The organism is Brucella sp. NBRC 14130, from assembly GCF_040371715.1.
In the GTDB taxonomy this organism is placed as follows: Bacteria; Pseudomonadota; Alphaproteobacteria; order Rhizobiales; family Rhizobiaceae; genus Brucella; species Brucella intermedia.
In genome coordinates this window covers 1-52,992 of record NZ_BAABTE010000022.1, presented here as the reverse complement: position 1 = coordinate 52,992, position 52,992 = coordinate 1, and the positions used below count along the sequence as shown (strand labels likewise).

The window sequence follows — 52,992 nt, the reverse complement described above, 5'->3', positions numbered from 1 at the left end:
CGCATCAGCCTGCCGCTTGCGGCGCCGCCGCCCTCGTTGTGGCGCCATATAGACCCCACCAAACAAAACTGTCAACGACCAATCATAACTTTTTCCAAAAATTCTTTCCACAGGCATCAAAGAAAAAGGGCCGCTCAAAGCGGCCCTATATATAAGCGTCGATCCGCTTCACGCAGAGAGCCACCCCATGCGGTCCGCCACATCATTGGCAAGTGCACGCACGCGCCTGCCCATGTCTTCTATAATATCAGGGCGAGCCTCGGCAGCCATCATTGACAAAGCGATCCCGGCCGTTGGATGAAACGGCCGGTCGCAGATCGCCGCGCCAATGCAGAACATGCCTTCGCGCAACTGGCCATTATCCAGTGAATAGCCTCGTGCCTTTACTTCCGCCATCTCCGCTTCCAGAACCTTGAGCGACGGCGCACTGGCCGGGGTGATCAGTTCCGGCCATTCGGAGGGCAGATGACGGGCCAGTTCCTGCGGGGACATCGCGGCCAGCATGGCCTTGCCGGTCGCGGTAAAGACAGCCGGAACCCGCATGCCGATGCGGAACGTGATTCCGAGAGGTGCGGTCGAGTTGCGGCAGGACAGATAAATGACCTCCGGACCTTCCAGATGCGAGAGCGTCAATGTATGCGCGCCAAGGCCTTCCGCCTCTGCCACCGCCTCATGAAACGCATCGACAATGTCGCTGCCCGCCATGAACACATTGGCCCAGCGCACCGATTGCGATCCCATCGTGAAGCTTCCGTCGCCGTTGAGCTTCAAGAGCTTGAGATGCACCAATGTCTGGCAAAGCCCATGCACACTGCTTTTCGGCAAGCCCGTCCGGCGGGCAAGATCGGAAAGCTTGAGCCCGTCCGCAGAACCCTTGCCGCCTTCCTGCGCGGATTTTGCAACCTGATCCAGAATTTGAGCCGCGCGCATGACCGCCGGAACCAGTTTCTGGGAACCCTCTTCGTCGCTCGCCGTTTTCGTCATAGCCTTGCCATTCACCTGATCGACCGCCTGATTAACCGTTTGACTTTGGTAATGACGGCCTGTTTAATTCAAAATACCGTAAGCTGTTCAATATACTGAACATGCTTTCTCTGCAAGACTGGGATGGAAAACCACTATGCTCGCTTTGAAAGACCCTTCGCTGCTCAAATCGCAATGCCTTGTTGACGGGCGCTGGATAGACGCCACGGACGGCGCCAAGATTGACGTCACCAACCCGGCAGACGGTTCGGTCATCGGCACTGTTCCCTCCCTTTCTGTCGCGACCATCAAGGAAGCCATCGACGCTTCCGCAAAAGCTTTCCCGGCATGGGCCGCCAAGACCGCCAAGGAACGCGCCGCCATTCTGCGCAAGTGGTTCGACCTGATCGTTGCCAATGCAGACGATATTGCTCTTATCATGACATCCGAACAGGGCAAGCCGCTTGCCGAAGCGCGCGGCGAGGTTCTTTACGCGGCATCGTTCATCGAGTGGTTCGCTGAAGAGGCCAAGCGTGTCTATGGCGACACCATCCCTGCCCCGCAGACCGGGCAGCGCCTGACCGTCATTCGCCAGCCGGTCGGCGTCACCGCCGCAATCACCCCATGGAATTTCCCGGCGGCGATGATCACGCGCAAGGCAGCACCGGCGCTGGCTGCCGGCTGCACAATGATCGTTCGCCCTGCGGACCTGACCCCGCTGACGGCGCTGGCGCTGGGTGTTCTCGCCGAAAAGGCTGGCATTCCTGCCGGGGTCCTGCAGATCGTCACCGGCAAGGCGCGCGAAATCGGCGCTGAGCTGACGAGCAATGAAACGGTGCGCAAGCTTTCCTTCACAGGGTCCACCGAAGTCGGTCGCCTGCTGATGGCGCAATGCGCGCCGACCATCAAGCGCATCTCGCTGGAACTGGGCGGCAACGCGCCGTTCATCGTCTTTGACGATGCCGATCTGGACGCAGCCGTCGATGGCGCGATGATCTCCAAATATCGCAATGCGGGACAGACCTGTGTCTGCGCCAACCGCATCTATGTGCAGCGCGGGATTTACGACAAGTTCGCCGAAAAGCTCGCGGCGAAGGTCAAGGAACTCAAGGTCGGCAACGGTACGGAACCGGGCGTCGTCATCGGGCCGATGATCGAGCCGAAAGCCATCACCAAGGTCAAGGCCCATATCGATGACGCCCTGTCCAAGGGAGCGAAGCTCATCACCGGCGGCAAGGAACTGGGGGGTCTGTTCTTCGAACCGGGCGTGCTGACCGGCGTGACCACCGACATGATCGTGGCCAGGGAAGAGACTTTCGGTCCATTGGCCCCGCTCTTTGCCTTCGATACGGAAGAAGAAGTCATCGCCATGGCCAATGACACGATCTTCGGGCTGGCCGCTTACTTCTATACGGAGAATTTCAGCCGCGCGATCCGTGTGAGCGAGGGGCTGGAATACGGCATGGTCGGCCATAATACCGGGCTCATTTCCAACGAAGTCGCGCCGTTTGGTGGCGTGAAGCAGTCGGGCCTCGGTCGTGAGGGCTCCAAATACGGCATCGATGAATATCTCGAAACCAAATATATTTGCAGCGCCTACAAGCGTTAGCAAAAACCGTTTCCAGTCCGTTCCCGAACTGTCCGGTGCAAAGCAGTATCAAAGAGGATGGCGCGCATTGTTCGCGCCATCTTTTTTATCTATAGACGGTGTAATCGCTAATATGGCTTTCGCCGAAGATAATCTGGAAAATATATGCTGCGCCGCCTTTACGACTGGACGATTTCGCTTGCCGCAAGAAAATCCGCCGAATGGTGGCTGGCCATCATCGCCTTCGTGGAAAGCTCCGTCTTTCTCGTACCCGCCGACGTCCTGTTTCTACCGATGGCGCTAGCAAGGCCGGAGCGCGCCTGGCGCTACGCCTTCATTGCCACGGTTTCATCCGTCCTCGGCGGCATTGCAGGCTGGTATCTGGGCTATCACGCCTATGAACAGATCGCCAAGCCGGTGCTCGAAATGTACGGCAAGCTCGACACATTCGAGCAATTGCGTGGCACGACCAGCGCCGATGCGATCCTGTTGATGCTGATCACCTCCGGCCTCTCGCATCTGCCGCCAATAAAGGTGGTGACGATCCTGTCCGGTGCAGCGGGCATCAATATCTGGCTGTTCATCGCATCGGCGATCGTGGCGCGCGGCGCGCGCTTCTTCTTTCTGGCCTGGCTGCTGCGCCGCTATGGCGAACCGATCCGTCATTTCATCGAAAAGCGCCTGGGCCTGATCGCAAGCGTGGTGGCGGTTGCCCTGATTGCGCTGTTCTTTGCTGTGAAATACCTTCACGCCTGAGCGGTTCGCCCAAACTCGGTCAAAATGAACTGCTTGGAAACAAGGCAGATTTTGCGCTTAGATATATCCAGAGCACCTTTTCAGGGAAACCCACATGGCGTTTGCACTCAATAATCCGGTCGGCAAAACACAGGCATGGACCGCGGGCATAATGACCATCGGCCTTGCCGCAACCGTCGGCACGGCGCTGGGTTTCGAACATCTGGCTGGCTTCATGCCCTGCAAGCTCTGCCTCGAACAACGCACGCCTTATTATATCGGCGTTCCGGTTCTGGCGGCGGCGTGGGTCTCCTACGGCCTGAAATGGCCCCCGATCCTGACGCGCGGCCTGATTCTCATCGGCGCGCTGCTGATGACCTACGGGCTGGCGCTTGCGATCTATCACACCGGCGTCGAACTGAAATACTGGCCCGGCCCGATCGATTGCAGCGCCGCGACCATGAAGGTCACGCTGGATGCGGGCAATCTTCTGAGCGACCTCAATTCCACGCGTCCGCCTGCATGCGATAGCGCGCCGGGCCACTTCCTCGGCTTGTCCTTTGCCGGATGGAACGTCGTCGCAAGCCTGCTCTTTGCAGCGATCGGCTACTACGGCGCTTTTGCGAAAAGTGGGAAGTAAGAGCGGAAAACTATAGGAATCAAGGCTCCAGTTCGACATCCCAGTACAGAAAATCGAGCCAGCTGTCGTGCAGATGGTTGGGAGGGAAAAGGCGGCCGTTATTGTGCAGATCCTGCACTGTCGGCATGACCGGCTTCTGGCGCGGCCACATATGCGCGACGGCGGGCATCATGCCGCCCTTGCGCAGATTGCATGGTGAACAGGCGGCGACCACATTTTCCCACGTCGTCTCGCCGCCATGGCAACGCGGGGTAACGTGATCGAAGGTCAGGTCATGCTGCGATCCGCAATACTGGCACTCGAAACGATCACGCAGGAAGACATTGAAGCGGGTGAACGCGGGATAACGCGGCGGCTTCACATAATCCTTCAGGCAGATGACGCTCGGAACGCGCATGGAAAACGATGGCGAGGAAACGATGTGATCGTATTCCGCCACGATATTCACGCGTTCAAGAAACACCGCCTTGATCGCATCCTGCCAGGACCAGAGCGAGAGAGGATAGTAGCTGAGCGGGCGATAATCCGCGTTCAGAACCAGCGCGGGCAAGCCACTGGTCGAGACGGTTCTGGGCGAGACGGCAACAGTCAAGGGCGCACCTCCTTCAGAGCAACTCCGAAAAAGGGCGAAATGGCTCTCCATGCGGAATTGCGCTTCTCATCGAAGCGCCGCGCGTCCATTTGGGCGCAACAACGACGCTCCAATCTCATGAAGACGGTGCGGCGATGCGCAGAAAAATCAAGCTTCTGCGAATCGAAATACCGTCATCAGCCGATGTGGATAATGTAAGCCCGACGTGACAGGATTGTGAAGCGGAAACGCATTTATGCTTCGGGAAACACGCAAGATTTACAGAAGCGGCGCAGCCTCGCGTCCCTTGATGGCGGCATAATAGGCCCAGAACAATCGCGCCGCCACGCCCCGCCACGGCGCCCAGTCTTCCGCAAGCTTGCGAAGCGCCACTGCATCGGGCCGGGTCTCGTGCGCAAAAGCATGGCCGACAGCCGTCTGCAACGCCACATCGCCCGCCGGAAACACGTCCGGATGACCGGCTGCAAACAGCAGATAGACCTCCGCCGTCCACGGGCCGATGCCCTTGATCGCCGTCAGAGCCGCGATCGCTTCCCCGGCAGGCAGTTCGCAAAGCCCGTGCAGGTCGAGGCCATCCCGGGCAAGCGCTTCGCTCACAGCCAGAAGCGTTCTCTGCTTTGGCCGCGAGAGACCGGCAAAACGCCAGGCCTCCTCCCCGCCCGCAATATAGGTCTCCGGCGTCAGCGGATCGATCGCCTGTTTCAGACGCGCCCAGATCGCGGCCGCGCTGGCCGTCGATACCTGCTGCGCGACAATGATCGAGGCGAGACTTTCAAACCCCGGTTCGGACCGGCGCAGCGGCACCGCATGGGAGCGGCTGCGAATATCGGCGAGCCGCGTATCGGCGAGAACCAGCGCCTCCAGCCCGGCTTCAATATCGCTCAATGTATCGATCCGCCGCATCCCCTGGCCTTTCATTTCTGCGACGGGCACCGTACCAATGGAATCAGATGACAATCAACTGACATCGGCAACTGACACCGATAACCGACCCCGGCAACTGACATTGAACCTGCCATGACCCAACCCGTCTTCCGCTTTGCTCCCAGCCCCAATGGCCAGTTGCATCTTGGCCATGCCTATTCCGCCCTCCTGAATGCGGACATGGCGGCAAAGAGCAACGGACGTTTTCTGCTGCGCATGGAAGACATCGACACCGCACGCTGCACGCCTGCACTGGAACAGGGCATTTACGACGATCTTCGCTGGCTTGGCCTGACATGGGAAACCCCTGTGCGCCGCCAGTCGGAACATTTTGGCGATTATCGCAATGCTCTTACCAAACTTGCCGACAAGGGCCTCGTCTATCCTGCCTTCCTCAGCCGGGGCGAGGTTCGCGAGCAGATCGGCGAAGCTTTCGCCAAGGGCGAGGAATGGCCGTCCGACCCGGACGGGACGCCGCTTTATCCGCAGGGCGAACGTGATCTGACCGAAAAGGAACAGATGGAGCGTATCGCATCGGGCATGCCCTATGCGTGGCGGCTCAATATGGACAAGGCGCTTCGGGCAATTGCCGCCGCAGGCGAACCGCTGTTCAAGCCCCTGAGTTGGAATGAAAGCGGTGCGGGTCCGGATAATGAAACGGGATGCGTCGTCGCCGACCCCGCCCGCTGGGGCGATGTGGTGATTGCGCGCAAGGACACTCCGACCAGCTATCACCTTTCCGTGGTGGTGGACGATGCCCTGCAAGGCATCACCCATGTCGTGCGCGGGCGCGATCTGTTTCACGCGACATCCGTGCACCGGCTCCTGCAGAAGTTGCTCGGCCTGCCGGAACCGCTCTATCATCACCATGATCTGGTGCTGGGCGACGACGGATTGAAACTGTCGAAAAGCCGCCGGGATACCGCGCTCGCATCGCTGCGCGAACAGGGCTTTACCCCGGACGATATCCGCGCCAAGTTATCGCTATAGAAGCTATTTTCGCCGCAGCGTCACAGATGATGTGCCCGCGCCCCGATTGACGAACGCACGTCAAAGCGGTTCAAAGGCGGCATGACGGCTGGCACTGAAGAGTGCCGGCGGCAATTTTGTTTATTTTGAAGGAGGCGGAGCCATGGTTTCTCAGAAAGCCGGTAATTACGTTGAGATAGAAGGCTTGCGCGTTGCCCCCGAACTGGTGGAATTTCTGGCCAAGGAGGCCGCGCCCGGCACCGGTGTGGAACCGGAAAAGTTCTGGAAGGGCTTTGCCGCTATCGTCCGCGATCTCGCCCCGAAGAACCGCGCCCTCCTCGCCAAGCGCGACGACCTTCAGGCCAAAATCGACGCCTGGTACAAGCAGAACCGCGACAAGGGTTACACCCAGGCGGACTACCAGCAGTTCCTGAAAGACATTGGCTACCTCCTGCCCGAAGGTGGAGATTTCAAGGTGTCGACCGCCAATGTCGATCCGGAAATCGCCCATATCGCCGGTCCGCAGCTCGTCGTTCCGGTCATGAACGCGCGCTATGCGCTGAACGCTGCCAATGCGCGCTGGGGTTCGCTCTATGATGCGCTCTACGGCACCGATGCCATCTCCGACGCCGATGGCGCGGAAAAGGGCAAGGGCTACAATCCCAAGCGCGGTGAAAAGGTTATCGCCTGGGCGAAAAACTTCCTCGATGAAAGCGCCCCCCTCGCCTCTGGCAAATGGGCCGACGTCGCCGGTCTCTCCGTGAAAGACGGCAAGCTTGAAATCAGGCTCGCCGACGGTTCGGCAACCGCACTGAAGGATGAAAGCCAGTTCAAGGGCTATAATGGCGATGCCGCCGCCCCGACGAATGTGCTTCTCGCCAAGAACAACATGCATGTCGACATTGTCGTCAATGCGGACCACCCGATCGGAAAGACGGATCCGGCGCATATTGCCGACATGGTTCTGGAATCGGCCATCAGCACGATCCAGGATTGCGAGGATTCCATCGCCGCCGTCGATGCCGAAGACAAGGTTGGGGTCTATCGCAACTGGCTCGGCCTGATGAATGGCAAGCTAGAAGATACGTTCGAAAAGAACGGCAAGCAGATGACCCGCCGCCTCAATGGCGACCGCACCTATAAGACGCCGGATGGTTCCACGCTGACGCTCAAGGGCCGTTCGCTCATGCTGGTGCGCAATGTCGGCCACCTGATGACCAACCCGGCCATTCTCGATGCCGAGGGCAATGAAGTGCCGGAAGGCATCATGGATGCGGCCTTCACCAGCCTGATCGCGCTGCACGATATTGGTCCGAACGGGCGTCACATGAATTCGCGCGAAGGTTCGGTCTATATCGTCAAGCCGAAGATGCACGGCCCGGAAGAAGTGGCTTTCGCCAACGAGCTTTTCGCCCGCACGGAGGAAATGCTCGGCATGAAGCCCAACACTCTCAAGATGGGTGTGATGGATGAGGAACGCCGCACGACCGTCAACCTCAAGGAAGCGATCCGCGCTGCCAAGGATCGCGTGGTCTTTATCAATACCGGCTTCCTTGATCGCACCGGCGACGAGATCCATACCTCGATGGAAGCGGGCCCAATGATCCGCAAGGGCGACATGAAACAGGCCGCATGGATCGGCGCTTACGAACAGTGGAATGTCGATATCGGGCTGGAATGCGGCCTTTCCGGCCACGCACAGATCGGAAAGGGCATGTGGGCGATGCCCGATCTGATGGCCGCGATGCTGGAGCAGAAGATCGCGCATCCGAAGGCCGGGGCGAACACCGCATGGGTGCCGTCGCCGACTGCCGCAACCCTTCACGCGACGCATTATCATCAGGTGGACGTTGCCAGCGTTCAGGAGAAACTGAAGAGCCGCCCGCGCGCCAGGCTGGACGATATCCTGTCGGTGCCGGTCGCAACCCGCCCGAACTGGACGCCGGAAGACATCCAGAAGGAAATCGACAACAACGCACAAGGCATTCTGGGTTATGTCGTGCGCTGGGTCGATCAGGGCGTCGGCTGCTCCAAGGTGCCGGACATCAACAATGTCGGCCTGATGGAAGACCGCGCTACGCTGCGCATCTCCGCGCAGCACATCGCCAACTGGCTCTATCATGGCGTCGTGACCGAGGCGCAGGTGATGGAAACCATGAAGCGCATGGCAGCCGTGGTCGACAAGCAGAACGAAGGCGACCCGCTTTATCGCCCGATGGCTGCGGACTTCGACAAGTCCATCGCCTTCCAGGCCGCCTGCGATCTCGTCTTCAAGGGCCGCGAACAGCCGAACGGCTACACCGAGCCGGTCCTGCATCGCCGCCGCCTAGAGTTGAAACAGGCGTCCTGATATTCATCGCCTCCTCCCCCTCATCCTGAAGATGTGTCCTGAGCGCAGCGAAGGAAACCGTCTCGAAGGGCTGAGGGGGGCGAGCGGCCCGATGGCAATCTTGCTGCCCAAACCGCTCGGACAGGATTGTCGTGCGTTTCCCTCGGCCCTTCGAGGCTTCGCGCCGCACCTCAGGATGAGGGAAGAATGCGCTTGCCAGATGGATGCAATTTGTTGACGGCGGGAGAAATCCCGCCGTTTTCTTTTACATCGTGGACCAAGAGGACTATTTCAGTAAAACCTATCGCTACCGACAAGGCCCCCCGCAATGAACCTCCTCATCCGCCACGCGACGGAAGCAGACCTCCCCGCCCTGCTGGCCATCTACAATGATGCCGTCGAGAACACGCTTGCCATCTGGAACGAAACGCTTGTCGATCTGGAAAACCGCCGCGAATGGCTGAAAGCCCGCAACCGCGATGGTTTTCCGGTGCTGGTTGCCGAGCGCGACGGCGCTGTACTCGGCTATGCGAGCTATGGCCCGTTTCGCCCGTTCGAGGGCTTCCGCCATTCCTCCGAACTTTCGATCTATGTGGCGAGCAATGCCCGCGGCGGCGGCATCGGACGCGCCCTTTTGGCCGAGCTTGTGGAGGAAGCGCGCGAGCGCAAGGTGCATGTGCTGATTGCCGGCATCGAGGCTGGCAATGCCGCGTCCGTCGCCTTGCACAAATCGCAGGGTTTCGAGGATTGCGGCACGCTGAGACAGGTCGGCCAGAAATTCGGGCGCTGGCTCGATCTGACCTTCATGCAGAAGATTCTCTGAATAGTAATGTTCAGGAAAGAGCGCAGCGGGTCATTGCCCTGCTGCGCTCTTTTTGTTTATACAAGCGTATTCGCAAGGACCCGGTGAAAGCCCGGGTGGCTCTTCTGGCCGCCTATCCGCCAGACAACGCAACAACATCCCCCATTTTTACAATCGGCCATGTTGATACGGGCATTCCTGTCCGTTTTCTATTTGCGGAAAATTCAATGACACGTCTTGCTGCCTACCGCCGCGAGTGGTTCTCCAATATTCGCGGCGATATTCTTTCCGGCATCGTCGTAGCACTTGCCCTCATTCCGGAAGCCATCGGCTTTTCGGTCATCGCAGGCGTCGACCCGAAGATCGGTCTTTTCGCCTCCTTCGCCATTGCCTGTGTTTCGGCCTTCACCGGCGGACGTCCCGGCATGATCTCGGCTGCGACCGCCGCAACCGCAGTTGTGATGGTTTCGCTCGTCAAGGAACACGGGCTGCAATATCTCTTTGCCGCCACCATCCTGATGGGCATTTTGCAAATTCTTGCAGGGTTTCTGAAACTGGGCCGTTTGATGCGTTTCGTTTCACGCTCGGTCATCACCGGCTTCGTCAATGCTTTGGCGATCCTCATCTTCATGGCGCAGCTGCCCGAACTCATCCATGTCCCGATCCAGACCTACTGGATGATCGCAGGCGGTCTCGCCATCATCTATCTGTTCCCCCGCGTCACCAAGGTGATCCCTTCGCCGCTTGTCGCCATTGCCGTGCTCACCACGCTTGCCTGGACGACCGGCATGGATTTGCGAACCGTCGGCGATCTCGGCGAACTGCCCTCCGCACTGCCGGTCTTCGCCCTGCCGCAGGTGCCGCTGACGCTGGAAACGCTGCAGATCATCCTGCCCTATTCGATCACGCTTGCGGCGGTCGGCCTGCTCGAATCGCTGATGACCGCCCAGATTGTCGATGACATGACGGATACGACCAGCAACAAGAGCCAGGAATGCATCGGCCAGGGCACCAGCAACATCGCCTCGGCGCTGATCGGCGGCATGGGCGGTTGCGCCATGATCGGGCAGTCGGTCATCAATGTTTCCTCCGGTGGTCGCGGAAGGCTGTCGACCTTCGTTGCCGGATCGTTCCTGCTGTTCCTGATTCTGGTTCTCGACGATCTGGTGCGCATCATTCCGATGGCCGCGCTCGTGGCAGTCATGATCATGGTCTCCATCGGCACCTTCTCGTGGCGTTCGATCCTCGACCTGCGCCGCAATCCGCCATCCTCCTCCATCGTCATGCTGGCAACCGTTGTTACAGTCGTCTCCACCCATGACCTGGCCAAGGGCGTTCTGGTGGGCGTTCTGCTTTCCGGCGTGTTCTTCGCAGGCAAGGTCGCCAGAATGTTCCGCGTGAGCGAAACCGCGAGCGAGAACGGAAACGAACGCGTCTATACGGTGGAGGGTCAGATTTTCTTCGCCTCGGCGCAAAACTTCATCGCAGCTTTCGATTTTTCAACGCCTGCACGCAAGGTCACGATCGATGTCAGTCATGCCCATCTATGGGATATCACCTCGGTCGGCGCGCTCGACAAGGTGGTGCTGAAATATCGCGCCAGCGGCACGGATGTTTCGGTGATCGGCTTCAATGAAGCAAGCGCGGACATGATCGACCGGTTTGCCGTCCACGATAAGGAACCCGGTGCCGCAAAGCTCGCGGCACACTAAGCATGTCTCCCAAAAGTGGGAACCGGTTTTGGGATAAAGACATGCGCAAAAGAAAAGGCCGCCTTCGCGGCCCTTCTTCTCAGTTCGGCTGTGGAACGGCAGTCCCGGTCGAAAGCTCCGTCAGACCGATCTCGCCTTCGACCTGATCGCTGCGGGCCATCAGGTATAGGCCAAGCCCGCAGGTCAGAACGGCGATGAACACCAGATACCAGGCATGGGCCATCGGGTTGACCGCCAGAAGCGAGGTTACGATCACCGGCGTCAGCCCGCCGAAGACCGCATAGGAAACATTGTAGGAAAACGACAGGCCCGAGAAGCGCACCGGCGCCGGGAACGCGCGCACCATCACATAGGGAACCGCGCCGACCATGCCGACCGAAAGCCCCATTACCGCATAAAGCGCGAAGAGGACGGGCAGGGAAACCCCCGCATATGTGTAGAAGACGAAGGTCGCGACACCGAAGAAAATGCCTGCAACGGCGAAGAAGCGCCCGCTGCCGATCCGGTCCACGATAGCGCCTGCGGCGACCGTGCCGAACATCAGGAACAGCGTGCCGAAGCTTGTGGCAGCAAGCGATTGCAGCGGCGTGTAACCGTAGAGCTTCTGGAGGAAAGTCGCAGTCATCAGCGTGGTGACGACGATACCGGCCGACAATATCCATGTCAGCAGCACGGAAATGACGACACCATGCATATGGTTGCGCAGCACCGTGCCGAGCGGCAGCTTGTCCTTGAGCAGATGGCTGTTCTTCATTTCGGTGAAGATCGGCGTTTCCGCCAGCCAGCGGCGCAGGTAAACGGCAAACAGCCCGAAAATACCACCGATGAAGAACGGAATGCGCCACGCAAAGGCGGACAGTTCTTCCGGCGTGAAAATCCAGTTGATGGCAGTCGCGATCAGCGAGCCGATCATGATGCCGAGCGTCAGGCCCGAGCAAAGGAACCCGCATGCCATGCCGACGCGATTGGCCGGAACGTGTTCCGCCACGAAGGTCCATGCACCCGGCACTTCGCCGCCAATGGCAGCGCCCTGCAACATGCGGAAGACGATCAGCAGGATCGGCGCCCCAACGCCCAGCGTCGCATAGGTCGGCAGGCAGGCCATGGCCAGCGTCGAGATGGACATGAGAAAGACGGAGAAGGCGAAGACGCGCTTGCGGCCGAACTTGTCGCCGAAATGTGCCAGCACGATGCCGCCCACAGGGCGCACCAGATAGCCGGCTGCAAAAATGCCGAAGGTCTGGATCAGCACCAGCCAGTCCGGCATGTCGGGCGGAAAGAACAGATGGCCGATGACGCTGGCAAAGAACACGAAGATGATGAAATCATAAAACTCCAGCGCGCCGCCAAGGGCCGAAAGGCCGAGCGTGCGGAAATCCTGCCGGTCAAGCGGACGCGGACTATTGCTTGTGTGGAGATTCGTCGATGCCATCGATTCGCTCTCTTCTGATCGGGTCGCTGATATGATGCCCCTCATTTCTGGGCCGGGTTTTAATGCGCCAATTGTGTCCGCACTGCAAGACTTGACTTCCGAATGCCAAGGCATATTTTAGAATAATTCTAAACTTTGGATTCCCAGGATGCTGAGCCGATTCTTCCGCAATGACCGCCGTCCCTTCGATTCGCTTTCCGAACAGGAAATTCTGGCGCTCGCCATATCCTCCGAGGAGGACGATGCGCGCATCTACCTCGCTTATGCCGACGGCCTGCGCGACGATTTTCCGCAATCGGCGAAAATCTTCGAGCAGATGGCAGCGGAGGAACATGGCCACCGCGATGCGCTGATCGAACGTCACAAGGCCCGCTTCGGCGACCGGATTCCACTGATCCGCCGCGAGCATGTCAGCGGCTATTATGATCGCAAACCCGACTGGCTGGTGCGTCCGCTTGGCATCGACAAGGTGCGCGAAGCCGCATCGGAAATGGAAGAACAGGCCTATCGCTTCTATGTCGAGGCAGCCAGGCGCGTCAGCGACGCGGACACACGCAAGCTGCTGGGTGACCTCGCCCAACAGGAAAAGCAGCATGAAGCCAAGGCTGAATCGCTGGAAAACACGCTGACGCCGGATGACGTTCAGGACGAGGAGCGCGCGGCCGAACGCAAGCAGTTCATCCTCACTTATGTCCAGCCGGGCCTTGCGGGCCTGATGGACGGCTCCGTATCGACGCTCGCCCCGATCTTCGCCGCCGCTTTTGCAACGCAGGACACGTGGCAGACCTTTCTGGTCGGCCTGTCGGCCTCGGTCGGCGCGGGTATTTCGATGGGCTTTACCGAAGCGATCCACGACGACGGCAAGCTGTCGGGTCGCGGCTCACCGGTCAAGCGCGGCCTGTCCTGCGGCATCATGACGACGCTGGGCGGCCTCGGCCATACCCTGCCCTACCTGATCCAGGATTTCTGGACCGCCACAAGCATTGCCGCGATTCTGGTCTTCTTCGAGCTCTGGGCCATCGCCTTCATCCAGAACCGCTATATGGAAACACCGTTCTTCCGCTCGGTGCTTCAGGTGGTTCTCGGCGGCGCGCTGGTGCTGGCGGCGGGCATATTGATCGGCAGCGCCTAGGCTTCGAAGCTTCCCGGGCGCCTCTCCCGTTCAGCTGATAAACCGAAAGTGGGACCTGGTTTCAGGATAAGGCGCGGCCCGCCTGGAGCATTTTCAGCAAAAGTGTGAAACGTCTACGCGGGGAAATCAGTTCACTGGACTGATTTCTTAACCCGCTTCGATGCGTTAGATAATGCGATAAAGCAAATAGTTAGAGCGGTTCCGGCGATTCTGTTAGAACAGGAACCGCTCTAAACTGTCACGGCATCCTGCGGTCGGGAAATCGGTTCCTCGAAAGCCTCGATCGCAATGCGCCCCTGCCGGGAAACAGTGACGAAACTGTTTGCCGGCACCGCCATCCAGTTGGCAGCTTCGCCGTCGAGCGGCTCCGACACCACGCAAATGCCCGACGACCCGCCCAGCGTCGCCGTATAGAGCGTCGGCGCAAAGGCATCGGTCGCATAGCGGATGGCATAAAGCTGGCTACCGTCGGAGAAGGCGGCGGTCAGCCGCAGAAATGGCGGCACGCCGCCGCGGACCGCTTCCTCGACAACCGTTGCCACCATGCGCTTCATCGCCAGAACGGGGTCATTGTCGAGGCCGAATTCCAGCATCAGCAGGAAGATCAGCTCCGAATCGGTGGCGCCGTGCTTCTGGCCGTAGATCGCATCGCTCAAATGGCTTTCCAGCCTGCGGCGCAACCGGTCGAAATGCCCGATCTGGCCGTTATGCATGAAGCTCCAGCGGCCGGAAACGAAGGGATGGCAGTTGGAACGGCTGGTAAGCCCCCCGGTCGAAGCCCGCACATGCGCAAGAAAAAGGCGCGACCGTATCTGTCGCGCCAGGCTGCGGAGATTCTGGTCGGACCATGCGGGCAGAATATCCCGGTAAAGGCCCGGCTCGTCGCGATGGCCGTACCAGGCAACGCCGAAGCCGTCGCCATTGGTCCGTGTTTTGGCTTCATGCGCATCGTGGCTTTGCGCCACGAGCGAATGGCAGGGAGACGAAATGATGTCTTCCAGATAGGTTTCAGGTCCGAGATAGGCGGCCCAACGACACATTTTTGCTCCGGCGATTACCGGCCCCGGTTATGCGTCCGCTCATAAAGCTGGCGAACGATCGTGCTCGCCGTCTTCTCGAACAAAAATGGCAAAATTGCATGAATGAGTGCTGCAAACGCCGCACAAAAAAGCTTGAACGAAAAACGACCGGCAAAGGCCATATGTTCGAAATAGGTTTCGTCAACCGACTGGGGATGTTCGGTGAAGAGGCGTGTGATGCGAGTGGTCATTGGAAATACTCCCGTCAATGAGCAATTCGTTCCCTTTTGTCCGGCGCGGCAAGCACCTTTCTGAAAAATCATTCTAGCAAATGCATTAGAGATGAAATCTCAAAATATCCTTGCCAAAGTGGATTTAATGGGACAATCATCCCACGATGAAGCCATTTCTTGACGAGATTGACCGAAAAATCCTGGGGGAGTTGCAAATCGACGGAACCTTGTCCGTTGATTCTCTCTCGGAGCGGGTCCACCTCTCCCGCAACGCCTGCTGGCGGCGGGTAAAGCGCATGGAGGATGAAGGGATCATCAAGGCGCGTGTCGCCCTGGTCGATGCCGAAACGGTGGGCTGCGGCCTGTCGGTCTTCATTCTGGTACGCACATCGAGCCATGATCCCGACTGGCTGACGAAATTTCGCGCCGCTATGGGCCGCTTTCCGGAAATCGTCGGCGTTTATCGCATGACAGGTGATCTGGATTATGTGCTGAAGGCCCGCGTTTCGGACGTCAAGGCCTATGACCGCCTTTACCAGCGACTGATTGCGAGCGTGCCGCTCTCGGACGTTTCGGCCTCTTTCGTGATGGAGGAGATCAAGGAAACGACCGCCGTGCCGCTGAAGGAATAGCAGATTGTGCGGGACCGCCTGACGGGGAAAACAACCCGTTCTTCGCGTCTCTCCCGGCACCTCGAGCATGATCCCTCCGGAGTGAACGAGGACGATCAGGATATGCTTCGAATGGAAGAGACGGAGTGCCGAATCTGATTCAATCGGATCGAAACACGCTCTAATGGCCAGCCATTTCGCGGCAGATGGCCGCGCACTGCTCGCACGCTTCGACGCATTTTTCCATGCCGCCGACCTCGCGGCAGGATTGAGCACAGGCTTCGCAAATCTTCGCGCAGGCTCCGCAGGTTTCACGATGAAGGGGCGTGTCGAGCAACATTATGTGCGCTGCCGTGCGGCAGCTTTCCACGCAGGCCAGCATGATGCGGTAATGTTTCGGCTCGACATGCGCCCCACCTTCTTCAAGGCAGTGGCTGGAGGCCGTGTGGAGGCAAACGCGATAGCAATCAAGGCAGGCATCGATACATCTGGTCATTTCCGGGCTCGGCATTTTCAAATCCTCTCTCCTTCGACACGAAGTCCAACAGGCCAAGGATGGATTTGTTCCATGGGCGCGGTCGGGCGTTTTTCATTCCCGGTGGACATTCCCGGTGCAAATTGCATGACCCTGTGCCGTACTATCATTGCAAAACGCCAAATAGGCGGTACACCTTTCATTGGTTTTCACGTATGAGCGTCGCCAGTTTGAGCGCATCGGGAAATGTGTGAACAATTTCCAAACAGATGCGCCATGAAACAATGTCTCTCGCAGGCCAACTGAACTCTCGCAGGAAAGGCTCCCTCATGACCGCAGCATCCTCTTCCGCGCCAACGCTCGGCATCATCCGGCTCGAACATGCGAAGGACCTTGAACTCCCGGCCTATGAGACGTCCGGCTCGGCGGGCATGGACCTGCGGGCGGCCGTTGCCGAAGATCGCCAGATCGTTCTCCTGCCGGGACGTCGCACGCTGGTGCCGACCGGCCTGATCTTCGAGATTCCGGAAGGCTTCGAGGTGCAGATACGCCCGCGTTCCGGCCTAGCCTTCAAAAACGGCATCACCTGCCTCAACACGCCCGGCACCATCGATTCCGACTATCGTGGTGAAGTGAAAGTTCTCCTGATCAATCTGGGCGATGACGATTTTCGCATCGAACGGGGCATGCGCATCGCGCAGGCTGTTTTCGCGCCGGTCGTCCAGCCGATGATCGAAGAGCGCACCGAAGTGACCGACACGGCACGCGGCGAAGGCGGTTTCGGTTCCACCGGCACGGCTTAAACGCGCCAATCACAGACAAAAGCCCGGCTGAGCCGGGCTTTTTATTGCCATTTTCTCACTGTGTAAGAACGGCGCGTTGACAGAGAACCCCGGTCACCTGAACGTCAGCCTCGCCCAGTTTGACACCGAGCAAGTCGAGAATTCCGAAGAGCAGGCCATCCACGGCAGGTGCCAGGGGCTGGAGCAAAATGCCCAGAAGCTGGGTAAGCCCGCCCAAAGGCAACGGCAGGACTCCGCTCAGCACCACCTCCAGATCAAGGCCCGTTATCAATCCGCCAAACAGCGAACCGACGAGTTTGCTCGTACTCGCGGTCTGGACCCTTTTGGCCGCAATATCCGCAGATGTGAAAGTCTTGATCTCCTCTTTGGGGTTGCCAAGGGGAAGTTGAACACGTCCACGGAGCTCTGCGACTGTCAGAAAAACCGCCTTCACTTCAGCTATGGTAGTCGTCTTGACGACAGGCGTCTTGCTGAAATTCTTCATCAAATCGATATCGGTATCGCCGAGATATATACCCGCCACACCCGGTTTGACACCCAGCCTGACCGTGGCGCTGCCTGGTCCGTGCGGGCAGCTTATACTTTTCAGTTGCGCCTCGGCGCTGGCTACATCGATGAAAATGGGCACATGGACATTTGCCAGATAAGAAACAACGCCTTCACTGCCAACATCCAGCGTCAGAAGGAGGCGCACCTGCGCCGTGCGCACCAATGTGCCTGCCCCTCCAACAGCGAAGAAGGGGGTGTTTTGCGCAGGCTCCCCAATAGCGATGTCCAGTTTGAGTCCCAGAAGGCCGGGCAGCTTTATTCCAGGGCCAAGCTGGAGCTGATGCTCCCCCCCAAGCATGGCCGCGGCAGAAATCATCTGCAGCACGTTGGCGGTGATGTTGTAATTATTGGATGATCCGAGTGCTACATCGGCTATCGATCCAAGGCCCAGCAATTTCCCCACCGGCAGCTTGGTGTTAAGCGCGCCGGCATTTTTCCCGAGAAGGGTCAGCGCGGCGCCCGCCGCCGGATTGTTCGTTACGACCTCCGCCATGACACTTGCGAGCATGCCGACCGACACTTCAGTGTCGAGCAGTTTCTGATATGTGCCAGCCGTCAACCCCACTTTGGGAGCAAGCTTGTCCAGAAAGCCGAGGAGATTGATATCGGTCGCCGCGAGAGCCTTATAGTCGGCGAGTTTCAGATCAAGGGAGGTTCCCAGAAGCCCGCCCAGAAGGCTGTTCAACGCGCTGTCCGTCGTATTCAGGCTCAACAATCGCGAACCGACCGAAAATGCCGCTTCCGCCTTGGTTGCCGCCGTGCCGGTCGCTCCAAGCGCGGGCCGGCTGATGAACGATTGGCCGAAATAGAGATTGCCCGGACGCGCCAGCCGGACGCGAACCGCATCCGGGTTTGCACCGCCCGCCACGAAACGGTCTTCGACCGCACGGTCCTTGTCGGGGAAATAGTTGCCCTTCTCCACCCAGACCCACGTCTTGTTGTCGGCTTTCCCGTTGACGATGGAGGGGTCGTAGCCGTCTGTCATCAGCACCGGATCTAGGCCGTTCGCCTGCAATTGCCGCAGCACCGCTTCATTGGCCTGCGAAAGGGAAGCCGCTCCGGCGACGGCTGCAAGGTCGGCCATGTTCTGCAACTGCCGCCGTTCCAGAAACAGCGAACTCGTGTCCACGCAGAATGCCGCCACCGCCAGGAACAGCGGCGAGACCAGCGCGGCCATCGTCGCCAGATTGCCGCCCCGCGCACCCAGGAAACGCGATACAAAACCCCGCATGACTTTTGCCCCCCAGCCCGTTTCAGATTCCGCCGAGCCTTATTGTCGATGCCCGCGTGATGATCGTGTCCGGAAGCGGCAGGCCCGTCATCAGGTTCCAGATCGGCAGGTTTTCCGCATCATATTGGATCGTCACGGTGAACTGGTTCGGGTCGGACTGGGCATTGTCCACGTTCACCTGCATCTTTTCCGGATCGATCAGCGAATATTTCGCCGCGTTCTTCCGGATATAGCTGGTCGCCAGCGCGAGCCGCTCCGGCGGATCGATGCCAGCCAATGCCGTCCGCGTCGCATCAGCGGCAAGCTGCTGCACGGCGTTCGCCACGCCCAGATAGAGGCCGAACGCAATCATGCCCATCAATATCAGAAGAAAAACCGGCGCCAATATTGCGAATTCGACCGCCGCCGTGCCGCTTTTATTACGATTGAAAAACAACAGTAACGGTATTCTTCGAAACCTGTTCGTTACGAATGAAAACCTTTTCCGCCCCATAATAAGGTAAGCCATTTGCCCTCCCGTCCAAGAGCATCGAAACCTTATTCTCATGCCATTCCCAAGCAACATGCATCATGCATGCGCCGACCATCCGCCTTCGCGGACAGGTCACGTTCTGAATTATTCTTTCTACTTTCAGATTATGCTTTCCCAGCCTTATTTAACCGGGAGATAATTTAAGAACACTTAATCTGACTGATAATTTGGCTTAAGCCATTCTTTTTGAAAAGAATAACCTGAAGTTCTATATTGGCGCCAACTTTTCAGCATTTCACCGCTTGCTGTGGAAACAATTGACAAGGCACGGACAAGCCTCCGGCCATTGTGCCAAAGGCAATTATTGCATGACAAATAATTAAGATGAAATCCTGAGCGGGGAAGCATAGATATCCGGGAGGCAATGTGCCATCGAAGCGCGCCCGGTCCCGCTTTGGTTGCATGGTGCAAAAAATTATGCGGGACATGGTGATGAACCTCCGATGAGCGGCGGTTCAGAAAGTTTTGAGGTTTGACGGTGCTTACAACTTCCGATTCGTCCAAGACCGGGCAGCACAAGGCACCGTCGCCGAAGCGCGCGCCGCGCAAGGCGCGCCGCTGGTGGCTCTGGCTGCCGGTTGCGGCAATCGCGGTGGGCGCGGGCTGGTATTTCTACGGCTCGGGGGAAGCTGGCGGCCAGAAGACGAACTATCTTGCCGAAACGGTCACGCGCGGCGACATCGAAAACGCCATTACCGCCGTCGGCACGCTCAGCGCACTGCGCAGCATCAATGTCGGCGCGCAGGTTTCCGGCCAGCTTAAAAGCGTGAAGGTAGAAGTGGGCGATCAGGTCAAGCAGGGCCAGCTCATCGCTGAAATCGACCCCTCGCCCTTCGAGAAGAAGGTGGAAATCGCCAGCGCCCAGCTCGATAATCTCAAGGCGCAACTTCTGAGCAAACAGGCGCAGCTCACGCTGAAAAAGGCCAATGCGGCGCGCCAGCGCTCGCTTTTGGCCACGCGCGGCGTGTCGCAGTCCACCGTCGATCAGGCCGATGCCGACCTCGCCATGGCCGATGCTGACGTGAAGGCGCTCGGCGCGCAGATCCGCCAGCAGGAAGCCCAGCTTGCCAGCGACAAGGTCGATCTCGGCTACACCAAGATTTACAGCCCCATGGAAGGCACGGTCGTCGATCAGTCCGCCAAGGAAGGCGAAACGCTCAATGCCGTGCAGAGCGCGCCGACCATCGTCACCGTGGCCGACCTCAAGGTGATGACCGTGGAAGCGCAGGTGTCCGAAGCCGACATCGGCAGGCTGAAGCCCGGAATGCCGGTCTATTTCACCCTGCTCGGCCAGCCGGAAAAGCGCTTTACCGGCACGCTGCGCCAGATAAAGCCGACGCCCGCGACCGAGAACAATGTGGTTCTCTATTATGCGCTGTTCGACGTGCCGAACCCGACCGGCGAGCTGATGATCAATATGAGCACGCAGGTCTATTTCATTCTCGACGAGGCAAAGGACGTGTTGATCGTCCCCTCCTCGGCGCTGAACTACAAGCGTGCCGATCAGAACCAGAAAGAACGGAACCAGAAAGGCAAACCGCAGATTTCGGTGAAGGTTGTAAGCAGCAACGGCGCGGTGACGGAACGCGAGGTTCAGATCGGCGTGCGCAATCGCGTACAGACCGAGATCATTAGCGGGCTGGAAGAAGGCGACAAGGTTATCGTCACCAGCGCTTCCAGCGGGGCCGAAGCCGCCGCCGGGCAGCGTGGCCGCAGGCCCGGCATGCGCCTGTTCTGATGAGCCGCCTCATGCCCGATAATCCCATGACCGACACGCCGCTCATCAGGCTCACCGATATCCGCAAGACCTATCACAACGGCGATCTTGCCGTTGAGGTGTTGCACGGCATTACGCTCGATATTCAGGCTGGCGAATTCGTTGCGATCATGGGCGCATCCGGCTCCGGCAAGTCGACGCTGATGAACATTCTGGGCTGTCTCGACAGCCCGAGCGGCGGACAATATCTGCTCGACGGCGAGGATGTATCGACACTCGATGCCGACGCGCTGGCAGCATTGCGGCGCAGAACCTTCGGCTTCGTCTTCCAGAGCTATAACCTGATCTCGACATCGACCGCGCAGGAAAACGTCGAAGTTCCGGCGATCTATGCGGGCCTGCCTGCCTCCGAACGCCATGCCCGCGCCGCCGAACTGCTCAACCAGCTGAAGCTCGGTGACCGTCTCGACCATCGCCCCAACCAGCTTTCAGGCGGCCAGCAGCAGCGCGTTTCCATCGCGCGGGCGCTCATGAATGGCGGGCGCATCATCCTTGCCGACGAGCCGACCGGCGCGCTCGACAGCCAGAGCGGCGAAGACGTGATGGAACTGCTGCGCTCCATGCACCAGCAGGGCCACACGGTCATCGTCATCACGCATGCGCGTGAAGTCGCCGAACGCGCCGACCGGCTGATCGAAATCCGCGATGGGCAGATTCTTTCCGACACGGTCAAGCGCGCAATTCCCGATACGCAGGCCCCCTTCCGGCTGCAGGAAAGCCTTGAAGGCAGTTCAGCCCGCATTGCCGATGTTTCGGAAGCGGTGAAGATGGCGATGCGCGCCTTGCGGGCCAATATTTTCCGCACGGTCCTCACCCTGCTTGGCATCATCATCGGCGTCAGTTCCGTGGTGACGATGCTTGCCATCGGCACCGGCGCGCAGAATTCCATTCTCGACCGCATCAATGCCATGGGCACCGATCTCATTCTGGTTCGCCCCTCCATGGCCGGTTTCCGGGGAACAGGCTCGATAGCGACACTGGTTCCCGAAGACGCCACCGCCATTCTGGAACTGCCGAACATCAAGACCGCCGTGCCGGAAGTGACCGGAACGGTGACGCTGCGGCGCGGCAATGTCGATTACCAGTCGCAGGCAAACGGCACTGTTTCCGCCTTTTCCGAAGCCAAATCGTGGAAGGTGGCGACCGGCGATTTCATCAGCCAGAGCGATATGGACAACTATGCGCCCGTCGCGGTGCTGGGCAAGACGGTCGTCAACACCCTGTTCCCGGATGGCAGCAATCCCATCGGCCAGTATATCCTCATCCAGAAGATACCGTTTCAGGTGATCGGCACCCTGGAACCAAAGGGCGCGGGCTTTGGCGGTGCGGATCAGGACGATGTGGTGATCGTGCCGCTTTCGACCGGCAATCTGCGGCTGTTCGGCCAGAAATATGTGCGCACCATCACCGTGCAGGTGAAGGATTCTGACCTCATCAACACCACGCAGGAACAGATCCAGGACCTGCTCGACCAGCGCCACAAGAAACAGGATACGATGATAACCAACATGTCGTCCATCCGCGAGGACGCGACGGCAATGGGCAACACGATGACCCTGTTTCTGGGGTCGGTCGCGGCAATCTCGCTTCTGGTTGGCGGCATCGGCGTGATGAACATCATGCTGGTGAGCGTGACCGAACGAACCCGCGAAATCGGCGTGCGGATGGCAACGGGTGCGAGAAGGCGCGATATCCTGCTGCAATTCATCACCGAGGCGCTGACCGTCTCGGCCATTGGCGGTGCCTTCGGCGTCGTGGTCGGGCTGGGCGCGGCAGCCGTCGCGGGCTGGGCCGGGCTTTCTGTCGGCTACAGCGTGGGGCCTGTCCTGCTGGCCTTCGCCTGCGCTTTCGCGACCGGCCTCATCTTCGGCTTCCTGCCCGCGCGCAAGGCTTCCCGCCTGCTCCCGGCTGTGGCACTGTCGTCCGAATAACCAATATCGGAAGGCAGCACAGCGATGATTCCCGTCAAGCGAACCCTGTTCGCTGCCGCAACAATGGCGGCTGCGATTGCTGTACTGACGCAGCCGGGCCATGCCGAAAGCTGCAACCGCGAGACTTTCGAGAACACGGATTATATCGTCTGCGACGCCGGAGCCGAAGGCACCGGCCTGCACCTGTTCTGGAAAGATGCGGATGGCGAGCCTTACCGCAATTTTTCAAATCTGGCTGGCACTGCCGCAAGCCAGGGCAAGACATTGGTTTTCGCGCTCAACGCCGGAATGTACCAGCCGGACTTTTCGCCAATGGGCCTCTATATCGAGGATGGCCGCGAACTTCGCCCGGCGAGCAAGGCCGCACCTGCCCGCGGTTCCGGCCCCGTGCCAAACTTCTACAAGAAGCCGAACGGCATCTTCTATCTGGGTGACAAGGGCGCTGGAATATTGCCGACAGACCGTTTCATGAAACAGGGGATGAAGCCGCGTCTGGCAACCCAGTCCGGGCCGATGCTCGTTATCGGCAACAAGGTCAATCCGATTTTCATCGTCGGCTCCACCGACAGGACGCGGCGCAGCGGCGTCGGCATTTGCAAGGGCGGCGTGATCCGCTTCACGGTCAGCGAGGATGCGGTCAATTTCCACGACTTTGCACGATTGTTTCGCGACCATCTTCAATGCCCGAACGCCCTGTTTCTGGATGGTGGCGGTGGCGCAGGCATCTACGTCCCGGCGCTGCAGCGCAACGACATATCCTGGCACGGCGGCTATGGCCCGATGTTCGGGTTTGTGGAGTGATTGCGGGCAATGGAAAAGCCGGTTCTGATTAGGCAGGCAGGCCTTTAAAATCGCGCTTGCTTCATGGCCTACTTGAACAGCAACGGCAAGGTGATCGGCATACGCGCCTTGGCAACAGCGGCTGGCGGTGCAGGCACCGGCGAGGCTCGGCGCGCCGCTTCCAGTGCCAGTTGATCCACGTCTGGATTACCTGACGAACCGGCCAGACGGGCGGAAAGCACATTGCCCGATGGGTCAATCACGAAGGTAACCTGAACAAGCCCCTTGGCATTGCGTGATTTCCGCTGCAGGAAACGCACATTGCGCGCCATATGCGACTGCAGCTTCGAGGTCCACTTGGCGGAACTGACACCCGCGGATGCAGAGTTTTCACCTCTACGATTTGCGGCAGCACGAGCGCCATTGTCAGCATCCATCTGCGGCGCAGCGGCCTGACGGGTCTCCGGTGCTTTCTCAGCCTTCTTGGGCTTGGGCTTTTCAGCCTTGGGCGGCTTTGGCTTCTCCGGCTTTGGCTTCTCGACCTTTTTCGGTTCCGGCTTCGGCTCTGGCTTGGGCTCCGGCTTCACTTCCGGCTTTTCAACGGGCATGGGCACCGCGACTTCCGGCTTTTCCGCCTGGACCACATCCGGAACGACTTCTTCCGGTTCCTGAACGGCCTGCGGTTCCGGCGCGGGTTCGGGCGGGGTCGCCTCTTCCGGCTCGGGCGGCGTTGGTTCTTCCTGCACGGGTTCCGGCTGCTGGGCCGGTTCCGCCAGTTCCTGCGGCGCTTCAGCCGTTTCCGGCTGGGCTTCCTCCGCCACCTGTTCTTCCATCGGCGCTTCCGGTTCAGGTGCCAGTTCCACCACCATGGCGGCAACCTGCGTCCCGTCGGGCTGGTCTTCTTCCTGCGCCATGTGGATGGCATAGGCCCCGGCGGCGTGAACGGTCAGAACAAGAATGCCCGCGCCGAGCCAGCGCCCCGCATCATGCCAGAAGGAATGATGGTGAACGTCGGCCGAAGCCACCTTTATCGGGGGATGCACGGGCGGGAGTGCATTCATTGCGCAGCTCCCTGCGATGCCTGCGTGGAAGGTGCCGTTCCAGGAGTTGCAGCCGCCGGAGCGGTCCCGGCGTTCGCACCAACGGTTTCAAGCCCCACCAGCGCGATCTTCAGGTAACCCGCCTCACGCAGAAGGTTCATCACCCGCATCAATTCGCCATAGCCGACATTCTTGTCGGCGCGCAGGAAGATGCGCGCTTCCTTGTTCTTCTCCGACAGCACGTCCAGCGCACCGCCGAGGCGCTCGCGGTGCACGACATCGTTGCCGACGCTGACACTGAGGTCTTCCTTCAGCGTCACGTAAAGCGGCTTGTCGGGGCGCGGTGCGGGCGCTGCCGTCGAGGCAGGCAGGTCCACTTTCACGTCAACCGTGGCCAGCGGTGCCGCCACCATGAAAATGATGAGCAGAACCAGCATGACGTCGATGAAGGGCGTCACATTGATCTCGTGGTTCAGCTCGAGATCGTCACCGCCGCCTTGGCGAACTTTACCAGCCATGGCGCCTACTCCGCTGCGTGCAGCGTGCCTTCACGCACACCGGCCGTCCTGAAATCGAGGTCGCGGCTGACAAGGCGCTCCACGCCCGCCGAAGCATCGGCGAGCAGCGACCTGTAGCCGGTGATCGAACGGGCGAAAACGTTATAGATGACCACGGCAGGAATAGCCGCGACGAGGCCGATGGCTGTTGCAAGCAGGGCCTCCGCGATACCCGGCGCCACGACCGCGAGGTTCGTGGTCTGCGCCTGGCTGATATTGATGAATGAATTCATGATGCCCCAGACCGTGCCGAACAGACCGACAAACGGCGCGACCGATCCGATGGTCGCAAGAATGCCGGTGCCTTTGGAGAGGCGGCGTCCGGCCTTGGCTTCGATGCGCGACAGGCGCGAGGATACGCGTTCCTTGAGGCCTTCGCCGCCAGCGCGGGCAAGCGCCGGACCGGAAAGGCGAACTTCGTCTTCCGCAGCACGGACCAGAACCGCACCGGGCCCCTTTGCTCCGTCGAGCGCACGTACCGCTTCGGCAAGCGTGGCCGAATGCCCGATAACCTTCAATGCCTTATAAGCGCGGCGACGTGCACCGGCCAGTTCAAGCGATTTGGCGACCCAGACCGTCCATGTGGCAAGCGAAGCCAGCGCCAGACCGATCATCACCGCTTTCACGACCCAGTCGGCAGCCATGAACATGCCCCATGGCGACAGGTCGTGCGGAAGGATCAGGCCACTTTCGCTTTCGACCGGCGCGGCTGCAGGAGCAGCCGTCTGCGACTGGATCAGTTCAGGCGATGGCGCAGCAGCGGGAGCAGCAGCAGGCGCCGTATTGGCCGGTGCGGGACTGGAAGGCGCTTCGACGGCAGGGGTCGCCGGTGCATTCGTCGGGGAGGATGCATCCTGTGGCGCGTTTTGGGCCAATGCAGAAGCCGCGCCCAGCAAGCCGATGCCCATCGCCGCAGCCATGAAGCCTTTTCGCCAGAAACCAGTCATTTTGTTCGCCTTTTGATTGTTCAAATCCGCGCGCACATGACCAAACCCTCATGCAGGCCGTCGCGCCGCCTGTTGGGCCTCTTCTTAACTCCCAATAATATGATGACGCAAGTCATGTTTTCATTTGAAGGGCATTTTCATCATGCAAAATTGGGGTCGGGGAAGATTTTTCGGCTCGCGCCTTTTTGCCAGTTGCACATTGGCGTCAAATCAGACCTGATAGGATGACCGAAGCGCTTCGGGATTGGTTTTAAAAACAGATTCCGGCGCAAGGGGAGGAAATGCAATTCCGCTTTGACCGGAATTTCGGAGGACATGCCAATGATGCTCAAGGATATCCAGACGCTTGAACATGCGGCACGCACTGCCATGGCTGGAAATGACGATCCCTTGCCGGTGCAGCAACGTTCGCTGAAGCCTGCCCATGTCGGACTGGCCGTTATCATGCTGGCAGGGGCGGCTTATCTGCTGCTGGCGTAGGTAGCAATTACAACCTGAAAGGGCCATGGCCTCATTTTCGCCATTAAAAAGCCGTGCCCTTCACAATTTTGACGCTTCAATAACACGGAATTTGAGCGGAACTGAAACCGTTTCCCCTCGTTTTTTCTCCTGTTGATGGCGAGATTCGCTCTCGCCTTCGGTTTGCCTTAATTACCGACAGGAGTTTTCATGAAACGATTTCTCGCCTCCACGGCTCTTGCCGCGCTGATCGCCCTGCCCGCTTTCGCTCAGGACCGTTCGCCGATTTTCTCCGATGAGAAACAGGAAAAGCCGATCGCCAGCGAGAATGGATATTTCGTTGCATCGCCCGGCCAGCTTCTGGTGTCGGGCTTCATCGGACAGGCGGTCTATAACGGCCCCTCCAATGACGCCGCCAATATCGGCACGGTCAATGACATGATCCTTGGCGCCGATGGCAGCCCGCAGGCGGTGGTGATCGGGGTCGGCGGCTTCCTCGGCGTCGGCGAAAAGAACGTCGCAATCGGCTTCGACCGCCTGTCATGGGTGGTTCGCGAAGACGGCAAGCGCTGGCTGATCGTGGATGCCACCAAGGAACAGCTCGAAAAGGCACCGGCCTTCGACCGCAACACGGCCTTCGCAGCCGACGGCGCGCCGCGCGCCGAACCGCCCGCCGCCGAAAAGACGATCACCACGCAGAAGGCGGACAGGGTGATGCCCGAGGGCATGAAGCCGGTGCCATCGGAAGGACTGAGCGCCGACAAGCTGATCGGGGCCACTGTTTTCGGCGCGGACGAAACCAAGATCGGGACAGTCGGCGATGTGCTGATGTCCGCCGACGGGCAGACGGAGGCATTCGTCGTGGATGTCGGCGGCTTCCTCGGCATCAATTCCAAGCCGGTGGCCGTATCGATCGCCAATCTCGATGTAGCGAGCGGCAAGGACGACAAGCTCAACGTCTTCACGCAGTTCACCAAGGAACAGCTTGAGGCCCAGCCCGCCTATTCGGACGAAGCCTACAAGAAGGACCCGGAAGGCACGATCCTGCACGGCGAAGCCGAATAAAGCCTCGCACTATGCGCGGAAGCATTGCAGGCGATGCTTCCGCGCCTTCCGGCAGCGCCATTTACCATGCCTTGCAACAACCGTCCGGTCTTGTTGCCGCTGGCGGCTTTGCATGCAACCATTGGGCGGGCAGCACGTTATCCGAACGATCAGACAAAGAATGAACAGGAGAGCCGATATGGCGCGAGCATCCGCGAAAACGAGCAAGATCGAAGAAAAGATCGAGGAAGCGCTGACCGATGCCAGCGCGGAAGACCTTCAGGCACAGGTCGAGCAACTCAAGGAAGACATTGCCGCCATCGCGGCGACACTGGCCAATCTCGGTTCGCAGACGGTCCGCGACGCCAAACGCAGCGCGAAGGAGACCTACAAGAGCGCCTATATCCAGGGCGAAGACGCCATCGATGATCTGCGCAACAAGGCGCAGGATCTCGAAGCTCAGCTTACGGCAACAGTGCGGGAACGCCCGATTGCCTCGCTCGCCACTGCACTCGGCGTCGGCTATCTGCTGGCCCTGCTCTCGCGCCGCTGAGGCGGGTCATGCTGAAAGCTCTCATGCCCCTTTTGACTGCAATGGCAGGCGAGGAACTGAAGTTCGTGGCGGGCCAGACGAAACGCGCCGCGATCTTCGGCGCGGCCATCGCGATCTTCGCGATCATCGCAGTCACCTTCCTCTGTGTCGCCGCTTTCCTGGCGCTTGCGCAGAGCTATGGCGGTCCGCTGGCGGCCCTCATTCTCGCGGCATTGTCGCTGATCGTGGCGCTTCTCATCCTCGCGGTGATGAAGATTCAGGCTGCGTCAGAGGCCAGAAAGCGCAAGGAGAAAATGGAGGCGGAGAAGACGGCCATGATGGCAACGGCAGCAATCGCAACCGTTCCCGCCATCCTCAAGCGACCGATACTGATCGCCGCCCTGCCGCTTGCGGGCATTGCGCTCGTCTCGCTGCTTTCCGACAAGAAAAAGCGCCCGCCGCGAAGCTGACACGCCTGATCGGGACACGCTGTCCAAACCTTGAAAACGCCGGCCTCATGGGGTCGGCGTTCGTCGTTCGGACCCAGGGGCTTCTATTGGCCCGCCGCCTTGTCGGAGCTTTCGAGGAGCGAGGACAGACGAACGATCACCCGCGTTCCAACACCATTATCGGTCTTGCAATAAACCGGCTTTTCGCCGAACTGCATGCAAAGCTGCTCGATGACGAGCGTCCCGAGACCGTTCTTTTCGCCGGTTTTGTGATGGTCCAGTCCGACGCCGTCATCTTCCACGACCAGCACCGGAACGGCATCCTCACCCGGCTTCAGGCTGATGCGGATATGGCCTTCCGTGCGCCCCTTGAATGCATGCTTGATCGCATTGGTGACGAGTTCGCCCAGAATGATGCCGATCGTCGTCACATCGCGGGCTTTCAGGTCAAGCGGCGCCAGATCGGTGGTGAACTCGATCTTCCGATCCTGCCCGATGGCGTTGCGGATATCATCGATGACGGTGCCAAGAAAATCGTCCACGCGGGCCGATTCCATGTCCTCGCCCAGACGCAGGCGGCGATGTGCCGTCGATACTGTCTGGACGCGGTCGCGGGCGGCGGCAAGGGCGGCGCGTGCATCCTCGCTGCGGGTCTGGCGCATCTGGAGGCCAAGCAGCGATGACACGGTTGCCAGCGAATTGCCGATACGATGGTTGGTGTCCTGTAGCAGAAGCTCGACCCGCTGGCGCTCGCGCTCGGCGATGCGACGCTCCTCTTCCAGCTCGGCGGTCCGTTCCTTCACGCGCTGCTCCAGCAACTGTTTTTCGGAACGCAGCGCGGTCTGCCCCTCGAACATAGACCGCGCATAACGCTGCACGCGGCTGAACAGCAAAAGCGCCAGCGTGGCGGCGGAAGCCAGCGCCACGATGGAGGTGGCGGTCATCCAGTAGCGCATGCGGTTGATGCGCTTGTTGCGCTCGAGAAGCTGCTGTTCTTCCGCATCGATGAATTGCGTCACCGTGCTGGCGAGCTGGTCCATCAGCACCTTGCCCTCGTCGCCGCGCACTTTCTCCACCGCTGCCGCCACATTGCCAGCCTGCGCAAGACCGACCGTCTCGCGCACATCTTCCTGTTCACGTTCGACCAGCGCGCGGATCTGCTTGACCCGCGCATCCTGCAACGGGTTCTGGTCCGTCAGGGCTTCAAGATCGGCGAGCGTCTTGTCGACGCTCAGGATAGTATTGCGATAGAGATCGAGATAGGTCTCATCGAGCGTCAGAAGATAGCCGCGTCGGCTCATCTCAATATTGCTGGCAAGGCGCGCAACCTTGTCGACCTGCTGGCGCAGGGCATAGTTGCGGGAAATATCGATTACCTGGTGGTTTACGCCTGACGACAGAAACAGGGTCATGATCGCCGACAGAAGCACGAGCCCAAGCGAGACGATAACCGCAACCGGCTTCGACGTCGATTGAAGCAGTTTTTTCCACAAGGCTGATGGCAAGACGCAACCCACAAACAACAATCACTGCGCCGACAAGAAATATCAGCAACCGCTAACCTACAAGTGACTGGAGATAAAAAGCAATCGCTGCGAGCAAAAAACCGCACAGGTCCGGGTTTTCTGCAACAAAAGCTCTCCCCTGTCCAGCGGACAGGGGCATCAAAGATGCATCATGCGAAGCTTCTCAACGTGGCCCGCGATGAATCCGCATCGGGACCGTAATCGCTTTCGCCCTCGATCTTGAGGATTTCCTGCAGGCGCGTGCGGGCACGGCTGACGCGGCTCTTGATGGTTCCGACGGCACAGCCGCATATTTCGGCGGCTTCCTCATAGGCAAATCCCGAGGCGCCGATCAGGATGATCGCTTCGCGCTGGTCGTCCGGCAACTGCTCCAGCGCTGCACGGAAATCCTGCAGGTCGAGCGTGCCATATTGGGAAGGATGCACGGCGAGTTGCTCGCTGAACACGCCATCCGTGTCCTGCACCTCGCGGCCGCGCTTGCGCATCTGCGTGTAGAACTCATTGCGCAAGATGGTGAACAGCCAAGCCTTCATATTGGTCCCCATCTCGAAGGACTCCTGCTTGGCCCAGGCTTTCATGATCGTATCCTGTACGAGATCATCCGCTTTGTCATGCTGGCCGATCAGCGACACCGCGAAGGCGCGCAGGCTCGGCAGCGACGACAGGAGTTCTCGCTTGAACTGTGCATTACTCTCAACCGACGGACCGGGTGCTGTGTTCACGCATACTCTCCTGTTCAGCCTGATCGAGTTTTTCGAGAAGATCGAGGAAGCGATCCGGGATCGTCTCGTCCTGTATCGAGGTGTACAGTGCCTTTAGTTTCAATCCGACTTCACAATTTGGTCCTAATATATCCTTCTGAACGCGGCGGGTCGACCGAACCCCGGCTCCGTTCATAAGAAGGTTTTCTTTTTCTGCCATATCTTGATCATTCCGGGCTGATTGCCCTACCCTATTAATCTAAGCCCCTGCTTGTCCGGGAAATGCGCGGGTTTCTAAAAAGTTCCCGATTATATTTCCAACTTGCGGAACTTTTTTCAAAACGCCCCGTTTAGGGTAACATAATGCTGCGCTCAAAGCATAGGCGGGAGAGGGTCAAACCTGTTCGCCAATGTGCATTCAATGAACGAAAGCGGCAGTTGAGGAGTTCCATTACCATGACGTTATCGACGCGTATCGCGCCGCACCTTCCCTATCTTCGTCGTTTTTCCCGCGCTCTTACCGGCTCGCAGGCTTCCGGCGATGCCTATGTGGCGGCGGCGCTTGAAGCATTGATCGCCGATGTGAGCATATTCCCGGAGGGTTCCTCCGACCGGATCGGTCTCTATCGCCTTTTCTGCAATCTCTACAAGACGGCCTCCGTCCGCGTGCCGGAACCGGCGTCGGAATTTGCATGGGAACAGCAGGCGGCAAGAAATCTTGCCCATATCGCCCCGCTGCCGCGTCAGGCCTTCCTGCTTGTGGCAGTAGAGGGTTTTTCCGACAAGGAAGCCGCCGAAATTCTCGAACTGGACGACGCCGAACTGAGCCGCGTCCTGTCGGTCGCTTCGACCGAAATTTCGCGCCAGGTGGCGACGCGCATCATGATCATCGAGGATGAGCCGCTGATCGCGATGGATATCGAGCAGATGGTGGAAAGCCTCGGCCATGAGGTCGTGGGCATCGCGCGCACCAGGGATGAGGCGCTGGCGCTCTACAGGCAGGAGAAGCCGCGCATGGTGCTGGCCGATATCCAGCTCGCCGATGGCAGCTCGGGCATCGATGCGGTGAATGAAATCCTGCAGAACGATGCAATACCGGTCATCTTCATCACCGCATTCCCGGAACGCCTGTTGACGGGCGAACGCCCGGAACCGACCTTCCTCGTCACCAAGCCGTTCAATCCGGATATGGTGAAAGCACTGATCAGCCAGGCGCTCTTCTTCGAGGAAGCCTCGCAGGTCGCAGCCTAGCGGCAGGGAGCGAAGCGATTGCCTTGATACGAAGTCCCGAAAGGCATGCCTTTCGGGACTTCGGCCCGTTAGCACTTCGCCCATCTGTCAATCACCCCGCCTTACGCCCCGTTATGAGTATTTAGAGTTGTGAGCGCGCTAATTTTCCCCGGACCACGGAACAAATACCGCTTGGATGGCGTTTCTTCTTCACCCAATAAAGAGGAGACCGAAAATGCTTTACTATGCGCTTGTATTTCTCGTGGTGGCACTCGTAGCAGGTGCGCTTGGCTTCGGCGGCATCGCTGGTGCGTCGGCTGGTATAGCGCAGATTCTGTTCTTTGTGTTCCTTGCCTTGCTCGTCATTTCGCTCATCGCGTCGGCGATCCGCAAGGCTTAGACCGCACAAGACCGAAGGCTGTTTTTGACCTCCTGAAAGCCCAGCCTATATTAGACTCCAGTGAAGGTGACCGCCGCATAAGCCATGCGGCGGTTTACCGATTTAAGGATTTGGGCCGGTTCAACGACCGGAAAATGAAGGCTCGACCGCGACCCGCCAGCCGGTCGAAGAAAACGGACGCAATGGCACGCAGATTTCCGATCAGTCTTTCCGGAGTTTTTGACGTGTCGCCAATGGGCGGTCCGGCTATTTGTTTCGTTGCATCCTCCACCGCAAAACCGCTTGGCACTTTTGCTGGAAATGCGCTGAGTGGGCTGCGGGTTGAATGAGGCAGACATGACAGCTGGCACAAAATTCAACCTGCAGGATACCGAGCCGGACGCAGCGCGTCTGCGGGCCCTGTTGCGGGCAGTGCGCAACAGCAATGTCTGCGTGCTCTATCAAGGCCCCGACCTCGCCTATTCGTGGGGCGAGAACATTCCGCTCTACTGGCAGGAAAAGTGGAAAGTGGGCGGCAACGACTGCGACTTCATCTTCTCCGCAGCCCTGCACAAGCTTGTCGGCGCCAAGCAGGCGGCGCTTGATACGGGCGAAGCGCAGAATGTGGAGATCGCCATCAATGACGGCGACAAGCTGCGCTGGATAGAGTTTCATGTCGATTGTGACCGCGACGACGAGGGCAATATTCAGGGCCTCGTCACCACGGCGATCGAGATCAGCGAGCTGAAGCGGCGCGAGCAGGTGCTGAAGACCCTGCTGCGCGAAGTAAGTCACCGCTCCAAGAACCTTCTGGCCATCGTGCAGAGCATCGCCAGCCAGACGGCGCGCTTTACAGACACAATCGATGATTTCCTGCTGAAGTTTCGCGGGCGCATCCAGTCGCTGTCCTATTCGCAGGATCTGGTGACGGATTCGAACTGGCGCGGCGCATTGTTTCGCGATCTCGTGCATTCGCAGGTCGAGAAATATATCGACGTCAGCGACGAGCGCCTGAGCATCGAAGGAGATAACCCCTATCTTTTCCCGGGCGCGGCCCTGCATGTCGGCCTTGCGCTGCATGAACTGGTGGTCAATGCGACCTCGTTCGGCGGTCTTTCCATCCCCTATGGCCGGGTGAAGATTTCGGCGAAGGTCCTTCATCTGACGGGCGGCGTCGACCGGCTGGAATTCCTCTGGGAAGAAACCAATCCGGCGATGCCCGAGGTTTTCGAGCATGACCCGCGGTTCGGCAGCGCCGTGTTGCAGCGCATCGTCCCCGCCTCCGTCAATGGTCACGCCGATTATCGCATCGACGGTACCGGGGCGGTCTATTCGCTCACCATCCCCACGGAGCAGTTCGACGCCTGATGCGTAAGGCGTTAGAGCATTTCCAGCAAAAGTGTGAAACGGTTTTGCGTTGGATAATGCGATAAAACAAATAGTTAGAGCGGTTCCGGCGATTCTGTGAGGAACCGCTTTAGTGGGCGTTCTGGGACATTTGGGAGATCAAAAAAAAGCCGCCATGGTCCCGGCCTTGAGCCTGAACCACGGCGACTTGCTCTGAATTTGCGGAACGCCAGCTGCTTAACGTTTAACGGTCAGCGCGGCATTCTCGCCGCTCGCCTCGTGCGGGGAGGTTGAGGCGAACTGTGAAGACCGCGTTGTGGGGGCGGGGTCACGGCCTTCATGGGCGCTAAACGCGGCAAACGAAATTTGGTTCCGTCAGTTTCCGATTTTTTTGCAATAAAGTTCGAGCCGGTGATGGACGATCTCGTAACCGAGCGACCGGGCGATTTCTTCCTGCAGCTTTTCGATCTTGTCGGAGCGGAATTCGACCACCTCGCCGGAATCCATGTCGATGATATGGTCGTGATGCGCGCCGCTCGCCTGCTCGAAACGCGAGGGCCCGCCGGCAAAGGCGTGCCGGTGAATCGCGCCACGCTCTTCCAGAAGCTTCATCGTGCGATAGACGGTCGACAGCGAAATGCTGCTGTCGATCTCGACCGCCCGGCGGAAAATCTCCAGCGCGTCGGGGTGATCTTCCGTCTCGGTCAATATGTTCAGGATGATCCGGCGCGGCCGCGTGATGCGGACGCCTGCCTGGCGCAGTTCCTGTTCATAATCGGGTTTCTTGTACGATTCACTCATGTGGCAATTATGCACTGTCCGGGCTCCAGTTGCAAATTTTTGCAACTGGCAGCGCACCGATCTCCCCAGCCCTTGTTGGGATTGCGCATGGGAGCGCATATCGATCTGGTTGAATCAGTTCGGCGCTCCAATCTCGTCTGTTTGAAGCATGATCTTGTCGATCCTCGTTTCACTCCGGCCGGATCACGCTCCAGTGACCGGGCTCCACCTGCGAGCCGGACACCTTGTCGTTCAGATGGTATTGTCCCCTGCCGACCCGCACGAAAAGCGCATCGCCTTCCGGTTGATTGGCGGTACAATTTTCGGCGAGGAAAGAGAAGTATCTGGAGTAAGGCCAGCCGGGAGCGACGCGACGCACGTCTCTCGGCGTGAAAGGTTCGGCAAGAATGCCCTTCACCCTGACCGCATTATGGATTTGAGGATAAATAGTCGATCCAATTTTCCACATGCCAGATACTATCACTACCATGCGTAGCATTCATATCCCGTGAACATGGGATGATTGCAGTTTTGCTGGATCGAAAAACTTTGAGTAGACAAGCAAGCTTGGCTGGACCGCGAAAAAGGGGATGATGCTGGTACGCCCAAGGGGAATCGAACCCCTGTTTGCGCCGTGAGAGGGCGCCGTCCTGACCGCTAGACGATGGGCGCCTGAGCCATATTGCTGATATAAGCGCCAAAAGGAAAAAGCGCAATCCTTGCAGGCAGAAAGAAACAGGGCGGCAATCATGCCGCCCTGATCAGTTTGTCCCAGAGCATTTCCAGCAAAAGCGCGGTGCGGATTTGCGCAGGATAATGCTTTAAAACAAATAGATAGAGCGGTTCCACGATTCCGTATTAAACGGAACTGCTCTATTCGACATTGCCGAGCTTGATGCGGCCGATGATGCGGGACTCGCGATAATCATAGATGATGAGTTCCGTGCCGCCGTCCGGCAGCAGCGTTTCCAGCGAAAGTTCGTTGCCCGAAAGGCTTTGCGAAAGAAGGCGGGTACCGGGCGTCAGGTTGATCTGCGATTCGATCAGCTTCGGCGGCTCCGGCTTTGCGGGCGCAGGCGCGGCCTGTCCGGGAATATCGGAACGGGCTTCGTCAACCGGGGTTTCCGGCGCGCGATTGATCTTGTAGACAACGGCGACAAGCACCGCCATAAGACCGATCAGCATGACACCGATGGAGACGGCCAGAAGCCGGATCATTTTGCGGCGCACACGTTCCATGGCTGGATCAAGCGCGGGCTCGCCCTGTTCATCCGGGTAATAGCCCTGCTGATAGTCCTGATAACCCGAATCCTGATGATTCTGGTATCTTGGATAGTGTGGATCCTGCATTCAACGACTCCGGTTCGAACTGCGCCGTGTTACGGCGTGTGGCGCGTGATAGAGCATTTTGCAGCCAAATGGAAACATTTGACGTCGCATAAATGCGGTAAAATCAAGAGACAGAGCAGTTCTGACGATTTCGTTAAGACAGAGCCGCTCTCAACAAGGAAGACACGAGTGAAAGAGCTTACGACCGACTCCGATGCCACAGGCAAGCGTCTCGACCAGTGGCTGGCCGCAGCATTGGGGCCGGACCTCTCGCGCAGCCGCGTGCAGTCCCTCATTGCCGAAGGCCATGTGACCATCGACGGCGTGCCCGCCCGTGAAACCAAGCAGAAGCTGCGCGAAGGCATGACAATCGCCCTCGTGCTGCCTGAACCGGAGCCAGCCGAACCGATTGCCGAGAACATCCCGCTCGATATTCTCTACGAGGACGATGATCTCATCGTGATCAACAAACCCGCCGGGCTTGTCGTTCACCCCGGCAACGGCAACTGGGCGGGAACACTGGTCAATGCCCTCATATATCATTGTGGCGATAGCTTGTCGGGCATCGGCGGAATCCGCCGCCCCGGCATCGTCCATCGCCTCGACAAGGATACGAGCGGCGTCATGGTCGTTGCCAAGAACGATCTTTCACACCGGCATCTGAGCGAACAATTTGCCGACCATGGCCGCACCGGAGATCTGGAGCGCGCTTATCTCGCCCTCGTCTGGGGCATGACCGAACGCCCGCAGGGCTACATCGACGCCCATCTCGGTCGCTCGCACCGCGACCGCACCAAGCAGGCCGTGGTCAATGAAGAGCGCGATGATGCCCGCCACGCCATCACCCATTATGCCACGGTCGAAAAATTCGGCCCCCGCGAAGACGCGACCGCCCTCGCCTCGCTCGTCGAATGCCGCCTTGAGACCGGCCGCACACATCAGATCCGCGTGCACATGGCCCATATCGGCCACCCGCTTGTCGGCGACATGGATTATGGCAGCGCCTACAAGACCAAGGCCAACAAGCTGCCGGAACCGCTGAAGGAGGCCGTGCGCGGTTTCCACCGGCAGGCCTTGCATGCCTTTCTTCTGGCTTTCACCCATCCGTCCACCGGGGAGCTGATGCGTTTTGAAGCGCCGGTGCCGGAAGATATGGAGCACCTTCTGGAAAATTTCCGGAAGCATTCTATATAAAACTGGCAACCGTCACGGTTGGCCGGAAGGATGGACAACTGATAGGTCTGAAGGCTGACCAACACCAGGATCCGGGGCGCGGTTGTGGTGAAAACCGCTCTCTCAACACCAAAGCATTTCCCCCAAGCGCGAAGCGGTTTCGTGCCGGATGATGCTTGAAAACAAAGAGATGGAGCATTTCCGGTGACAGGGAAAATGCTCCGCCACCTTACATTTCATACGATTTGCGAAACCTTTGGCCCTGACCAACGTTCACATTGTAGTGACAGTTTGTTTCATGAGTTAAAGGATCGTGTTTTTGCCAAAATCATGCCTATATATGGAGGCTCGCGAGAGGGAAGTGCAGGAGGCAGCCCCCGCGACAGGTTCGCCAGACGGGAACCTGAAATCATAAAGGAGGGTGCTCTATGGCCCAGATGAATCTCCCAAGCATCACGTCAGGTGACGGCGGTCTTACCCGTTATCTGGAAGAAATCCGACGTTTTCCCATGCTTGAGCCGCAGGAAGAATATATGCTGGCCAAGCGTTATCACGAACATACCGATCCCAAGGCCGCTCACAAGCTGGTGACGAGCCATCTGCGTCTCGTGGCCAAGATCGCCATGGGTTATCGCGGCTATGGCCTGCCGATCGGTGAAGTCATATCGGAAGGCAATGTCGGTCTCATGCAGGCCGTCAAGCGTTTCGAGCCTGAACGCGGCTTCCGTCTTGCCACCTATGCCATGTGGTGGATCAAGGCTTCGATCCAGGAATATATCCTGCGCTCGTGGAGCCTTGTGAAGATGGGCACGACCGCCAATCAGAAGCGCCTGTTCTTCAATCTGCGCAAGATGAAGAGCAAGATTCAGGCGCTCGACGACGGCGACCTCAACCCCGATCAGGTCAAGCAGATCGCGACCAAGCTCAATGTGAGCGAAGACGAAGTGGTGTCCATGAACCGCCGCCTGTCCGGTGATGCCTCGCTGAATGCGCCGCTGCGCGCTTCGGAAGGTGAATCGGGCGAATGGCAGGACTGGCTGGTCGATGACAGCAGCAGCCAGGAGCAGATCCTGATCGAACAGGACGAGCTGGACAACCGCCGCTCCATGCTGGAACAGGCGATGGATACGCTGAACGACCGCGAACGCCGCATTTTCGAGGCCCGCCGCCTCTCCGACGACCCGATGACGCTGGAAGATCTTTCCAGCGAGTTCAGCATCAGCCGCGAGCGCGTGCGCCAGATCGAAGTGCGTGCCTTTGAAAAGGTTCAGGCCGCGGTCAAGGCCGCAGCTTTCAAGCAGCAGAAGGCGCTGAACCATGTCGAGGAAGCGCACGCCTAAAGCGCGTTTCAGATATGCTCTGCTGATCTTTTTACTGCCGCAGAATGGGAAACCATTTTGCGGCAGAACTATTTGAATACTACCGGCCCGCCTCGCCCTTCGCGAGTTCAAACCCCTCATCCATCCAGCCTGTCAGTCCGCCCGCCATGATCTTGACGGGACGGTAGAGGTTGGCGAGCCGCAAGGCGCCCCGTGCTGCGCCATTGCAATGCGGCCCGGCGCAGTAGGTGACGAAAACCGTATCCTGCGACCACTCCGCCATCTTTGACGCGATGATCTTCCCGTGCGGCAGATTGATCGCGCCCGGTATGTGACCTTCCGCAAAAAGCGCTGGGCTGCGCACGTCCAGAAGCACGAAATCGGCGCCCTTCGACAAGGCGTCGTGCACGTCCGAACAATCGGTTTCGAAGGTGAATTCTGCCGCGAAATGTTCGCGGGCCACCCCGCTCGGTGCCGGTGAAATGGCCGTCACGGCTGATCTTTTCCCGGTCTTGGGTGCACTGTCCATGGACGATCTCCTGTTGTCTTCAGGAAGATTTCGCCTATTTGCCAATGCGCTTGCAATTGGCGAGATTGACAATATACGTAAAGATAATGACAAACCGCACACCAGACCTGCAAGGCCCGCTCGTCGTGGCGCTTCTCTATGACCGGCTTTGCACTTTTGAATTCGGCATCGTCGCCGAAATCTTTGGCCTGCCCCGGCCGGAAATGGGACCGGGCTGGTATCGCTTTGCCAGTTGCCCGATTGAAGAGGGTCCGCTGCGCGCGCATGGCGGTTTGCTCATCACACCCGATGGCAGTTCCGACCTGATCGATGAAGCCGACATCATCATCGTTCCGGGCTGGAAAGGTGCGGACATTCCGGTGCCGGAAGCGGTCAGCGAAAGGCTTCGCCGCGCGCACCGGCGCGGGGCACGTCTTGCCTCCATCTGTTCGGGCGCGTTCGTGCTGGCCGCGACGGGGCTGCTCGACGGCGGCACCGCGACCACGCACTGGCGCCATGCCGAGGCACTGCGCAAAAGGCACCCCGAAATCGATGTCGATGATGCGTCGCTCTACCGCGAACATGATCGCATATTCACCTCGGCTGGAAGCGCGGCGGGAATGGACCTCCTGATCGAAATCGTGCGTCAGGATTTTGGGGCGCTCGCCGCGAATTCGGTTGCCCGGCGGCTGGTCATGCCCGCCCATCGCACCGGCGGGCAGGCACAGTTCCTGGAACGGCCAGTGACGAGGCGCGAGGGCACGGCAATCAGCCCGGTCCTGGACAGGATGCGCGCCAGTCTGGCGGCGGAATGGACAATCGGGCGCATGGCGGCGGAGTGCCGGATGAGCCCGCGCACTTTCCTGCGGCGCTTTGCCGAAGCGACCGGCGCTACCCCCGGCGACTGGCTCACCATGGAGCGCGTCGCAGCGGCAAAGGAACTGCTCTCGCAAGGAGAGGCAAGCATCGACGATATCGCCGCTTCGGTCGGTTTTGGAAGCGCCCACACGCTCCGCCATCATTTCCGCCAGAAGATCGGCATCAGCCCGGCGGAGTATCGCAGGCGCTTCCTCGTCGAAACCGTCATCCAACCGATATAAAACCGTCAAACAACTGTAATGGATTGGCTTTAGGGACGAGGGCGTGTTTCACCCCAGCTTCAAGGTCATCCCATGAAAAAGCTCCTGCTCGCCGCAGCTATCGCGCTTACCGCTGCCACCGCCGCATCTGCTTCCGAATATGTCTCCTTCCTCGATTATCCGCAGAAGGAACAGGACGGGAAGGAGTTCTTCACGGCCATTGAAATCCCGCAGGGCAGCTTCACCAAATACGAAATCGACGACAAGACCGGCCATATCGTGGTCGACCGCTATCAGTCCATGCCTGTGGTCTATCCGGCCAACTACGGCTCGATCACCAGCACGCTTGCCGGTGACGGTGACCCGCTCGACGCGCTGATCTACACGCGTGAGCCGATTGTTCCGGGCGCGATCATCAAGGTTCGTCCCATCGGCGTCCTGAAGATGATCGACGGCGGCGACCAGGACGACAAGATCGTTGCCGTGCCGACCACGGACATCGATCCGACCTATGACAACATCAAGGAAATCACCGATCTGCCGAAGATCGAACAGCAGCGTCTCGAAGCCTTCTTCCGCGTCTACAAGCAGCTGCCGGAAGGCCGCAAGGTCGTGGAACTCGCAGGCTTCGACAGCGCGGAAGCCGCGCAGAACGAAGTCGCCAAGGCAATCAAGGCCTTTGCCGAAAAGAAGTAATCCTGATCGCCAGCAAACAAAAAGGCCGCTCGAAGCGGCCTTTTTTCGTTTCGCAGGAAGATTAATTCGCACCCAGTACGTCGTTGAACGCCTTCTCGCCGGGCACGCCTTTTTCAAGGCTGATAAGGGCGCGGCGGCCATTGCGGTAGGAGATCGGAATATCGATCCATTGCAGGCGTCGCATCAGCGATAGATTGGTATCCTGCGCGGTGCGGGCGTCGTTCAGCCATACGATGAAGAAATTGTCGCCGATCTTCGATGGGACGGCGATCAGCGGATTGCCTGCCGCCTGTTCCGTGTCCTTGAAGGTAACGCGCTGCACATTATCCACAACGCCTCCGGAGAAGCCCTCGGGCACCGTGAAGACCATTTCGATCAGATGGCTTGCTGGAATCGACTGGTCCGTGTTCTTGCGAATGGTCATCTTCAGCTCGACCTTGCTCGTCGGCATCGTGACGGTTGCGCGCACGGCGGGCTGCGCTGGCTGGCCGTCTTCCGGGCTTTCCTCGATCACCGACCAAACCACATTGCCGCGCTCGACCGAATCCGACCCGGCACCGCCGCGCTCTTCATAGAGAAGCGCCTGCTGGCCGACGGCGACGGTCTGGTTCTGTCCGGGCTGCGCGCCCGCTGGCGAGTTCGTCTCGGCAGGTGCAGGAGTGGAAGCGGCGGTGGAGGTGCCCTCCCCGATCCCGTTCGCGCCACCGGCAGGCCCGCTATCGGTTTCGCTGCCGTCCGGCATCAGCCGCTGCGTCAACTTCTGCTCGCCCGCTGGCTGTTGCGGTTGTTCCGGCGTCTGTTCGCCGCCCGTCGTCGCCGCATTGCTGTCGGCTGGCGGCGGCGTCGTGTCTTGAGGCTGTGTCTGGCTGTCGGAACCGGTCGCAGGCGCGTCGCTGCGGCCAAGGCTCGACGCGAGTTCCTGAATCTTGTCCTTGTTGTTCCAGACAACGTAACCGGCGGTTCCGAGAGCCAGAACTGCGATCAACGCGACAACCAGCCCCTTATAGGAGCGCTTTTCCTTCTTGGACGTGCGCTCGATATATTCGCTGCGGCGGGCCTGCGCCTTTTCCTTGGCGCGATCCAGCTTCCAGTCGTCGTTGCGCTCGGCCACGAAAGCCGGTTCGTCGTCATCCTCGTCGGAAACGCGGTCGCGGCGTTCATCCTGCGGGGCGGCGGAAAATGCAGGCTCGTCGTCTTCATGGGACGGCGCGCGATCCACAGCAGCGCGATTCGCCTCCTGCAGAAAATCATCCAGCGCATCCTCGACCGGCTCCGGCGGGCTGGCGGGCGGAGCATAAAAGGCTTCGACCTCAGCAATGGCGTCTTCGAGAATATTACGCTGGCGGACAGCCACGGCCTGCGAGGCGTTTGCCGTGACAAGCTTCTGCTCGATCGTTGCACGCGCTTTCGCATAAACGCGCTGGCGCAATTCAGGAGTCTTGTCCGCCTGCGCATCGATCGTCTTTTTCAGTACCGCTACAAAATCCGCCATTCCGTCTTACCCGGTTTCCGCCCGTCCAGATGAACAATAAGCACAGGATGCAATAAATGTCCCAATAATCACAATAATCAAGGGAAAGCAAAGTCTCCGGCTACGATTTAGCGAAGACTTTCAAAACGATGCGGTGAAATAGTGGCAAAATTCACCCTGTTGCGAAGCTTTATGCAGCCGATTGCGTTCTTTGTACAACGGCCGAAACGAAATCGGAGCAGCTTCCGAAAAAGCCGCTCCGAACATATCGCTCATTGACTGCAAACAATCAGTCGTGGAACGGATCGGTGACGAGGATGGTATCCTCGCGTTCCGGGCTGGTGGAAAGCATGGCCACCGGCGCGCCGATCAGTTCTTCGATGTGACGGACATATTTGACCGCCTGCGCCGGAAGATCGTTCCACGAACGCGCACCTGCGGTCGTTTCCGACCAGCCCGGCAGCGTTTCATAGATCGGTTTGACGCGGGCCTGCGCCCCCATGGAGGACGGCAGATAGTCGATGCGCTTGCCATCGAGTTCATAGGCGACGCAGATCTTGATTTCATCCAGGCCGTCGAGAACATCGAGCTTGGTCAGCGCGATGCCGGTAATGCCGGAGGTGCGGACCGTCTGGCGCACGATCACGGCGTCGAACCAGCCGCAGCGGCGCTTGCGGCCTGTTACCACGCCGAATTCATGGCCCTTGGTGCCGAGGAATTCGCCGATCTCGTCATTGAGTTCGGTCGGGAACGGGCCTTCGCCGACGCGGGTCGTATAGGCCTTGGTGATGCCGAGCACATAGCCGATGGCCGTCGGGCCGAGGCCCGAACCGGCGGCAGCCTGACCGGCAACCGTGTTGGAGGACGTCACGAAAGGATAGGTGCCGTGGTCGTTGTCGAGCAGTGCGCCCTGCGCGCCTTCGAACAGGATGCGGTCGCCCGCCTTGCGGCGTTCGTCGAGAACGCGCCAGACCTGATCGATATAGGGCAGGATCTGGTCGGCAACCGAGGTCAGCTCGGTCAGAATGGTTTCGACCGCGATTTCCTCAAGGCCCATGCCGCGGCGCAGCAGATTGTGGTGGGCGAGCAGGCGCTCAACCTTCGGCTCAAGCGTTTCCGGCTCGGCCAGATCGATGACGCGGATGGCGCGACGGCCAACCTTGTCTTCATAGGCCGGGCCAATGCCGCGCTTGGTCGTGCCGATCTTGAGGCCCGAATTGGAGCCTTCGCGCATGGCATCGAGATCGCGGTGGATGGAGAGGATGAGCGGGGCATTTTCGGCAATGCGCAGCACGTCCGGATTGATGTCGATGCCCTGCGCGCGCAGTTTCTCGACTTCGGAAACGAAATGATGTGGATCGACAACGACGCCGTTGCCGATGACGCTCAGCTTGCCGCGTACAAGGCCGGATGGCAGGAGCGAAAGCTTGTAGCTGACGCCGTCGATGACCAGCGTATGACCTGCATTATGACCACCCTGGTAGCGCACGATGACATCGGCGCGTTCGGACAGCCAGTCAACGATCTTACCCTTGCCCTCGTCGCCCCATTGCGACCCGACGACAACCACATTTGCCATTGAAGAAACTCCTTGGCTTCTATTTGAAAATCCAAGGATCGAAGCGGCCCGGTCATCGCCAGCTGAGGCTACAGGGTGCTGATCCCTCGTCTCTATACAGATTGAAACGGGATTGCGCGACTCTTTCGTGCAAGAAATTCCCGATTTTTGAACGCCAACTGGAACGAAGGGCGCTTAGATCGTTTGAGATTCACGCTATGGAGAGGCGAAAATGGTATTCTTTGAGAACCGGAGCGGAATGTACATTTTAGTACATGAGCACCGGAAGCTCAAAAGAATGCCATTTGCAGACCTCCAGAGCGTGAATATCTACGATCTATCCGGCGCGGACCATATAAAGCGCATCCTCCGAATAGCTTTTCAGCTTTTCCTCGAGCGCTGGGAGATCGCGGACGACAAAGCCCTTCTTTTCCCAGAAGCCCTGCGAGCCGTTGACGGCGACGAGCGACATGGTGACGAAACCGTCGCGCTCGGCCTGCAAGGCCATCAGCTCGACTACGCGAGTGGCGGCACCGCCGGAGCGGGCTTCGGGCAGAAGTGCGATATCGTGGATGTAATAGGTATTGGTGTCTTCCGGCAGCGCGCCCAGAACAGCGTTGAGGGCCGGAACCGTATCGAGCTTCCACGGGTGGCTGACGCCGTAACCCAGAATCTCGTTCTCGCGGGCCAGCACGAAGCAGCCTGCCGGATAGAGTTTGAAGCGGTCCCGGAAGACCGCCTCATCTTCGAAGAAATCGAGATGGACAACATTGGCGACGGCGGTCACGCTCGCAATATCATGCTCGTGCATGCGCCGCCATTCCGGCTGTACCATCTCTTCAACCATTTTCTCAAACTTCTCCGACGTTGAACTCAAGCGGTGTTGCCGCCTTGATTGCCTCTTGAGCCGTCAGTTCGTCAAGTGCTGCCTGTGGAATCTGTTCATCCACATAGAGCATGGCAATCGCGTCGCCACCCGGATGGTCGCGTCCAAGCGAGAAGTTTGCGATATTGACATTGTGCTTGCCGCAGATCGTGCCAAGCAGGCCGATCATGCCCGGAACGTCCTTGTTGGTGACGTAAAGCATGTGCGGACCGACCTCGGCATCGAGATTGATTCCCTTGATCTGGATGAAACGCGGCTTGCCGTCCGAGAAGCAGGTGCCCGCGATCGAACGCTCGCGCAGGGTGGTCTTCACCGTCAGCTTGATATAGCCGTCGAAGATGCCCGACTTGTCGCGCTTGACCTCCGAAACGATGATGCCGCGTTCCTTCACCATGATCGGCGCGGAAACCATGTTGACGTCGGCAACCTGCGGACGGATGAGACCGGCGAGGGCCGCGCTCAGAAGCGCGCGCGTGTTCATCGTGGCGGTGGAACCGTCGAACAGCACTTCCACTTCCTGGATCGGCTCGTCCGTCACCTGACCGACGAAGGCGCCAAGCACATCGGCAAGCTTTACGAACGGCTTGAGGCGCGGCGCTTCTTCCGCCGTGATCGACGGCATGTTGATGGCGTTGGAAACGGCGCCCTTCACGAGATAGTCCGACATCTGTTCGGCCACCTGAAGCGCGACATTTTCCTGCGCTTCCGCCGTCGACGCGCCAAGATGCGGCGTGCAGACGACATTCGGCAACGAGAACAGCTCGTTCTCCGTCGCCGGTTCCGTTTCGTAGACGTCGATACCGGCGCCTGCGACATGGCCGGATTTCAGTGCTGCCACCAAGTCCTTTTCCACGATCAGCCCGCCGCGCGCGCAATTGACGATGCGCACGCCCGGCTTGGTCTTGGCGAGGTTTTCCGCGTTGATGATGTTGCGGGTCTTGTCGGTCAGCGGCGTGTGCAGCGTGATGAAATCGGCGCGGGCGAGCAGTTCGTCCAACTCGACCTTTTCAACGCCCAGTTCCTGCGCACGGGCTTCGGACAGGAACGGATCGAAAGCCACCACATGCATTTTCAGGCCGATGGCGCGGGTCGCGACAATCGAACCGATATTGCCGCAGCCGACGACGCCGAGCGTCTTTCCGGTGATTTCGACTCCCATGAAGCGGTTCTTTTCCCACTTGCCGGCGCGGGTGGATGTGTCGGCTTCCGGCAATTGCCGCGCGACAGCGAACATCAGCGCGATGGCGTGTTCTGCCGTGGTGATCGAATTGCCGAAAGGCGTGTTCATGACGATGATACCGCGGCGCGAAGCCGCCGGAATATCGACATTATCGACGCCGATACCGGCGCGACCGACGACCTTGAGCTTTTTGGCGGCGGCAATCAGCTTTTCCGTGACCTTGGTGGCCGAACGGATCGCCAGACCGTCATAATCGCCGATGACTTCGAGAAGCTTTTCCTTGTCCTTGCCAAGATCAGGCAGATAGTCGACTTCCACGCCGCGATCCTTAAAAATCTGGACGGCAGTGGGCGAAAGCTTATCGGATACGAGAACGCGAGGTGCCATTGAGGCCTCCTTCAAACATTTTCAAACCATGCATTTCCTGTGATGACGCAGACCGTTCTGCTTCAGGAAATGCGCTGTAATGGGGGAATGCGGACCGTGGCCGCCCCAACGCGGACCACGGTGTCATGCATGGATCTGCTTAAGCCGCAGCTTTAAGCGCAGCCTTCTGCGTTGCAAAAGCCCAATCCAGCCAATGCGTCAGCGCTTCCAGATCGGAAGCTTCCACCGTCGCACCGGCCCAGATGCGCAGGCCGGAAGGCGCGTCGCGATAAGCACCGATGTCATAGGCAACGCCTTCCTTATCGAGCGTCGTGACGATGCCCTTGGCGAAAGCAGCCTGCTCGTCGGCAGACAAGGCGGTTACTTCGGGATCGACAATCGTCAGGCAGACGGAGGTGTTGGAGCGGGTTTCCGGCTTCACGGCCAGATTGGCGATCCACGGCGTCCTCTCGACGAAATCGTTCAGGACGGCGAAATTGGCGTCGGCCCGCGCAACCAGCGCATCGAGACCGCCGAGCGACTTCGCCCATTTCAGCGCATCGAGATAGTCTTCCACGCAGAGCATGGACGGCGTGTTGATGGTTTCGCCGACGAAAATGCCTTCGATCAGCTTGCCGCCCTTGGTCATGCGGAAAATCTTCGGCATCGGCCATGCGGGCTTGTAGCTTTCCAGACGTTCCACCGCACGCGGGGAAAGGATCAGGATGCCGTGTGCGCCCTCGCCGCCCAGCACCTTCTGCCAGGAGAAGGTGACGACATCGAGCTTGGGGAAATCGAGACGCTGCGCGAAAGCGGCAGAGGTCGCGTCGCAGAAGGTCAGGCCCTTGCGGTCTGCCGGAATGAAATCGGCGTTCGGGACGCGCGCGCCCGACGTGGTGCCGTTCCAGGTGAAGACCACATCGCGGTCGAAATCGACTTTGGAAAAATCGACAATCTCACCGTAGGGCGCTTCGAAGGTGCGAACGTCTTCGAGCTTGAGCTGCTTCACCACATCCGTGACCCAGCCTGCGCCGAAGCTTTCCCAGGCGACCATATCGACGCCGCGCGCGCCCAGCATGGACCACAGCGCCATTTCGACAGCGCCGGTGTCGGAAGCGGGCACGATGCCGATACGGTAATCGGCAGGCACCTGCAGCACTTCGCGGGTAAGGTCGATGGCCTCTTTGAGCTTGGTCTTGCCGATTTTCGCGCGGTGCGAACGGCCAAGTGCCGCATCGACCAGCGCATTCAGCGACCAGCCGGGACGTTTTGCACAGGGACCGGATGAAAAATTAGGATTAGCCGGGCGAACTGCCGGCTTCGCAATCGTCGTCATGTTGTTTCTATCCTCTCAGATAGCACGCGTCTCGTTGGGGAGACGTGGCCCACTTACCGGGATAGCCGAAAGCGCGTTTTTCCTCAATACGGCTTTCGTGGAATATTTTCATCAAACCCGCCCGAATTGCTTCGGGCGGGTAGAATTTCCTTATCGCGTGACCGTTTGCGTCTCCGTCGGCTCGTCTTCCATGCGCGCATAGTAGCTTGCAATCAGCGCGCCGGAGATATTGTGCCAGACACTGAAGACAGCGCTCGGCACTGCCGCCAGCGGCGAGAAATGCGCATTGGCGAGCGCGGCGCCAAGCCCGCTGTTCTGCATGCCGACCTCGATGCTGATCGCCTTGCGCTTGGCAAGCGACAGCCCTGCGAAACGCGCCGCGAAATAGCCAAGCAGCAGACCGAAGCCGTTGTGCAGGAACACTACCGCGAAGATCAGCAGGCCGGATTGCGCGATGGCGGCTTTGTTGACCGCGACCACGGCGGCCACGATGAGCACGATACCGATGACCGACACCAGCGGCAGCATGGGGATGGCCGCCTTGACCAGGCCCGGAACCAGTTTCTGCAACACGAAGCCGAGCGCCAGCGGCACAAGGATCACCTTCACGATGCTGATGAACATGCTCATCGCATCGACCGGCAGATACTGGCTGGCGAAGAACCAGACCAGAAATGGCGTCACGAGCGGCGCAAGCAGCGTGGTGACGCTGGTGCAGGCAACGCTCAGCGCCACGTCGCCCTTCGACAGATAGGTCATGACGTTGCTGGCTGTACCCCCGGGGCAGCAGCCGACCAGAATAACGCCCGCAGCCACTTCCGGCGACATGGGGATGATGCGCGTCAGAAGCACGGCCAGAAGCGGCATGATAATGAACTGCGCCAGCACACCGATGGCGACGTCGAAAGGCCGTCTGGCGACCTCGGCAAAATCCTTGCCGGAAATCGTCAGGCCCATGCCGAACATGATGATGCCCAGCAGAACCACGATCCACGGCGCAAATACGCTGAATGTCGACGGCAGGACGAAGCCGAGAATGGCGAAAATAATGACCCAGACGGCGAAAGTCCGGCCTACGAAATCTGAAAATGCTGCAATTGCTTTCATAACCCTCCCCTTTTCAGGAAACGCGTTCGACGCATTCGTTCACCTGTAAGGATTTGGGCCGTATATGAAAACCAAAAATTCGCCAGACCTGAAACAATAACTGCAAGGCGGGCCCAAAGGCCCGCTGCAATTATAGCAGGGCGTTAAATTGCTAACGCAAAATGCTCAAGGGCCGCACGGGCCTGACCAAGTCTCGATGAGACCTGATATTACCAGGTCGTAAAGCGCACACCGGCGCGGAGCTGGTGGGACTGAATGTCCTTGTCGCTCAGCGTGATGCCTGCGGCGCTTGCAATATCCGCCCCCTCGATAACCCCATATCGATAGCCGACATCGAGCTTGATATTGGAGGCCACATCGATGCCCACGCCAGCCATCAGCGCCCAGGCGAGCCGATAATCATCATCCGCCTTGTATGCGCCATAGACCGTATCGATGGAATACCGCACATTGGCAAAGCCTAGACCAGCGCCCAGATAAGGCGTGAAACCGTAGTAATTGCCGAGATCGACATAGGCATTGGCCATCATGTCCCAGCTGCGAACATCGACGTCCAGATCATCGAAGCTCTGCTTGGAATAACCGAACGTCACGTCGCCGCGCAGGTTATCCGTGAACTGATAGCCGACGCCGACGGACGGCACGACATTCTTGTCCAGATCGTAGCCTTGCGACGCGCTCCAGAAAGCCGTCTCGGTCTGGACCTTGACCTTGGAGGAGATGTTGTAGCCGATATCGCCGCGCAGATACCAGCCGGACCCAACCTCGACCGGCTGCTGTGCCGGAGCGCCCGGCTCATAGCTGATCATATCAAGATCGGCGGCAAAGGACTGCGATACGATGCATAATCCGGCCAGCAGCACAGCCGGCGAACAGAAGGCACGCCATTGCATGGACATGATGAAATCCCCGCTTATGAATGTATCATCATGTATGAACGGACATGGTTAAGATCGCATGAATATAGGGATCTGTTTACCGTGTTTCTAAAGCATCTGCCGCAAGGCGCCGATCTGATCCAATCTGATCGAAACGCGCTCTAAACGAAAAGGGCCCGGATAACCGGGCCCTGATTGCTTTGCTGTATCTTCGGTTTACTTGTAAACCGGGCCGTCCACGATGGTCGAGACCTGCTGCGGCGCATAGGCCGGAGCCGCACCGCCGAACATGTAGCGCAGGCCGACGCGCACGTCGTGCACATTCATGCCCTTGTCGTAGCCGTCACCGATCCACTGGTTGCCCTCGAACATCTTGCCGCCGTTGATATGGCGATAGCGATAGCCCGCATCGAGCTTGAGATTATGCGTGAGGTCGACCGATGCGCCAGCCATGAGCGCATAGGTAAAGCGCCAGTTGGCAGCGCCTTCCTGCGTGCCGCCATAACGAACATCGTCGAGATCGCCCCACTTTACGCGGGTGCCGCCGATACCGGCGCCGACATAAGGCGTGAAGCCGGCGAAATTGCCGAGATCGACATAGGCATTCGCCAGAATGGAAAGTGCGGAGAAACGGCCGCGCTCGTCGGAAGCGCAGTTGATATCGCCGTTACAGGCCGAACCATAGGTATGGCCGTCGAACTTGGCGCGGGTCATGTAGTCGACCGTCAGGTCGGTGCGGAAATAATCCGTCACCTGATAGCCGACGCCGCCGCCCACAAGGAATGAGCCCTTCAGGTCGCCATAGAGCGTGTTGCTGCCGAAGGTCGGCGAGCCGCCACCGCAGGTGTCGCAATTATCGATGGTCGCGTAATCCGCATCCTTGAACTTGGCCTTGGAGTAGCCGATGTCGCCGCGCAGATACCAGCCGCCAACGGCAGGCGGAGCGACAACGACTTCAGGGACTTCCGGCACAGGTTCGATGATATCGGCCGCCAGCGCGACAGATACCATGGCCGTGAGGGCAACCGATGCCGCCACACCGGCAAAAAGAGTTTTCGTAAGACTTTTCATATGTCTGCCCCATCGGAGAATCACGCCGCCGGAAGCGACGGTACGGATGTTTGCGGGGAAGACTATTCGGCAAAAGTTAAATCCGACTTAACGTTAAGTTTTGTATTGTGCTATTACGTTAAGCGACTTAGTTAGCAACTGCTAAATGAATGGAGTTTCTTAACCATAGCCATTAATGGTTAAAGAAGGCTGTACCGATGGAAGAAACCGATATTCGCCCCACTGCATATTCTTATGTGCGCATGAGTACCCAACAGCAGTTGAAGGGTGATTCGCTTCGTCGTCAGTTGGAACGTAGCCGCGAATATGCAGCCGAAAACAATCTGCGTTTGGACGAGACGCTGCACGATATCGGCATCAGCGCTTACACTGGTGCAAACGTGCGATCCGGTGCGCTTGGACAATTTTTGCAACTCGTGCAAAACGGACAAATCAAACGCGGCAGTTACCTGCTCGTTGAGTCGTTGGATCGTCTTTCACGACTGCAAGTTCGTAATGCACTCGGCCCGTTCATCGAACTAATCAACGCCGGAATAACCATTGTAACGCTTGCCGATAAGCAGGTTTATTCCGATGCGACGGTCGACGAGAACTGGACGCAATTAATGATGTCGCTGGCAATCATGTCTCGTGCACATGAAGAGAGCCAGACAAAAAGTGACCGACTGCAACGAGCAGCCGAAGGCAGACGCAAACGGGCGCTTGCCGGTGAGACACGTTTTTCACATCACATGTTCCGTTGGCTCGATCAAATCGAGATTGCACCGGACAAATATGAGTACCGGCTGAACAAACATGCCGACACAGTGCGACAGATATACGAGTGGGCCGATGCAGGCATTGGCCAGATCGTAATTACTCGTCGTCTCAATGAAGCGAAGACCCCTACCCTTACCGGTAAAGGTGAATGGCAACAGCCAACGGTAGGGTTAATTTTGCGGAACGAAGCGGTGATCGGAACGTATCAGCCGGTTCATCGCGTTAACGGAAAGTCACAACCATACGGCGAAGCACTGCGCGCGTATCTGCCAGCGGTGATTAGTGAGGAACTTTTCTGGCGTGTGCAAAAGAACAAGCGTGTTCGCAATTCGGCAGGACGAAAAGGTGAAAGGCTCACGAACCTGATCGGGCCACTCGCCACCTGTGCGCATTGTCAGGGTCGAATGCTCATTAAAACGGGCGGTGCTGCAAACAATCCACAAAAGTACATTCGTTGCGACAACAACTATCGCGGCGGTCCATGCACTGGACCAAGCGGACAATTCCGATACGACAAGGTTGAGAATGCAATTCTCGACCACGTGAAGGAGTTTCATTCCTTCTCCGCGTTTGCTCGTGAAAACAACAGCGCCGGAAAGCAGCAATTGCAAGAGAAGATTGCAAGCCACGAGACAACGCTTGCAGGGTTGGAAAAGCAGCGCAAGAACCTCATGGCGATTGCAGCGATGGCCGATGATGATGCAACTCGCGCAGATGTGATGCGCGAGATAAGCGAACGTCGAACCCGTGAGTATAGCACCAAAGCCGAACTCGAAATATTGCGCGCTGATTTAATGACGCTGGATAGTGCAGAGCGAAACGCTAACTCGCTTGCCGAACGTATCGCAAGCGAACGCAAGATGTGGGAAACCGGATTGGACGAGAAGGTTTACGAAAGCCGGTCAAAGATCGCGCAAGCACTCACGCAGATTATCGACTTCATATCCTTTGATATGGATACGCGACGCTTCCGTGTGATTATCGGCGCTGGCATCATCGCATATGAATTCGACAAGCAAGGCCGACTGACGAACAAATTCGATCTTGCAACATCACCAATGCGTTGGATGGGTGAATCCCCGTTAACAATCGATCACTTCGTTAACAACGTTCGGGTTGAGAATACTGATGATCGTCGTGACCGCCTTGAAACGGCAATGTTGTCACGACGACCAAAGGGAAACATATAATTATTCCCCACTCCAAATGCTGTCTGCTTGTTCCGGTGTCTTTCCTGCGTACTCGAATATTGCAAGCACTAGCGGATCAAGGCGACCGAACGACTGACCATCTACCCAAATGATTTCGTAATCCTCGCGCAATTCCTCGTCGGCTACTGCTGCAATTGCTGCATTGATAACGCTCGTGGTAATTGCTGCTTTCTTCAAGCGTAGACGAATGGTCTGCCCCCTGAAAAGTGATCCTTCATGAAGTATGGCTTATGAGCCGTAGAAGGACATTGAAATGGCAGCGAAAAGACATAAGGCAGAAGAGATTGTCACGAAGCTTCGTCAGGTTGACGTGCT

The 52,992-nt window shown here is 58.8% G+C and carries 53 protein-coding genes, 1 tRNA gene and 1 other annotated feature; of the genes, 25 read left to right on the top strand and 29 right to left on the bottom strand.

Annotated elements, in window-relative coordinates:
* Window positions 1-168: 168 nt before the first annotated feature.
* Window positions 169-984 carry an IclR family transcriptional regulator gene (locus ABWW28_RS25410; RefSeq protein ID WP_021587949.1) on the bottom strand — a complete coding sequence of 272 codons (816 nt, stop codon included), beginning with the start codon at window positions 982-984 and terminating at the stop codon, window positions 169-171.
* A gap of 136 nt (window positions 985-1,120) precedes the next feature.
* Here ABWW28_RS25410 and ABWW28_RS25405 point away from each other — a divergent pair, with 136 nt between their 5' ends.
* The 3 genes from ABWW28_RS25405 (at window position 1,121) to ABWW28_RS25395 (ending at window position 3,926) form a co-directional block, all read left to right on the top strand.
* Window positions 1,121-2,572, top strand: a complete 1,452-nt coding sequence (locus tag ABWW28_RS25405) for an NAD-dependent succinate-semialdehyde dehydrogenase (RefSeq protein ID WP_021587950.1) — start codon at window positions 1,121-1,123, stop codon at window positions 2,570-2,572.
* A 144-nt stretch (window positions 2,573-2,716) separates the two neighbouring features.
* Entirely contained in the window at window positions 2,717-3,307 is a 591-nt protein-coding gene (locus tag ABWW28_RS25400; protein ID WP_021587951.1) for a YqaA family protein, read from the top strand.
* A gap of 94 nt (window positions 3,308-3,401) precedes the next feature.
* Window positions 3,402-3,926, top strand: coding sequence for a disulfide bond formation protein B (locus tag ABWW28_RS25395; RefSeq protein WP_021587952.1), 525 nt, complete (start codon window positions 3,402-3,404; stop codon window positions 3,924-3,926).
* A gap of 19 nt (window positions 3,927-3,945) precedes the next feature.
* Here ABWW28_RS25395 and ABWW28_RS25390 read toward each other — a convergent pair whose 3' ends face one another.
* Both ABWW28_RS25390 and ABWW28_RS25385 read right to left on the bottom strand, forming a co-directional pair.
* Window positions 3,946-4,518: an HNH endonuclease gene (locus ABWW28_RS25390; RefSeq protein ID WP_021587953.1), complete on the bottom strand. Its 573-nt coding sequence runs from the start codon at window positions 4,516-4,518 to the stop codon at window positions 3,946-3,948.
* A 258-nt stretch (window positions 4,519-4,776) separates the two neighbouring features.
* Window positions 4,777-5,421 carry a DNA-3-methyladenine glycosylase family protein gene (locus ABWW28_RS25385; protein WP_021587955.1) on the bottom strand — a complete coding sequence of 215 codons (645 nt, stop codon included), beginning with the start codon at window positions 5,419-5,421 and terminating at the stop codon, window positions 4,777-4,779.
* A 114-nt stretch (window positions 5,422-5,535) separates the two neighbouring features.
* Here ABWW28_RS25385 and gluQRS point away from each other — a divergent pair, with 114 nt between their 5' ends.
* From gluQRS to ABWW28_RS25365, 4 genes are all read left to right on the top strand, one after another.
* Entirely contained in the window at window positions 5,536-6,432 is an 897-nt protein-coding gene (gene gluQRS, locus ABWW28_RS25380; protein WP_021587956.1) for a tRNA glutamyl-Q(34) synthetase GluQRS, read from the top strand.
* A gap of 142 nt (window positions 6,433-6,574) precedes the next feature.
* Window positions 6,575-8,761, top strand: coding sequence for a malate synthase G (locus tag ABWW28_RS25375; protein ID WP_021587957.1), 2,187 nt, complete (start codon window positions 6,575-6,577; stop codon window positions 8,759-8,761).
* A 307-nt stretch (window positions 8,762-9,068) separates the two neighbouring features.
* Complete coding sequence (locus ABWW28_RS25370) at window positions 9,069-9,563, top strand: GNAT family N-acetyltransferase (RefSeq protein ID WP_021587958.1); 495 nt, start codon at window positions 9,069-9,071, stop codon at window positions 9,561-9,563.
* Window positions 9,564-9,636: 73 nt separating this feature from the next.
* Window positions 9,637-9,692: a sequence feature (sul1 is cis-regulatory element that is thought to sense ions involved in sulfur or methionine metabolism; They are found in Alphaproteobacteria), on the top strand.
* A gap of 77 nt (window positions 9,693-9,769) precedes the next feature.
* Entirely contained in the window at window positions 9,770-11,254 is a 1,485-nt protein-coding gene (locus ABWW28_RS25365; protein WP_031347268.1) for a SulP family inorganic anion transporter, read from the top strand.
* A gap of 79 nt (window positions 11,255-11,333) precedes the next feature.
* Here ABWW28_RS25365 and ABWW28_RS25360 read toward each other — a convergent pair whose 3' ends face one another.
* Window positions 11,334-12,686: an MFS transporter gene (locus tag ABWW28_RS25360; protein ID WP_006473247.1), complete on the bottom strand. Its 1,353-nt coding sequence runs from the start codon at window positions 12,684-12,686 to the stop codon at window positions 11,334-11,336.
* Window positions 12,687-12,834: 148 nt separating this feature from the next.
* Here ABWW28_RS25360 and mbfA point away from each other — a divergent pair, with 148 nt between their 5' ends.
* Window positions 12,835-13,818, top strand: coding sequence for an iron exporter MbfA (gene mbfA / locus ABWW28_RS25355; RefSeq protein ID WP_021587960.1), 984 nt, complete (start codon window positions 12,835-12,837; stop codon window positions 13,816-13,818).
* Between the two features lie 230 nt (window positions 13,819-14,048).
* On the opposite strand, the gene ABWW28_RS25350 is transcribed toward mbfA, so the two are convergent.
* A complete protein-coding gene (locus ABWW28_RS25350; RefSeq protein WP_006467656.1) occupies window positions 14,049-14,858 on the bottom strand; it encodes a class II glutamine amidotransferase in 810 nt (269 codons plus the stop codon).
* Between the two features lie 14 nt (window positions 14,859-14,872).
* Complete coding sequence (locus tag ABWW28_RS25345; protein ID WP_006473246.1) at window positions 14,873-15,088, bottom strand: DUF6356 family protein; 216 nt, start codon at window positions 15,086-15,088, stop codon at window positions 14,873-14,875.
* Between the two features lie 146 nt (window positions 15,089-15,234).
* Between ABWW28_RS25345 and ABWW28_RS25340 the strand changes: the two genes are divergently transcribed.
* Entirely contained in the window at window positions 15,235-15,702 is a 468-nt protein-coding gene (locus tag ABWW28_RS25340; protein WP_006473245.1) for an Lrp/AsnC family transcriptional regulator, read from the top strand.
* 160 nt (window positions 15,703-15,862) lie between these two features.
* Here ABWW28_RS25340 and ABWW28_RS25335 read toward each other — a convergent pair whose 3' ends face one another.
* Complete coding sequence (locus ABWW28_RS25335) at window positions 15,863-16,177, bottom strand: four-helix bundle copper-binding protein (RefSeq protein ID WP_473709925.1); 315 nt, start codon at window positions 16,175-16,177, stop codon at window positions 15,863-15,865.
* A 308-nt stretch (window positions 16,178-16,485) separates the two neighbouring features.
* Between ABWW28_RS25335 and dut the strand changes: the two genes are divergently transcribed.
* A complete protein-coding gene (dut, locus tag ABWW28_RS25330) occupies window positions 16,486-16,959 on the top strand; it encodes a dUTP diphosphatase (protein ID WP_176588504.1) in 474 nt (157 codons plus the stop codon).
* A gap of 55 nt (window positions 16,960-17,014) precedes the next feature.
* On the opposite strand, the gene ABWW28_RS25325 is transcribed toward dut, so the two are convergent.
* Both ABWW28_RS25325 and ABWW28_RS25320 read right to left on the bottom strand, forming a co-directional pair.
* Window positions 17,015-18,739 (bottom strand): pilus assembly protein TadG-related protein, encoded by a 1,725-nt coding sequence (locus tag ABWW28_RS25325; protein ID WP_021587963.1) that lies wholly within the window; start codon window positions 18,737-18,739, stop codon window positions 17,015-17,017.
* Between the two features lie 22 nt (window positions 18,740-18,761).
* Window positions 18,762-19,175 (bottom strand): TadE/TadG family type IV pilus assembly protein, encoded by a 414-nt coding sequence (locus ABWW28_RS25320; protein ID WP_021587964.1) that lies wholly within the window; start codon window positions 19,173-19,175, stop codon window positions 18,762-18,764.
* A 574-nt stretch (window positions 19,176-19,749) separates the two neighbouring features.
* On the opposite strand from ABWW28_RS25320, the gene ABWW28_RS25315 reads away from it, so the two are divergent.
* Genes ABWW28_RS25315 through ABWW28_RS25305 form a run of 3 tightly spaced genes read left to right on the top strand, consistent with a single transcriptional unit; the run spans window position 19,750 to window position 23,780 of the window.
* The gene (locus tag ABWW28_RS25315; protein WP_021587965.1) at window positions 19,750-21,009 is read left to right on the top strand and encodes an efflux RND transporter periplasmic adaptor subunit; all 1,260 of its coding nucleotides are present in this window, start codon (window positions 19,750-19,752) and stop codon (window positions 21,007-21,009) included.
* Window positions 21,010-21,035: 26 nt separating this feature from the next.
* Window positions 21,036-22,979, top strand: coding sequence for a MacB family efflux pump subunit (locus tag ABWW28_RS25310; RefSeq protein ID WP_031347270.1), 1,944 nt, complete (start codon window positions 21,036-21,038; stop codon window positions 22,977-22,979).
* A 24-nt stretch (window positions 22,980-23,003) separates the two neighbouring features.
* Window positions 23,004-23,780, top strand: coding sequence for a phosphodiester glycosidase family protein (locus tag ABWW28_RS25305; protein ID WP_021587967.1), 777 nt, complete (start codon window positions 23,004-23,006; stop codon window positions 23,778-23,780).
* 68 nt (window positions 23,781-23,848) lie between these two features.
* Here ABWW28_RS25305 and ABWW28_RS25300 read toward each other — a convergent pair whose 3' ends face one another.
* From ABWW28_RS25300 to exbB, 3 genes are read right to left on the bottom strand one after another with little or no spacing between them, the layout of a single operon-like run.
* On the bottom strand, window positions 23,849-24,820 hold the full coding sequence (locus ABWW28_RS25300) for an energy transducer TonB family protein (RefSeq protein WP_021587968.1): 972 nt from the start codon (window positions 24,818-24,820) through the stop codon (window positions 23,849-23,851).
* On the bottom strand, window positions 24,817-25,317 hold the full coding sequence (gene exbD / locus ABWW28_RS25295; protein WP_176588506.1) for a TonB system transport protein ExbD: 501 nt from the start codon (window positions 25,315-25,317) through the stop codon (window positions 24,817-24,819). Before exbD ends, ABWW28_RS25300 begins: the two co-directional genes overlap by 4 nt.
* Window positions 25,318-25,322: 5 nt before the next feature.
* Entirely contained in the window at window positions 25,323-26,339 is a 1,017-nt protein-coding gene (gene exbB / locus ABWW28_RS25290) for a tonB-system energizer ExbB (RefSeq protein WP_021587970.1), read from the bottom strand.
* A gap of 285 nt (window positions 26,340-26,624) precedes the next feature.
* Between exbB and ABWW28_RS25285 the strand changes: the two genes are divergently transcribed.
* From ABWW28_RS25285 to ABWW28_RS25270, 4 genes are all read left to right on the top strand, one after another.
* Window positions 26,625-26,783 carry a hypothetical protein gene (locus tag ABWW28_RS25285; RefSeq protein ID WP_021587971.1) on the top strand — a complete coding sequence of 53 codons (159 nt, stop codon included), beginning with the start codon at window positions 26,625-26,627 and terminating at the stop codon, window positions 26,781-26,783.
* A gap of 189 nt (window positions 26,784-26,972) precedes the next feature.
* On the top strand, window positions 26,973-27,827 hold the full coding sequence (locus ABWW28_RS25280; RefSeq protein ID WP_006467669.1) for a PRC-barrel domain-containing protein: 855 nt from the start codon (window positions 26,973-26,975) through the stop codon (window positions 27,825-27,827).
* Between the two features lie 178 nt (window positions 27,828-28,005).
* Entirely contained in the window at window positions 28,006-28,359 is a 354-nt protein-coding gene (locus ABWW28_RS25275) for an ElaB/YgaM/YqjD family protein (protein WP_006473237.1), read from the top strand.
* 8 nt (window positions 28,360-28,367) lie between these two features.
* Window positions 28,368-28,808: a hypothetical protein gene (locus ABWW28_RS25270; RefSeq protein ID WP_176588507.1), complete on the top strand. Its 441-nt coding sequence runs from the start codon at window positions 28,368-28,370 to the stop codon at window positions 28,806-28,808.
* A gap of 83 nt (window positions 28,809-28,891) precedes the next feature.
* On the opposite strand, the gene ABWW28_RS25265 is transcribed toward ABWW28_RS25270, so the two are convergent.
* The 3 genes from ABWW28_RS25265 to ABWW28_RS25255 form a co-directional block, all read right to left on the bottom strand.
* Complete coding sequence (locus tag ABWW28_RS25265; protein ID WP_031347271.1) at window positions 28,892-30,292, bottom strand: sensor histidine kinase; 1,401 nt, start codon at window positions 30,290-30,292, stop codon at window positions 28,892-28,894.
* Between the two features lie 170 nt (window positions 30,293-30,462).
* Entirely contained in the window at window positions 30,463-31,035 is a 573-nt protein-coding gene (locus ABWW28_RS25260; protein ID WP_006467673.1) for an RNA polymerase sigma factor, read from the bottom strand.
* A complete protein-coding gene (locus ABWW28_RS25255) occupies window positions 31,007-31,234 on the bottom strand; it encodes a NepR family anti-sigma factor (RefSeq protein WP_006467674.1) in 228 nt (75 codons plus the stop codon). Before ABWW28_RS25255 ends, ABWW28_RS25260 begins: the two co-directional genes overlap by 29 nt.
* A 236-nt stretch (window positions 31,235-31,470) precedes the next feature.
* Between ABWW28_RS25255 and ABWW28_RS25250 the strand changes: the two genes are divergently transcribed.
* From ABWW28_RS25250 to ABWW28_RS25240, 3 genes are all read left to right on the top strand, one after another.
* Complete coding sequence (locus ABWW28_RS25250) at window positions 31,471-32,265, top strand: response regulator (RefSeq protein WP_022569738.1); 795 nt, start codon at window positions 31,471-31,473, stop codon at window positions 32,263-32,265.
* Window positions 32,266-32,479: 214 nt separating this feature from the next.
* Window positions 32,480-32,644 (top strand): DUF1328 domain-containing protein, encoded by a 165-nt coding sequence (locus ABWW28_RS25245; protein ID WP_006473348.1) that lies wholly within the window; start codon window positions 32,480-32,482, stop codon window positions 32,642-32,644.
* A gap of 336 nt (window positions 32,645-32,980) precedes the next feature.
* Window positions 32,981-33,991 (top strand): sensor histidine kinase, encoded by a 1,011-nt coding sequence (locus ABWW28_RS25240; RefSeq protein ID WP_021587977.1) that lies wholly within the window; start codon window positions 32,981-32,983, stop codon window positions 33,989-33,991.
* A gap of 354 nt (window positions 33,992-34,345) precedes the next feature.
* Here ABWW28_RS25240 and ABWW28_RS25235 read toward each other — a convergent pair whose 3' ends face one another.
* From ABWW28_RS25235 to ABWW28_RS25220, 4 genes are all read right to left on the bottom strand, one after another.
* A complete protein-coding gene (locus ABWW28_RS25235) occupies window positions 34,346-34,771 on the bottom strand; it encodes a Fur family transcriptional regulator (protein WP_006473346.1) in 426 nt (141 codons plus the stop codon).
* A 169-nt stretch (window positions 34,772-34,940) separates the two neighbouring features.
* Window positions 34,941-35,219, bottom strand: a complete 279-nt coding sequence (locus ABWW28_RS25230) for a hypothetical protein (RefSeq protein WP_031347272.1) — start codon at window positions 35,217-35,219, stop codon at window positions 34,941-34,943.
* A gap of 128 nt (window positions 35,220-35,347) precedes the next feature.
* Window positions 35,348-35,422 (bottom strand) — tRNA-Glu (locus tag ABWW28_RS25225).
* A 201-nt stretch (window positions 35,423-35,623) separates the two neighbouring features.
* Window positions 35,624-36,100, bottom strand: coding sequence for a hypothetical protein (locus tag ABWW28_RS25220; RefSeq protein ID WP_021587980.1), 477 nt, complete (start codon window positions 36,098-36,100; stop codon window positions 35,624-35,626).
* Window positions 36,101-36,268: 168 nt separating this feature from the next.
* On the opposite strand from ABWW28_RS25220, the gene ABWW28_RS25215 reads away from it, so the two are divergent.
* On the top strand, window positions 36,269-37,273 hold the full coding sequence (locus tag ABWW28_RS25215; RefSeq protein WP_021587981.1) for an RluA family pseudouridine synthase: 1,005 nt from the start codon (window positions 36,269-36,271) through the stop codon (window positions 37,271-37,273).
* 407 nt (window positions 37,274-37,680) lie between these two features.
* Window positions 37,681-38,592 (top strand): RNA polymerase sigma factor RpoH, encoded by a 912-nt coding sequence (rpoH, locus tag ABWW28_RS25210; RefSeq protein WP_006467693.1) that lies wholly within the window; start codon window positions 37,681-37,683, stop codon window positions 38,590-38,592.
* Between the two features lie 79 nt (window positions 38,593-38,671).
* Here the strand turns inward: rpoH and ABWW28_RS25205 are convergent, their stop codons facing one another.
* Window positions 38,672-39,100 (bottom strand): rhodanese-like domain-containing protein, encoded by a 429-nt coding sequence (locus ABWW28_RS25205; protein ID WP_021587982.1) that lies wholly within the window; start codon window positions 39,098-39,100, stop codon window positions 38,672-38,674.
* An 86-nt stretch (window positions 39,101-39,186) separates the two neighbouring features.
* Between ABWW28_RS25205 and ftrA the strand changes: the two genes are divergently transcribed.
* Together ftrA and ABWW28_RS25195 are read left to right on the top strand one after the other, a co-directional pair.
* The gene (ftrA, locus tag ABWW28_RS25200; protein ID WP_021587983.1) at window positions 39,187-40,179 is read left to right on the top strand and encodes a transcriptional regulator FtrA; all 993 of its coding nucleotides are present in this window, start codon (window positions 39,187-39,189) and stop codon (window positions 40,177-40,179) included.
* Window positions 40,180-40,251: 72 nt separating this feature from the next.
* Window positions 40,252-40,854 carry an inorganic diphosphatase gene (locus ABWW28_RS25195; RefSeq protein WP_006467695.1) on the top strand — a complete coding sequence of 201 codons (603 nt, stop codon included), beginning with the start codon at window positions 40,252-40,254 and terminating at the stop codon, window positions 40,852-40,854.
* Between the two features lie 61 nt (window positions 40,855-40,915).
* Here the strand turns inward: ABWW28_RS25195 and ABWW28_RS25190 are convergent, their stop codons facing one another.
* The 8 genes from ABWW28_RS25190 to ABWW28_RS25155 all read right to left on the bottom strand — a co-directional run bounded on the left by ABWW28_RS25190 (window position 40,916) and on the right by ABWW28_RS25155 (window position 50,707).
* Window positions 40,916-42,346, bottom strand: coding sequence for a transcriptional regulator (locus ABWW28_RS25190; RefSeq protein ID WP_021587984.1), 1,431 nt, complete (start codon window positions 42,344-42,346; stop codon window positions 40,916-40,918).
* Window positions 42,347-42,614: 268 nt separating this feature from the next.
* Window positions 42,615-43,904 carry an adenylosuccinate synthase gene (locus ABWW28_RS25185; RefSeq protein ID WP_006467698.1) on the bottom strand — a complete coding sequence of 430 codons (1,290 nt, stop codon included), beginning with the start codon at window positions 43,902-43,904 and terminating at the stop codon, window positions 42,615-42,617.
* A gap of 316 nt (window positions 43,905-44,220) precedes the next feature.
* Window positions 44,221-44,730, bottom strand: a complete 510-nt coding sequence (locus ABWW28_RS25180; protein WP_021587985.1) for a GNAT family N-acetyltransferase — start codon at window positions 44,728-44,730, stop codon at window positions 44,221-44,223.
* A gap of 4 nt (window positions 44,731-44,734) precedes the next feature.
* Window positions 44,735-46,336 carry a phosphoglycerate dehydrogenase gene (gene serA / locus ABWW28_RS25175; RefSeq protein ID WP_021587986.1) on the bottom strand — a complete coding sequence of 534 codons (1,602 nt, stop codon included), beginning with the start codon at window positions 46,334-46,336 and terminating at the stop codon, window positions 44,735-44,737.
* A gap of 139 nt (window positions 46,337-46,475) precedes the next feature.
* Window positions 46,476-47,651: a phosphoserine transaminase gene (locus tag ABWW28_RS25170; RefSeq protein ID WP_021587987.1), complete on the bottom strand. Its 1,176-nt coding sequence runs from the start codon at window positions 47,649-47,651 to the stop codon at window positions 46,476-46,478.
* A 150-nt stretch (window positions 47,652-47,801) separates the two neighbouring features.
* Window positions 47,802-48,758, bottom strand: coding sequence for a bile acid:sodium symporter family protein (locus ABWW28_RS25165; RefSeq protein ID WP_021587988.1), 957 nt, complete (start codon window positions 48,756-48,758; stop codon window positions 47,802-47,804).
* 209 nt (window positions 48,759-48,967) lie between these two features.
* A complete protein-coding gene (locus ABWW28_RS25160) occupies window positions 48,968-49,657 on the bottom strand; it encodes an outer membrane protein (protein WP_021587989.1) in 690 nt (229 codons plus the stop codon).
* Window positions 49,658-49,852: 195 nt separating this feature from the next.
* Window positions 49,853-50,707 carry an outer membrane protein gene (locus ABWW28_RS25155; RefSeq protein WP_021587990.1) on the bottom strand — a complete coding sequence of 285 codons (855 nt, stop codon included), beginning with the start codon at window positions 50,705-50,707 and terminating at the stop codon, window positions 49,853-49,855.
* A 197-nt stretch (window positions 50,708-50,904) separates the two neighbouring features.
* Between ABWW28_RS25155 and ABWW28_RS25150 the strand changes: the two genes are divergently transcribed.
* Window positions 50,905-52,656, top strand: a complete 1,752-nt coding sequence (locus ABWW28_RS25150; RefSeq protein WP_353392652.1) for a recombinase family protein — start codon at window positions 50,905-50,907, stop codon at window positions 52,654-52,656.
* Here ABWW28_RS25150 and ABWW28_RS25145 read toward each other — a convergent pair whose 3' ends face one another.
* Window positions 52,657-52,854 (bottom strand): hypothetical protein, encoded by a 198-nt coding sequence (locus ABWW28_RS25145; RefSeq protein ID WP_353392650.1) that lies wholly within the window; start codon window positions 52,852-52,854, stop codon window positions 52,657-52,659.
* Window positions 52,855-52,992 lie beyond the last annotated feature (138 nt).

Bases quoted from the DNA above. Each gene is read 5' to 3' on its own strand.
- ABWW28_RS25240 (WP_021587977.1), top strand. From the start codon at position 32,981: ATGACAGCTGGCACAAAATTCAACCTGCAGGATACCGAGCCGGACGCA.
- ABWW28_RS25400 (WP_021587951.1), top strand. From the start codon at position 2,717: ATGCTGCGCCGCCTTTACGACTGGACGATTTCGCTTGCCGCAAGAAAA.
- ABWW28_RS25275 (WP_006473237.1), top strand. From the start codon at position 28,006: ATGGCGCGAGCATCCGCGAAAACGAGCAAGATCGAAGAAAAGATCGAG.
- ABWW28_RS25150 (WP_353392652.1), top strand. From the start codon at position 50,905: ATGGAAGAAACCGATATTCGCCCCACTGCATATTCTTATGTGCGCATG.
- ABWW28_RS25340 (WP_006473245.1), top strand. From the start codon at position 15,235: ATGAAGCCATTTCTTGACGAGATTGACCGAAAAATCCTGGGGGAGTTG.
- ABWW28_RS25370 (WP_021587958.1), top strand. From the start codon at position 9,069: ATGAACCTCCTCATCCGCCACGCGACGGAAGCAGACCTCCCCGCCCTG.
- ABWW28_RS25250 (WP_022569738.1), top strand. From the start codon at position 31,471: ATGACGTTATCGACGCGTATCGCGCCGCACCTTCCCTATCTTCGTCGT.
- ABWW28_RS25365 (WP_031347268.1), top strand. From the start codon at position 9,770: ATGACACGTCTTGCTGCCTACCGCCGCGAGTGGTTCTCCAATATTCGC.
- ABWW28_RS25345 (WP_006473246.1), bottom strand. From the start codon at position 15,088: ATGACCACTCGCATCACACGCCTCTTCACCGAACATCCCCAGTCGGTT.
- ABWW28_RS25220 (WP_021587980.1), bottom strand. From the start codon at position 36,100: ATGCAGGATCCACACTATCCAAGATACCAGAATCATCAGGATTCGGGT.
- exbD (WP_176588506.1), bottom strand. From the start codon at position 25,317: ATGGCTGGTAAAGTTCGCCAAGGCGGCGGTGACGATCTCGAGCTGAAC.
- ftrA (WP_021587983.1), top strand. From the start codon at position 39,187: ATGACAAACCGCACACCAGACCTGCAAGGCCCGCTCGTCGTGGCGCTT.
- rpoH (WP_006467693.1), top strand. From the start codon at position 37,681: ATGGCCCAGATGAATCTCCCAAGCATCACGTCAGGTGACGGCGGTCTT.
- ABWW28_RS25285 (WP_021587971.1), top strand. From the start codon at position 26,625: ATGATGCTCAAGGATATCCAGACGCTTGAACATGCGGCACGCACTGCC.
- ABWW28_RS25245 (WP_006473348.1), top strand. From the start codon at position 32,480: ATGCTTTACTATGCGCTTGTATTTCTCGTGGTGGCACTCGTAGCAGGT.
- ABWW28_RS25185 (WP_006467698.1), bottom strand. From the start codon at position 43,904: ATGGCAAATGTGGTTGTCGTCGGGTCGCAATGGGGCGACGAGGGCAAG.
- ABWW28_RS25195 (WP_006467695.1), top strand. From the start codon at position 40,252: ATGAAAAAGCTCCTGCTCGCCGCAGCTATCGCGCTTACCGCTGCCACC.
- ABWW28_RS25385 (WP_021587955.1), bottom strand. From the start codon at position 5,421: ATGCGGCGGATCGATACATTGAGCGATATTGAAGCCGGGCTGGAGGCG.
- ABWW28_RS25410 (WP_021587949.1), bottom strand. From the start codon at position 984: ATGACGAAAACGGCGAGCGACGAAGAGGGTTCCCAGAAACTGGTTCCG.
- ABWW28_RS25305 (WP_021587967.1), top strand. From the start codon at position 23,004: ATGATTCCCGTCAAGCGAACCCTGTTCGCTGCCGCAACAATGGCGGCT.
- ABWW28_RS25325 (WP_021587963.1), bottom strand. From the start codon at position 18,739: ATGCGGGGTTTTGTATCGCGTTTCCTGGGTGCGCGGGGCGGCAATCTG.
- ABWW28_RS25160 (WP_021587989.1), bottom strand. From the start codon at position 49,657: ATGTCCATGCAATGGCGTGCCTTCTGTTCGCCGGCTGTGCTGCTGGCC.
- ABWW28_RS25300 (WP_021587968.1), bottom strand. From the start codon at position 24,820: ATGAATGCACTCCCGCCCGTGCATCCCCCGATAAAGGTGGCTTCGGCC.
- dut (WP_176588504.1), top strand. From the start codon at position 16,486: ATGACCGCAGCATCCTCTTCCGCGCCAACGCTCGGCATCATCCGGCTC.
- ABWW28_RS25235 (WP_006473346.1), bottom strand. From the start codon at position 34,771: ATGAGTGAATCGTACAAGAAACCCGATTATGAACAGGAACTGCGCCAG.
- ABWW28_RS25310 (WP_031347270.1), top strand. From the start codon at position 21,036: ATGACCGACACGCCGCTCATCAGGCTCACCGATATCCGCAAGACCTAT.
- gluQRS (WP_021587956.1), top strand. From the start codon at position 5,536: ATGACCCAACCCGTCTTCCGCTTTGCTCCCAGCCCCAATGGCCAGTTG.
- ABWW28_RS25165 (WP_021587988.1), bottom strand. From the start codon at position 48,758: ATGAAAGCAATTGCAGCATTTTCAGATTTCGTAGGCCGGACTTTCGCC.
- ABWW28_RS25170 (WP_021587987.1), bottom strand. From the start codon at position 47,651: ATGACGACGATTGCGAAGCCGGCAGTTCGCCCGGCTAATCCTAATTTT.
- ABWW28_RS25255 (WP_006467674.1), bottom strand. From the start codon at position 31,234: ATGGCAGAAAAAGAAAACCTTCTTATGAACGGAGCCGGGGTTCGGTCG.
- ABWW28_RS25155 (WP_021587990.1), bottom strand. From the start codon at position 50,707: ATGAAAAGTCTTACGAAAACTCTTTTTGCCGGTGTGGCGGCATCGGTT.
- ABWW28_RS25395 (WP_021587952.1), top strand. From the start codon at position 3,402: ATGGCGTTTGCACTCAATAATCCGGTCGGCAAAACACAGGCATGGACC.
- ABWW28_RS25375 (WP_021587957.1), top strand. From the start codon at position 6,575: ATGGTTTCTCAGAAAGCCGGTAATTACGTTGAGATAGAAGGCTTGCGC.
- ABWW28_RS25270 (WP_176588507.1), top strand. From the start codon at position 28,368: ATGCTGAAAGCTCTCATGCCCCTTTTGACTGCAATGGCAGGCGAGGAA.
- ABWW28_RS25205 (WP_021587982.1), bottom strand. From the start codon at position 39,100: ATGGACAGTGCACCCAAGACCGGGAAAAGATCAGCCGTGACGGCCATT.
- ABWW28_RS25335 (WP_473709925.1), bottom strand. From the start codon at position 16,177: ATGACCAGATGTATCGATGCCTGCCTTGATTGCTATCGCGTTTGCCTC.
- ABWW28_RS25190 (WP_021587984.1), bottom strand. From the start codon at position 42,346: ATGGCGGATTTTGTAGCGGTACTGAAAAAGACGATCGATGCGCAGGCG.
- ABWW28_RS25230 (WP_031347272.1), bottom strand. From the start codon at position 35,219: ATGTGGAAAATTGGATCGACTATTTATCCTCAAATCCATAATGCGGTC.
- ABWW28_RS25180 (WP_021587985.1), bottom strand. From the start codon at position 44,730: ATGGTTGAAGAGATGGTACAGCCGGAATGGCGGCGCATGCACGAGCAT.
- ABWW28_RS25360 (WP_006473247.1), bottom strand. From the start codon at position 12,686: ATGGCATCGACGAATCTCCACACAAGCAATAGTCCGCGTCCGCTTGAC.
- ABWW28_RS25405 (WP_021587950.1), top strand. From the start codon at position 1,121: ATGCTCGCTTTGAAAGACCCTTCGCTGCTCAAATCGCAATGCCTTGTT.
- serA (WP_021587986.1), bottom strand. From the start codon at position 46,336: ATGGCACCTCGCGTTCTCGTATCCGATAAGCTTTCGCCCACTGCCGTC.
- ABWW28_RS25280 (WP_006467669.1), top strand. From the start codon at position 26,973: ATGAAACGATTTCTCGCCTCCACGGCTCTTGCCGCGCTGATCGCCCTG.
- ABWW28_RS25350 (WP_006467656.1), bottom strand. From the start codon at position 14,858: ATGTGTCGTTGGGCCGCCTATCTCGGACCTGAAACCTATCTGGAAGAC.
- mbfA (WP_021587960.1), top strand. From the start codon at position 12,835: ATGCTGAGCCGATTCTTCCGCAATGACCGCCGTCCCTTCGATTCGCTT.